Here is a 57,149-nt window from a genome sequence, read left to right on the forward strand (position 1 = left end):
GGGCTGGGTGGCGGGGGCGGAGCCGATTTTTTAGGGGTAAGGGGACCCGTGATAGGCTCCCCCGGTTGCTCGGGCGAGTGGCGGAATGGCAGACGCGCTGGCTTCAGGTGCCAGTGTCCTTCGGGACGTGGGGGTTCAAGTCCCCCTTCGCCCACAGTGTGCGGAAAACCCCGGCCGACAGGGCCGGGGTTTTCTGTTTATAGGGGTGCTGGCCGCCCGGACCGATGTGCCTGGTGCCCGCCTCCCAGCGACAAGTCGCTCAGTACGCCGACACGACGTTCTCCCGGGCCCACCGCTTCTCGGCGTCCGAGCCGCCCGGCGGCGGAACCAGCCCATTGATCATCCACAGTTCTTCGCTGGTCTCGTCGACGTGGAATTCCCAGTGCAAGCCGGGGTGCTGGTCGAGCGTTGGGGTAAGGATCCGGTTGATCCATTCGGTGATCCGCCGGCGACCCTCTTTGTCGACGGCGTGACGGGCGATGTGGTCGATGACGACGCGAACCCCGACCGGGGTCGGGTCACCACCGACATAGAAGTCCTCCGGCGCGGTTTCGCGGAAGACGGTCACCACATAGAAGCGCGGCAGCCCGGCACTCTCGTAGTGGTCGGTGATTCGCGACGCCAGCGCGCGCTTCTCCTCGGCATCGAAGATCCCCGGGGTGTGGTGAATTGTCCACAATGGCATGGCAGTTCAGTGGTCCTTGGTTGGCGGGCGTTCAGTGCGACAGAGCAAACGACAGGTTCTCGACCGGGCCGGACAGCGCGGCCTTGACGCCGACAGACACGTCGTCGGCCAGCACTTCCAGGGCGCCGGCGTGCACGCCGACCACCTGCGTGTGCTGCGTTGCCATGGCCCCACCCTCTCCGCCCCTGACTAATGGCTTCGTTAGTAAGAGCGAAGCACGCCTAGCTGGCTAACGCAAGTGTTAGTCACATAAGCTGGCCGACATGGAGTTCGAGCCCCGGTTACGGGACCGCACACAGTGGTCGGCCGGCGATGCGTGTTCGGCGGCCAGGCTGCTCGATGTGCTCAGCACCAAGACGGCATTCCTGGTGGTGCGCGAATGCTTCTACGGCACCAGGCGCTTCGAGGACTTCACCGCGCGCCTGGGCGCCTCCGCGCCGGCGGTCTCCCGGGCGCTCAAGCAACTCGAGTCCGCCGGCATCATCCGCCGGGTGCCCTACCAGGAATCCGGGCAGCGGGTCCGCGACGAGTATCGGCTGACCCCCGCCGGCGAAGACCTGTTGCCGGTCTTTCTGTCCCTGATGCAGTGGGGCGACAAGTACCTCCAGGACGGGGCGCCGCCGCTGAGCTTCGTCGACGCCACCACCCAGCGCCGGGTGGGCGTACGCGTCACCGACGATCTGGACGGACCGATGACTGACTCCGACGACATCGAGATCCGTTGGAACGCACCGCGCCGATCAAGCTGACGAACTCAGCCACCCGCCCGGATCACGGTCTCGGCGAACTCGGCAATCGACTCCGGTGGCGCGAAATCAGCAAACCAGACGTAGAACCGTTGTGCCCCCTGGCTTTCCAGCCGACCGAAATGGTCGACCAGCGCTGTGGCATCACCGCACACCAGGCCCGACCCCAGCCGGCCGAACCGGCGTTGCGCCGTCTCCGAGACCGCCGCCACGTCTTGGTCGCGGCGGGCGAAACCGACCATCTGCTGGACCGAGGCGCGGGCCGACCCGATCGACGGCAACAACTCGGGTAACTGATGGACGTGCGTCGCCGGAAGGTTCCACCAATCGGCGTAGCGGCGAACCAGCTCCAGCATGCGGGGGCCGACGCCGCCGAGCACCAGCGGGATCGGCTGGCTCGGCACCGGAGTCTGCGCCCGCTCCCCCTCGGTGCTCCAATATTCACGCAGCTGCGCCAGCGTGTCCCCCAGCGCATCGACGCGCTGCCGCGGGCCGGCGGTGGTGATGCCGTACTTGACCAATTCGTCGGGCATCGAGCCGGAGCCGAGCCCCAATTCGAAGCGTCCACCAGATGCTTCGGCCAGGGTGGTCGCCTGTTTGGCCAGCACCGCCGGATGCCGGAACCCGTCGCACAGCACCACGTGGCCGACCTTGATCCGTTCGGTGTGGGCGGCCACCCAGGTGGCCACGGTCATCGCCTCCCACAGCGGCGAAGTGGGGTCCATCGGGGTGTCCAGGTGATCGAGGAATGCCACGCCGTCGAAACCGGAGGCCTCTGCCGCGCGGACCCGCGACACCAGGTCGGCGAGGCCGATTCTCGTTTGCGGGAGGTACAAGAACCATTCCGTCATCGCTTGCCCTTCGGTGTCGCAGTCGTCGGCGCCTGTCGCAGCCCCGGCAGCACGTACCGACACAGATGCCGCCGCACGGCCGCCGGGTCGTCGGGGTCCATGTGGTTTCCCGGCACACTTCCGAGACTGATCATCACCCGCGCGACCCATTCGCTGGCCTCGGGCAGGTCGGTGTCGGGATGGATGTCTCCGCTTTCGGCGGCGGCTTCCACGAACGGCAACCAGAACGCCGCGAGGTCGGGCACCAGGCCGCGGACCCCCGCGCCGGCGCAGGCGGTGAACTCCTCGGGCTCCGCCGTGCGCAGCCGCATCAGCAGTGTTCCGGGGTCGTCGTAGGCGCGGCGGCCGATCTGGACGCCGGCCACCAGTTGGTCCTCGAAGCCGGTGAGCGTCGACAGCTCGGCGCGGGTCTGCGCCCAGCTGGTCTCGATGAGCCGGATGATCGCAGCGCCGACCAGCGTGGGCTTGTCCGGGAAGTTCCGGTACAGCCAGGCCCGGGACACCCCGGCTGCCTGGGCGACGTCGATCATCGTCGTCGCCCGAATCCCCTTGTCGGCCAACAGTTTCTCAGTCGCATCGAGAAGCCGGTCGGTTGTCGACGGGGACGTGGGCGACGCTGACGCTGCGTTCACGGCCACCTCCTGGTCGGCAAGCCTAACAAGGAGTAGACACATTCGCCGATGTGTGTACTATTGCCACGCGTCACGTAGACACTTCTGCAAACCTGTCTACCCCAGATCCCGGAGGTTCCCCATGCCCTCACCTCGCACCGCGATCATCGGTGCCGGCATCAGCGGCCTGACCGCCGGAAAGATGTTGAACGACTACGCGATCGACTACACCTGCTTCGAGTCCTCCGACCGGATCGGCGGCAACTGGGCCTTCGGCAACCCGAACGGACATTCCAGCGCCTACCGCTCGTTGCACATCGACACCTCCAAGCACCAGCTGTCGTTCCGCGACTTCCCCATGCCGGACCACTACCCCGACTTCCTGCACCACACGCTGGTCAAGGAGTACCTGGAGTCCTATGCGGCGGCGTTCGACCTCAAACGCCACATCGAGTTCGGCACCGAGGTCGCCCACGCGCAGCGGCTTCCCGGCGGCGGCTGGGAGCTGGAACTGACTGGCGGCGGGCGCCGCCGGTTCGACCTGCTGGTGGTCGCCAACGGACACCACTGGGACCCGCGCCTGCCGGACTTCCCGGGCGAATTCAGCGGCCAGACGTTGCATGCCCACCACTACATCGACCCCAAGACGCCGCTGGACTTCAGCGGCAAGCGGATTCTGGTCGTCGGCCTGGGCAACAGTGCCGCCGACATCGCCGTCGAGCTGTCGTCGAAGGCCCTGGACAACGAGCTGACCCTGTCCACCCGCTCGGGCGCGTGGATCGTGCCGAAGTATCTGGCCGGCAAGCCCGCCGACAAGTACTTCCGCACCAGCCCGTATCTGCCGTTCTCCTGGCAGCGCAAGGTCGCTCAGTGGGCGCAGCCGATCATCGCCGGACGTCCGGAGGATCTCGGGCTGCCCACCCCCAACCACAAGTTCTTCGAGGCGCACCCGACCCAATCGGTGGAACTGCCGCTGCGACTCGGGTCCGGCGACGTCATCCCCAAGCCCAACATCAGCCGGTTCGACGGGGAGACCGTCCATTTCACCGACGGCACCAGCGGCCAGTTCGACGTCATCATTTATGCCACCGGCTACAACATCACCTTCCCGTTCTTCGACCCGGAGTTCATCAGCGCGCCGGACAATCGGATTGACCTGTACAAGCGGATGTTCTATCCGGGCATCGACGACTTGGTGTTCGCCGGCTTCGCCCAAGCCACCCCGACGCTGTTCCCGTTCGTCGAGTCGCAGGCCCGCCTGATCGGCGCCTACGCGGCCGGTCGCTACCGGCTGCCGTCGGTCGCCGAGATGCGCCGGGTGATCGACGCCGACAAGCGCAAGTACACCGGCCACATGCTCGACACCCCGCGCCACACCCAGCAACTCGACTACTTCCTCTACGAACACGACATGCGCACCGCCGAGATCCCGCGCGGCAGCCGACGCGCCGCCGACCTCGGTGCGCCCGGATGGGCCGGTGTGCGCGAGATGGAGGCATCCGCATGAGCGCGACCATTCGATTCGGCAGTGGCGGCGCCACCTGTGTCGGACAGTTCTTCCCCGCCGCGCATGGTGATGACGACAACGGCGCGCCGGTCGTGGTGCTCGGACACGGCCTCGGCGGCACCGTCGACTCCGGCCTCATCCCGTTCGCCGAACGACTCAGCGCAGCCGGCTTCGCCGCCTTCGCCTTCGACTACCGGTATTTCGGTGCATCAGAAGCACAACCGCGCCAACGGATTTCGATGCAAGAACAGATCGACGACTTCCGCGCGGCCTGTGCCACAGCGGCCGAGCAGCCCGGTGTCGATCCTCGCCGCACAGTGGTGTGGGGAGTCTCGCTGGGCGGCGGGCATGTCTTCGAGGTGGCCGCCACCACGCCCGGCGTCGCCGCCGCCATCGCGCTGACCCCACTGGTCAGCGGTCCCGCCGCCGCGGTCGCGGCGCTCCCGCACCATCGCCCGGCAGCGATGCTGCGGTCGACGGCCACGGGTTGGCGCAGCGCGCTGGCCCAACGCTTCGGAGGCCCGCCCGCGACCATTCCCCTGGTGGGCCGCCCCGGGGAGCTGGCCACCCTGACCGCCGACGGCTACCACGCGGCCTACACCGCGATGGCCGGTCCGACCTGGCGCAACGAGATCGACGCCCAGGTCGGTGTCCAGCTCGGCTCCTATCGGCCGGCGGCCAAGCACGCCGAGTCCATCGCCTGCCCGATCCTGGTGCAGATAGCCGATTTCGACCGTGGCGCTCCCCCGCAGGCTGCCGCCAAAGCGGCGTTCGCCGCCCGCGCCGAAGTACGGCACTACCCCTGCGACCACTTCGACGTCTTCGCCGGTGGCGACTGGTTCGATCACGTCGCCGAGCACCAGATCGCCTTTTTGACCCGGCACCTGGCCGACGCGACCGCTACGGTCACGGGTTAGGAGGTCTGATGGCGGAGACCATGCAACAACTGCTCGCCGAACGCGCCGGGCACACCGGTTTGGCGGTGCTCTACAACGACGCCGACGGTCGGCAGACACGCTGGACCTGGCAGGAATACCTCGACCGCGCGGCCCGTCACGGCGCCGCGGTGATCGCCCGCGCCGACGCCAGCCGGCCGATACACGTCGGCGCCCTGCTGGGCAACACCCCCGCGATGCTGACCGCGCTCGCCGCCGCCGGGCTGGGCGGGTACGTCCTCTGCGGGGTCAACGACACCCGCCGCGGCTCGGCGCTCGCCGGGGACCTGCGCACCGCCGACGTGCAGATCCTGCTCGTCGACGCCGAGCACCGCGCACTATTGCAGGGACTGGACCTGCCCGCCGTCACGATCATCGACGTCGATGACCCGGCTTGGGCCGCGGAGTGCGCCGGTGCCCGGGAACTGCAACCGCACCGGCAGGTCGCCCCGCTGGACCCGTTCATGCTGATTTTCACCTCCGGCACCAGTGGTGACCCGAAAGCGGTTCTGGTGAGCCACTTCATGGTGCTGGTCGCCGGGCAGAGCCTCACCGAGCGATTCGCGTTGGGTGCCGACGACGTCGTCTACCTGTCCATGCCGCTGTTCCATTCGAATGCGATCGCAGCCGGCTTCGGCCCCGCGGTGGCCGCCGGTGCGGCCATGGCGCCGGCGAAGTTCTCGGCTTCGCGGTTCTTGGCCGACATCCGCGCCTACGGTGGCACCTATATGAACTACGTCGGTAAGCCGTTCGCCTACCTGCTGGCACATCCCGAGCAGCCCGATGATGCCGACAATCCGCTCCGGGTCGCCTTCGGCAACGAGGCCTCCGAACGCGACATCGGCGAGTTCGCCCGCCGGTTCGGTGTACACGTGGTCGACGCCTTCGGCTCCACCGAGAACGCCGTCACCATCACCCGCGATGAGGGCACCCCGCCCGGCTCGGTGGGACGCGGATTCCCGGGCGTCGCCATCTACAACAGCGACACGAACGCCGAGTGCCCGCCGGCGGTCTTCGACGAGCACGGTGTGCTGACCAACGCCGACGAGGCGATCGGCGAACTGGTCAACACCGCCGGGTCGGGATTCTTCTCGGGCTACTACAACAACGCCCACGCCACCGCCGAGCGGATGCGCGACGGCATGTACTGGTCGGGTGATCTCGCCTACGCCGATGCCGACGGCTGGATCTATCTGGCCGGGCGTACCGCCGACTGGATGCGGGTCGACGGCGAGAACCTGGCGGCGGCGCCGATCGAGCGGATCCTGATGCGCCACCCCGACATCAACCAGGCCGCGGTGTACGCCGTGCCGGACGACGGTAATGTCGGCGACCAGGTGATGGCCGCGCTGGTGCTGCGCGACGACGCGCAGCTGACCGAGGCCGAGTTCGCCGATTTCCTTGCCGCGCAAGAGGACCTCTCCCCCAAGGCCTGGCCGCGTTATGTCCGGGTCACCGCGGAGCTGCCCTCGACGGCCACCAACAAGATCCTCAAACGCGTGCTGGCGGCCGACGGCACCGACGTCGGTGGCGACACGCTGTGGGTGCGTCCCGAACGCGAGCGCACCTACCGAAACACCACGACGATGGGAGCGCGACGATGACGGCTCAGAAACCCGTGGCCCTGATCGTGGGCGGCGCTTCCGGGATCGGGTTGGCCTCCGCGCACGCCCTGGTCGCGCGCGGTGATCACGTGGTGATCGCCGACATCAACGAGGAAGCCGCACGGGCCCGGGCCGCCGAGCTGGGCGATGCGGCCACCGCTGTCGTCGCCGATGTGACCGACGAGGCCAGTGTCGCAGCGGCATTCGCCGTCGCCCGCGAAGCCGGGCCGCTCCGCACGGTCGTCAGTTGCGCCGGCCTGTCGATCATCGGGCCCATCGCCGACATCGAGCTGTCCGGCTGGCAGACCACGATCGACGTCTGCCTCACCGGCACCATGCTGGTGATCAAACATGCGGCCCGCACCCTCGAAGACGGCGGCAGCGTGGTCGCGATCTCCTCCCTCAACGGGCGTCAGCCCGGCACCACGATGGCCGCATACTGCAGCGCCAAGGCCGGGGTGCTGATGCTGGTCCAGGTGGCTGCGTTGGAGCTGGGCGCCCGCGGTATCCGGGTCAACGCGGTCTCTCCCGGCCTGGTCGACACTCCCCTGGTCGCCGGCCTGGCGATGGTGCCCGGGCTCACCGACGAGTACATCGAAAACACCCCGCTCGGGCGCTCCGGCATCCCCGACGACATCGCGCAGACCGTGGAGTTCCTGACCTCGGAACGCGCCGGCTGGATCACCGGATCCACCTTCGACGTCAACGGCGGCGCGCACCTCAAGCGCTACCCCGACGTGCTCGGCAAGGTTCAAGCACTAGCTGAAGGATCGTGACATGCGCAGTGTCGTAATCGATGGGCCCGGATCGATCCGGGTCGACACCCGTCCGGACCCCGAGTTGCCCGGGGCCGACGGCGCCGTCGTCGAGGTGACCGCGACCGCGATCTGCGGCTCCGATCTGCACTTCTACGAAGGCGACTACCCGATCGCCGACCCCGTTCCGCTGGGTCACGAGGCCATCGGCACCGTGGTCGAGGTCGGCTCGCAGGTGCACTCGGTGCGGGTGGGCGACCGGGTGATGGTGTCCTCGGTCGCGGGCTGTGGACACTGCGCCGGGTGCGGCACCCTCGACCCGATCCGGTGCCATTCGGGCCCGCAGATCTTCGGATCGGGCCTGCTGGGCGGCGCACAGTCGGAGCTGCTTGCCGTGCCGGGCGCCGACTTTCAGCTGGCCCGCATTCCCGAGGGGATCGTTGACGCCGAAGCTCTGTTGCTCACCGACAACCTCGCCACCGGATGGGCTGCGGCGCTGCGCGCCGACATCCCGGTCGGCGGCACGGTAGCGGTGATCGGGTTGGGCGCGGTTGGCCTGTGTGCGGCACGCAGTGCGCTGTTCCTCGGCGCGGCAACGGTTCTCGGCGTCGATCCGGTGCGTGCACGTCGGGAACGGGCTGCCCTGATGGGTGTGACCCCGGCGGAGCCGCCGACCACGGCCGCGGCCATGGAGCTCAGCGATGGGCGCGGTGTGGATGCGGTGATCGACGCGGTCGGCTCGGACACCACGATGTCCGACGCGCTGACCGCGATACGGGCCGGTGGAACGGTGTCGGTGGTCGGCGTGCATGACCTGCAACCGTTCCCGTTCCCGGCGTTGCCGGCGCTGCTGCGCAGCGTCACCCTACGGATGACCACCGCGCCCGTGCAACAGACGTGGCCCCAGCTGGTGCCGCTGCTGCAATCCGGGCGGCTGTCGGTGGACGGCATCTTCACCACCGAGATGGCCTTGGACGACGCGGCCGACGCCTATCGTGCGGTGGCGGCCCGGTCCGGAGACGTGGTGAAGGTATTGCTCACGCCGTAATCTCCAAAAGGTTCCGCACGACGAGAGGATCTCAGGTGGCAAAACGGATTGTGGTGTGGGGCACCGGGTTCGTCGGCAAGCTGGTCATCCCCGAGATCGTCAAACACCCGCTGTTCGAACTGGTCGGCGTGGGCGTCAGCGACCCGGCCAAGGTGGGCCGCGACGCCGGTGAGATCTGCGGGATCCCGCCCGTCGGCGTCACCGCCACCGACGACGTAGACGCCCTGATCGCCTTGGCGCCCGACGCGTTGGTGCACTACGGCCCGACCGCCGCGCACGCAGCCGACAACATCGCGCTGATGTCGCGCTTCCTACGTGCCGGCATCGACGTCTGCTCCACCGCGATGACGCCGTGGGTGTGGCCCGGGCTCAAGCTCAATCCGCCGGATCTGCTCAAGCCCATCACCCAAGCCTGCGAGGACGGCGGAGCGTCGTGCTTCACCACCGGTATCGACCCCGGTTTCGCCAACGACCTGTTCCCGATGACGCTGATGGGGGTCTGCGCCGAGGTGCGCAAGGTGCGTGCCTCCGAGCTGCTGGACTACACCAACTACACCGGCGACTACGAGAACGAGATGGGGATCGGCCGCGACCCCGACTTCCAGCCCGTGCTCAAGATCCCCGAGGTGTTGATCTTCGCCTGGGGCGGAACAGTTCCGATGATCGCGCACGCCGCCGGGATCGAGCTCGATGAGATCACCACCACCTGGGACACCTGGGTGACTCCCAACGAACGCACCACCGCCAAGGGGGTGATCGCCCCCGGCCAGGTCGCGGCGGTGCGGTTCACCATCAACGGTATCTACCGGGGCGAAACCCGCATCCAGCTCGAGCACGTGAACCGGATCGGCCGCGACGCCGCACCGGACTGGCCTTCGGGCACCCAGGATGACGTCTACCGCGTCGATATCGAAGGGACGCCCAGTATTTCGCAGGAGACGGCGTTCCACTTCACCGATGGTTCGGGCCGTGACGCGGCCACTGCCGGTTGCCTGGCCACCGGGATGCGCGCGCTCAACGCCGTCCCAGCGGTCAATGATCTCCCGCCGGGCTGGGTCACGGCGCTGGATCTGCCGCTGATCCCGGGAGCGGGCACCATCCGCTGAGCGAGCGGGATCCCTACTCGGTGCGGGGCCGCCGCGGCCGCAGCCGCAGCGGCGGCATCGGCGGGGCCGGTAGCCGTTCCAGGCGGCCCCGATAGCCGATGACCTGGCCGAACTGCTCGTCACCGTCCTGCCAGCGGCGCCGGAACTCGACGATCTCGTCGTGGCTGCGGCCGATGAAGTTCCACCACAGCACCAACTCCTCACCGAACGGCACCCCGCCCAGCACCAGGGCCCGGGCGGGGGAGTCGCCGGTGTTGCGCAGTGGCAGCACCGTGCGACCGGGGCCTTGATAGCCGAGCTCGCCGACGCCCAGGCCCGTGCCGCCCAGGCTGACCGCACCCTGGTCGCAGAGCACACCGTGCTCGAATGCGGGATCGACGTCGAGTGCCAGTTCGGTGCGCGGCTCCAGGTCGAGCTGGGCCCCCAGCAGGGGAGTGAACGACGGGACGGGGGAGCGGTATCCGGCCAGCTCGCCGAGGAAGACCAGCGCCGATGCGCCGGACAGCGAAACAGGCTCGGGCGCAAAATGGTTGAAGTCACGCGCGGTGTGGCGGGCGCTATCGGGCAAGGCCACCCACAGCTGTACGCCGCGCAGCACCGGAGCCGACTCCGGATCAATCGAGACCTCGGAGTGGCAGATGCCCGCCCCGGCGGTCATCAGGTTCAGCTCGCCGGGGTTCACCACCGCGTGCACGCCGCCGCTGTCGCGGTGCTCGACGCGCCCGCTGAACAGCCAGCTCGCCGTCTGTAGCCCGGTGTGCGGGTGCGGGGGCACATCCATGCCGCCGTCGGCGACATCCTGCGGTCCGTAATGGTCGACGAAGCACCAGGCGCCGATCAGCGAGCGGTTCCGCTGCGGCAAGGTGCGGCGGACCCGGATGGCGCGTGCTCCGCCCAGCGGAACGTCGCGGGCGTGCAGTACTTCGATGTGATCAGTTGGCGTTGCTGCGCAAGCGAATTCATTCGAGGTGGCTTCCAGGTTGCTCAACTGTCACCTCCGCGCCGTGCGCCGTGCCGCTACGGTCGATCCTACCGACTCATGCCGGGGTCAGGCCGCTGACCGAGGACCGATCCGCCCGGCGGGCAGGTGAAAAACCGTCGCTGTCACCGGCAGCTGTTCGCGCTCGTGGTTGGTCAGCAACGCCTGATTGTCGGGCAGCTCGCGGGTGTTGATCTCGCCGGCGGCGATCGCGCGCAGCAGCGCGTGGGCCCGGGCGAGTTCGGCCCGCTTGCGGTACTGGCCGCCGGGGAGCTTCACGCCGGCCCACACGCCGTACTCCTCACCCCGTTCCACGGCGAGCGCTGCGCATCGGCGCTGCTGCGCGAGCGGGCAGCGTCGTAGGCACTGCAACCGCGCCTCGGTCGAGGACTGTTCGTAGGCCCGGGCCTTGGCGGCCCCGTCGGCTCCGTCGGCGTCGGGGTAGCCGAACCACAGTTCGGGATTTGCGGAGCAGGGGGGTGCCATCGGAAGGACCTCCTCGAGAACAGATCGGATAACGTAGATAGAAACGTATACGATCGGATACGACGAACGCAACAGAAGTTGATAAAAACATATATGTAAGTAGTGAAGGGTCAGGCTGTGTACTATCCGTCCATGGCCGGGGCGCAACAATGAGCCGCGAAGCGGCGGGCGCGGCCATTCGGGCACTGCGCGAGGCGCGCGACTGGTCGCTGGCCGACCTCGCCGCAGCCACCGGGGTCAGCATCATGGGACTGAGCTACCTCGAGCGCGGCGCCCGGAAGCCCCATAAAGGCACAGTTCAGAAGGTTGAGAACGGGCTCGGTCTGCCGCCGGGCACCTATTCTCGGCTCCTGGTGGCCGACGATCCCGACGCCGAACTGGCTTCGTTGATCTCCGCGGCCGGGCCGCAGACTTCGGCTGCGCGTCCCGCGGGAGCCATCGTCGTCGACCGCCACAGTGACACCGAAGTGCTGGAGGGATACGCCGAGGCGCAGCTCGATGCGCTGCGTTCGGTGATCGCGAGACTGCCGTCGGAAGCATCAGACGAATACGAGACGTATATTCTTTCCGTGATCACGCAGTGCGTGAAGGCGGAGATGCTCGCCGCCAGCTCCTGGCGGGTGGCGGTCAACGCGGGCGCCGATCACGCCGCCCGGCTGATGGCGCACCTGCAGGCCCTCGAGGCCACCCGTATCGACCTGCTGCAGCGGATGCCCGGCAGTCTGACCGCCCGCTTCGATCGGGCCTGCGCGCAGTCGCCGCTGCCCGAACCGGTGATCGCGGCGTTGATCGGCGTCGGGCCAGAGGAGATGTGGGACATCCGCAACCGAGGTGTGATTCCGCCCGGAGCGCTGGCCCGAGTTCGGGCATTCGCCGACGGATCCATGGACGCAACAGATGGTGGCGACGAAGGGGGATAACAGTGAGCAACGGTGAGTTGGAGCTACTGACGCGCGCCAATGAGCTGTTCGCGGGTCATCCACGACCCGTGTCACTGGAGCCCGGGCTCGACCGTTACGTCGAGCTGTTGGAGCGCAACGCCAACACCGACACCGGCGCGGGGCATGACCGGTACCGGGCGGCGGTGCTCGCGCAGCGGGATCTGTTGCTGGCCAACGCACGTACCGATGCGCTCGCCACAACAACGCTGGCCGCCGTGGTCGCCGACCACGCCCGAGCCCGCCAGCAGACCGACGGCGTCGTCTGCGCTGCCCGCGCCGACTCGGCAGTTTCCCCGGATACGCCTTTGGCGCACCGGGAGGCAATGCGCCGGCGGGCAGCCCGACTGCGCGCCCAACATGCGCACGTGGCATCGGCGCACCACCGGGCGCGGGCCCACCGTGCGGGATTGCGGCGGCTGCGTTACCGGACGGCGCGGCGCCGGATGACCGGGCTGGATCGGTTGCGGTTGCCCAACACTCGCGCCGGGATGGCCGTGCGTGCCGCCCTGTCACGGCTCGGCCGACCCTATGTGTGGGGCGCGACCGGGCCCGACCGGTTCGACTGCTCGGGGCTGACCCAGTGGGCGTACCACCAAGCCGGCGTGCCCCTGTCGCGTACCACCTACACCCAGATCTACGAAGGAATCCCGGTGGCACGCTCCCAGATTCGACCCGGCGACCTGGTGTTCCCCAGCACCGGTCATGTTCAGCTGGCAATCGGCGGGAACCGGGTGATCGAAGCCCCGCACGCGGGTGCAACCGTGCAGATCAGCCCCCTGGGCGCGCATGTGGCGATCCGGCGTCCGGTGCCGTGACCGGGCTGTCCCCAGCGGGTGCTCGGGTGAATTGTCGGCCTCGGTGGGCGCCGGTACAGTCACCGGCCATGAAGCGGTCAGCTCCCGAGCGTCGGCCCGGCGCAGCGATGTTGGGCTGAGGAGATGACAACCCGCGACGACGTGCTGGATGCGATCGGCCGCATCGAAAGGGCCGGCGGTGCGGGTGAGGCGACTCGTCTAGCCCAGGCGGCACTGACCCTGCCGTTGCCGCCGTCGGGCTACGACAGCGTGCTGACCCGCCTGCGCTCGGTTTATCCGGTGCCCGGTGATCAACAGCAGGGCCGGGCGGCGCAAGCGATGAAGCTGGCCGAAACGGCTCTGGCGCAGCAACTGTCGAGTGCCGCGGGCTTCGACCGGCAGATCATCGAAGCGCTGCGCCACGCGCACAAGACGACGCTGGAAGGCCGACGACGCCTCGACGAACTCGAGGCAGAGATTGCCGGCGCCGCAGGGGCCTGGGACCTGGACACCGCCGCGGGTGCGCGCGAATTCCAGCGGTTCTTGATCGGCAAACTGGGGCAGATCATCAAGGTGGTCGAAGAGACCAACGACGATGACACCTCCAAGCAGGCGCTCGCCAATGCTTTGACGGGGCTGTATGCCGCTGCGCAATCGGATCGCCGCGACCCGCCGCCCGCCGAGGAGGGCCAGCCCTCGCTGGGCCCGGATCCCGACTCCTACCCGGACGTACTGGTTGATGACGAGCCTGCCGCGGATGCCGCGGATGACACGGAGGTGCCGCAGGGGCTGCCGCAGTTGGCGACGCCGATGTTCCCGGGCCTGGGTGCCGACGGGCCGGGCTTCGGAGCGATGCCGGCTGCCATGCCCGCCGGACTTCCATGGACCGGGCTGACGCCGGGTGCGGGCGGTGACGACTTGCCCGCGGAAGACGATTACCGGCCCGAGGAAGCGGCTACGGCCGACGCGCCCGATGGTGCGGATGCCGATGGAGCTGACGGCGATACGCCGGCGCAGGAACCGGGGGAGCAGGGTCTGGTCACTGTGCGGCTGCCCGACGGCGAAACCACGACTGTGGCCAATCCGCAACTGGGCGCGGCGATGCAGGCCGTCGCCGACGGACAGCCCGTGGTGGAGGCGTTCCGGAGCCAGGGCATCCACGTCCCGCCGCCCGGAACCCCTGTGGTGGCGGCGGTCGACGTGACCAGCCTGCGGCCGGGCGACATCGGCGTGTTCACCGACCGCCATGCCCTTGCTGTCGGCGGCGGCAAGGCGCTACTCGACGGGCAGCTGCATCTTGTCGAGAACCTGCGCGGTCCCGGGTTCCTGGGCTGGCAGCATCCGCCGGCCTTGGCACAGGAGCCCGCACCGGCCTCGGCGCAGGAGCCCGCGCCGGTCGCCACCCGCCCGGCGGCGGCGCTCGGCAGCCTCATGAGCTTGAAAAAGCCGGCTCCAACCGGCATCGTCGATTAGCCAGGAAGGTGGGACATGCCCGAGAAGATCCACGTCAATCAGGACGTTCTGACCAACGCGGCCGGGAACCATCAAGAGACGTCGGACTACCTGTCCACCGTTGCGGCCTCACACGAGGGAATCCAGGCGACCCTGAACTCGCTCGGCCCGATCTACGGCGACTTTCGCCAGGCGGCGGGTTCGTTGCTGGACGCACGCAAGGACTGCTACGACGACCAGTCCAGCGAACATTCGACAGTGTCAGAAAATCTGCACCGCGCGGTGGCAATGTGGAACAAGAATGAAGACGATGCCGCCAGCGCCTTCGGGCACCTCACCGACGGGCGCCGATGACTGAGCCGAACCCGGCATTCGACACGCTCCACCCGAGTGGCGATGTGCTGTTCCGGTCTTGTCGCGGCGGCTATCTGCACAGTGTGGTGCTGACCGAGGCGGTGATGGACACGGACGCGCACCGGCTGGCAGAGGCCATCGTCCTGACCGCGGATGTCTCATTTCTCAAGGCGGCGTTAGAGATCCGAGGTGAGATCGTCACGACCGGGCACGCACCGTCGGCTGCGGTGCCCACCGCTGACGATCTGCGGGTCGCTACTGAGCGGCTTCTGGCCCACCAACTGCACCCCCGGGCGAACCCCGGCCGCTAAAGCACCCATCTTCCAGCGGCGTCAGCATCGGGCGCGATGTCTGGCGGAGGATCAACCACCATGTCGCCAAACAGCTTTCGGGCCCGCTCCAGCAAGGCGAGTACCTCGCTCAACTGCGCTGCACACCCCGTCCCCGGGGACCCGACATCAGCCACGATCTGCACGCTACCGACCGGCCCAAGGGCTGACAATTCACCGCGCACAGTGGCTGTGGACGGTCGCCGAATACCGTGGGCGGCGCAGCCCGGTGAGGGCGAATTCGGACGAGAGCGCCGGGACGGCAACGGTACGCTTGCGCGGTGGCACTCTTCGGTCGGCGGTCGGCGCGCCAGCGTCTCCGGAACGCGGCCCGGGAATCGCTGACGATCCCGGCGTTCAGCGCTCCGGTCGACTGTAGTTCCTGGGTGCTCGGCGGCCTGTGGCCCGCCGAGCTGGCGACGATCACCCCCGAGACGGCCCCGCTTGCCGACTATCTCAACGCTGATCTGCAACGAATCGCGCATTCGGCAAACGAGAAGCTGCACGCCATCAGTCGATCAGACCTGGCCGGTCCGTCGCGTCAGGCTGCGGAGACCCGGGTCATCAACGTTGCCAGGGCTTTCGCCGTCCTCCGGGTGGAGTCGACGGTGCGCCAACTCCACAAGGAGGCCCTGGAGTTCGGCAGGGAGTACATCAGCCTCAGCGCGGCCCCGGCTCCGGTGTTCCCGACCGCCGAGGTCCCGGCCGAACCCGTCGCCGCGCCTCGCCCGGCCGATCCGCCCGAGCAGCCCTCCGAGGTACCTGCCCAGCGAGCTCGTCATCGGCTACCGGAAACCGTCACCGCCGCTGCGCCTGAGGTGGCGCCACTCGATCCGCCACCGGTGGCTGCGCCTCCGGCCGCCGTGCCGCCGCCGGCTCCCGTGCCGGCGCCGGCACCGGAGGTCGTCGATGTCCCCGCGATCCCGGAGGTGCTGGAACCGGAGCGCCCCGCAGAACCGGTCGTCGTCCCGCCGGCCGAGCCAATCGTCCTCCCGCCTGCCGAACCGGTCGTCCTCCTGCCCGCCGAACCGGCCCCCGCAGCCCCGGAACCTCCCGCGGCGGCCCAGCCCGAACCCGTCCCGCCGCTTCCCGTCGCGCCGACGGTCGCCGAATCCGACGAACGGCGACTCCAGCGTCTGCTGGCCTTCGTGGCCCGTCAGGAACCCGGGCTGCGCTGGGCGATCGGCATCTTTGCCGATGGCACCACCCGATTGGTGACCGATATCGCCAACGGATGGATCCCGTCCGGGATCGAGCTGCCGGAGGGGGTGCAGCTGCTGGAGCCGGGCCGCCGGAACGGAACCGCCACCGAGATGCTGGGCGACCCGACGGAGTCGGCTACCTACAGTCCCGGCGACCGGCTCGGCTGGGCGAGTGACTTCGCGGTGACCGAGACCTCGGTCCAGCCCCGCGAGCTGGCGCCCATCGACGATCTCGGCTGGCGGCTCAGCGAGACCACCCACTGGCGGGAAGGACTGCCGCGGATGGCCAACACCCTGGTGAAGGCGGGCGCCGCCGGTACCGGGGTGGTCGACGCCGAAATCGACTTACTGCGTGTGCATCTGGACACCATGCGTTACCAGCTGTTGGCGCAGTATCCCGAGTCCGACACCGCCTTGGTGCTGAACTGCATGCTGTTGGCCGCCACCGAAGGCATCGCGACCGGCGACATGGTCTCGGCCAACTACCACTACAGCTGGTTTCGGACGCTCAGCGCACCGCCCGCCAGCCAGTGGGATTAGCAGACTTAACGGGTGTCGATGAATTGACGCTGTTCATACCGGCTGGACATACTTAGCCAATGTCGGGGGCGGAGAGCCGCGCGGAACTCAGCGACAAGGACCTCGTTGAGTCCGTTTTGCGGGATCTGCGTGAGGCGGCCGAGAAATGGGAAGCGCTGGTCGCCGAGGCCGAGAACACCACCTACAGCGTCGATCTCGGCGACATCCGTGCCGTGGCCAACTCCGACGGCCGGCTGCTCGAGCTGACGCTGCACCCGTGTGTGGTCAGCGATTACACCCACAGCGAACTGGCGGATCGGCTCAATCTCGTCTTCACCGCACTGCGTGAGGAAGCCCAGGCCGATTTCGAGGCGCGGTACGGCGCCAGCCCGGTCTGACAGCGGCCCGGTCTACCAGTTCAGGGCGGCCATCTCGCGTTTGGTGTCGCACACGGCGCGCACAGCCGAGTCGATGTCGGCGGCGGTGATGGTCTTCAGGTCGTCGATCGTCACCGGCTGCCCGGCACGCTTTTGGGCGGCCACCCGCGTATCGCGGGCCAGTTCGGCCTCCTCGATCACGTTGCGGGCGAACCGGCCGTTGTGCATGACGTTGATGCCGTGCTCTCCGCGCGGGCTGACGTAGCCACGGATAGTGGTCACCATCTCCAGGAACCGTTGGCGTGCTTCGGCATTCAGTTCGGTCGCGCGACTGGATCCGTAACGCTCACCGATCTCGACGATCTCCTCGGGCGAGTACGACTCGAACCGGATCTTGCGGTTGAACCGGCTGGCCAGACCGGGGTTTACGGTCAGAAATTCGTCGACCTGGTCTTCGTAGCCGGCCGCGATGAAACAGAAGTCGAAGCGATGCTTCTCCAGCGCGATCAGCAGCTGGTTGACGGCCTCCATGCCGATCATGTCCGGCGTCCCGTCCTGGTGGCGCTCCACCAGCGAATAGAACTCGTCCATGAAAAGAATTCCACCCAAAGCCTTTTCGATGAGCTCGTTGGTCTTGGGCCCAGACGATCCGATGTGCTCGCCGCAGAAGTCGGAGCGGCGCACCTCGATGATCTCCGGGTTGCGCACGATCCCCATGCCGGCGTAAATCTTGCCCAGCGCCTCGGCCGTGGTGGTTTTGCCGGTGCCGGGCGGGCCCACCAGCAGCATGTGGTTGGTCTGGCCCTCCACGGGCAGGCCGTGTTCGAGCCGCATGGCACGGATTTCGAGCTGGTCCTCCAAGGCCTTGACCGCGCGTTTGACCTCCGCGAGGCCGACCTGCTTCTCCAGCTCGGCGCGACCCTGCTCCAGCAGCTCAGCACGGCGGTCCAGCGCGTTGTCCTCATCGAGTTCCGCGCGGCTCTTCGCCGAGCCGGCGTCCCAGCGGTCGCTGCGGCTGTCGATGATCTGTTCCTCGGTAACCACCAGGCGCAGGTTCGGTTCGGCCAGCGCGGCCTTGGCCGGTTCGGTCAGCACACCGTTGATAGCCGCCTTGGACAACCAGACCTGGGCCTTGTCCTCCTCGCCGAGCTGGCGGTGCACCATGCCACGCAGGTAGGCGAGATCCGCAGCCAGCAAGGGGATCTCGCTGGGGTTGATCGACGCGGTCAGCACACCGGCCGGGAATCGCTCCGAGGAGCGGGTCTGCCCGCTGATGTCGACGCGGTCCAGCCAGTCCAGCGCCACCCGGCCCTGGCCCAGATGTGCGGCCGCATAGCCGGCCAGGGCGCACACCGACGCGGTGACCGCCGGCATGACGATCGCCCGCTCGGGCAGTTCCTCGGCCGCTATGGTCAGCAGGTCCGGCCACCGCTGCGTGACGAACATCAGGTAGGCGCGGCCGAGCTGGTGCCACTGATGGTTGATCCAACTGTCCAGCAGGGATTTGTCGGCCAGCAGGGCGTCGGCACGCTCGTATTCACCGGCCACGGTGAGCGCCGACGCCAGCGCCAAACCCACGTGCGAGGCGTCGGTCACCGTGATCGACAGGTACGGTCCGAGCGGAATCTGGGCGGCCAGGTGCCGGCCCAGTCGGGTGGTCTCCTTGTGCAGCCAGTCGCTGTTGGCATACAGACGCTTGAGGGTGTCCAGCTCGGTTTCACCGCAGGCGATGCGGCCCAGCCAGGCATCGGCCATCGAGGGATCGGCCTCGGTTGCCGCGACGAAGTCGGCCAACGCTTCGGGGGAGCCGTAGCGCCCGTCCATGCTCACCATGGCCCGGTCGAAGTGTCGACGGGCCGCCAGCAAGTCACTCAATGTCTGTCGTCCTCTGTCGCGCGTCCAGGTTCTCTTCGCTGACGACCGATGCGGTGCGGTGTCATCGCGATGACATCGGGGCCAGCGCCTCCGGGCTGCAGTACCGGTTTTCCGCCCGGAACAACTCCACCGTAGCCAGCCACGATTTGCCGCCGGCCGCAACCCGTACCGCGGTCCGGTCGATCTGCTCGATACTCACCTCGACGGCGTCCGGGGGCGGGGGCGGTGTCCCCGGCGGCGCCACCGTGATGACGGTGGCCGGCCGCGGTGACGGCGCGATCGGCCCGTCCACCACGCTCACGGTGGTGCGCGGGGTCGGCCTCGACTCGCCGACCACGGTCACCTCGGGCATTCGGACGCTGGCCCAGCGGGCCTTGTCGCGGGTGTGCACACAGACCCGTTCCCCGGCGCCGGCCGCCCGGATGACGATGCGCTTGGCGATCAGGTCCTCGGCGGCGATGAACACGCGGCTCAACTCGCCCGAGTCGGTCAGCGGCACCATCAGCCGGTCGCCGTTGGCCAGCTTGCCGATCAGGACGCCCGACGGTCCGATCTCGATGGGCAGGCTGGCCGGCAGCCGGCCCGGCCGCAGACCGCGCAGCTGCGGTCGGGGTGCGCACATATTGGCCTCGACCGCCGCGGCCTGCTCCCCGTTGAGCCGGCGTAGCACCACCGCCGGGGGAGTGGGGGCGGGCTGCGGTGTCTGCAGCGTGACGGTGGCCGTACACGTCCCGTCTGGAAACACCGTGACGTTCTGGATCACCTCATCGACCGGCAGAGTCCACGCCTGAGCCAGCAGTTGGGCACTGATCTGGCGGGCCGGATAGGCGTAGGTCGTCACCCAGCCGCCCTCGGTGCGCAGCGTCTTCCAGCGCTCGGCGCCTGGCAGCAGGGAACCACCGCCGAGGCGCCGGTCCAGTTCCACCAGGTCGCTGGCGGTGGCCACCCGGGCCCGCAGGCCCTCACAGCGCAGCAGGCCCGCGATCCGTTGCGCGACGCCGACCGCGGTGGCGCCCAGCGTGGTGCGCCAGCGCAGCGCCGCGGTGTTGTCGATGACCCGCAATCTCAGCAGCAGCCAGGTTTCCCGTTGGCCGGCGTAGGGCGGGGTGCCGATCTCGGTGTCGTAGACCCGCGGATAGTCGCCGGTGGTGGCGCGGCGCGCTCCGATGCTGATCACGCTCATCGACTCCAGTACCAGCCCGAGCGCGTGCCGCAGCATCGGCACCAGGTCGGCGACGTCCACGACGTTGTCGGTCTCCACGTTCACCGACCCGGTGGCCACGGTGGCGGCATGCGCCCGGCCCAACAGGTGGACCGCCACCACCGCCACACCGTCCTGGATGCGAACACCGCCGCCGGCGCGGTTGTTGGCCACCGTGATCGGCTCGCTCCAGGCGGCTCTCGCCGCCTTCGAGGGGCGCCGCAACCACAGCAGTGCCCACGACCAGGCCGGCTGGCCCCACCACGGCACCAGCACCACCAGCACCGCCAGCAGGACGGCCACCGTGACGCCGATCAGCCCGCCCAGCGCCCATCCCGCCAGACCGGACAGCGCGATCGTCGCCGCGGAGAGCAACCGCCGGTTGCTCGACGGCGTGAACCCGGTCAGCCGGACCCGGTTCTGGCTCACTTGGTGGCCCTCCGGATCCGCGCGGTGATCGCGGCGGCCAGGACGGTCGCGGCGATCACGCCGAGGAATCCCAGGGCGACGGTGCGGGCTCGATGGTCCGGCGGCGGTGGCGGTGGCGGCGGGGTGATCACCCGCTGCTGCGACCCCGGTGCCAGCGGGTCGCCCGCCGGCACGTTGAACGTCAGCGCCGCCACCGGGTCGACCAATCCGTAGCCCACCCGGTTGTCCACTCCGGCAGGCGGATTGTGTGCGGTCTGCATGATCCGGTTGATGACCTGATGCGCGGTGAGCTGGGGGTATTTCGCCCGGACCAGGGCAGCTACGCCGCTGACGTAGGCGGCGGAGAAGCTGGTGCCCCAGAACGGCATGTTCTTCTCGCCGACCCGGACCGGCGGGTAGGCGTTGACCGGGACACCGCCCTGGGGAGACAGACCCATCACGTGGGTGGCCGGCGCGGCCACTCCCACCCAGGGTCCGGCCATGCTTTTGTCGATCGGCGCGCCGGTGGCGTCCACGCCGCCGACGGACAAGACGTAGTCGGAGAACCACGACGGGCTTGAGATCACCTTGACCTGGTGCCAGTCCCGCGGGTCGCTCGGGTTCAGCGGGTCGAACATCGGGTTGTCGGCGCAGCCCGCCTCGCCGACATTGCCGGCGGCCGCCACGATCACCGCGTCCTTGACCGTCGCCGCGTACCACAGGGCCGCTCCCAGCACCTGTTGGTCCAGTCCGGCCGCCACCTGAACACAGGAGGTCACCGAGATGTTGATGACCTTGGCGCCCATGTCGGCGGCGTGGACGACGGCCTTGGCCAGGGTGGCCAGCGTGCCGGCCTTCACGCGCTCGTCGTCGTAGCCGAACCGTTGCGGGTTGACCGGCTCGAATGCCCGGGATGATTGGCGGATCGAGATGACGGTGGCGTGCGGCGCCACCCCGACGACACCGTCGGGGGCGCCGGGCGGGGGCGGAGGAACGGCCGGCTCGTCCTCGGTCTGCGGATCAGCCGGCCCCGAGGCCGGCGCCACGGCACCCTCCTCCGGCGGGGGAGGCGGCGGAGGCGGGGGCGGCGCCACCTGGGTGATGGTCACCGGAGCCGGGATCGGCGGCGGTGCCGGCGGGCCGGGGATATCAGCCGGCGGCAACGGCGCGCCGATGCTCGGCGGCGGACCGGCCGGCGGCGGGAACGCGGGAACCTCCGGCATCGGGCGGGGCATCGGCAGTATGCCGAGCGGGGCCGCGGCGATGATCGACGCGGCGATGGTGCCGTGCGCGTCGCAGTCCTGCAGACCGCCCAGACCCTCAGCGCCGCCCATGATGTAGTCGCCGCCGGCGATCGCCGGTAGCCGCGGGTTCGGTGTGACGCCGGTGTCGATGACGGCTACCGGGACACCGTTGCCGGTGGAGTACTGCCATGCCGCGGCGATCCCCAGCATGTCGAATCCGGGTGCCAGCTGGGCCACGTCTGGGTTGCTGACCGTGATCGGCACACTGCAGGAGTTCGAGCGGCGCATCGGCTGGTCCGGGCCGGGTGCCCCGTCGGCCGGCACCAGGGCCGGATCGACGGACGGCGGCTCGATCGCCTGCGCCGTCGGGGGCCCGCTCGACAGACTCACCAACAGCATCACCGCGGCGACCGCGGATCCGCGGGCGCGCAGGCGACTCAGTTGCGGACCCACACGAACAGTCCTCCCAGCCAAGCGCCAAGCACTCCCACCACAATGAACGCCAGAACTTCGAGCCATTCGACGGCCAGCCGGATCCAGGGCACGAACTTGGTTTCGGGGACCAGCAGACCGGCGGCCACCCCGAGTCCGGCGAACACCGCAATGGCTGCGGCCGGCCACAAGAACCCGCCGGCGGTGTCACCCGGGTTCGCCAGCGCATACTTGACGATCCCGGTGAGCACGGCCGCGCACGCCCCGCCCACCAGCGCGATCGCTTGGACACGGCCGGCGAAACCGCGGCCCTGGGTGATGAACAGGCCCGCCACCAGACCGCACAGCACCACCGCGCCCCGTGGCCGGGCCCCGCCCGGCTCCAACACCATCCAGACCGCGATCGGCAGCGCCGTCGCGATCGCGACGCACATCCCGACCTGCACCGCGTTGATCAACCGGGCGGAGGCCGCGATCGCGGCACCGCGTGCGGAGATGTCGACCAGGTCGTCCTCGTCGTCCTCGCCGTCTTCCGGACTGACCGGAGAGACCGTGTCGATCGGCATATTGGCGCGGCGGGCGAACAGGTCCCGCCCGGTGATCGAACCGAAGTACGGCGGCCGCACCCGCGCTACCCACAGTGCGATCGTCGGCGACATACGCAACAGAATCAGCAGGCCCAACAGCATGCAGATACCGATGACCTGCGGCGATACCGGATGCCACATCCGCGCTGCGGCCACCACCCCGCCGATTCCGGCGGCGGTGACGATCGCGGTGGTAACCGCGGTCTGCGACCGCAGCAGCACGCTCAGACCGATCGCGCCCAACGCCAGGACCGTCACCCCGATCAGCAGGTGGGGCGCGCCCAGGGCCCCGGGTGCCGCGCACAACGCGGCGCAGGACAGTGCGAGAACCGCCAGCCAACCGAATCCGCTGAACAAGTCGTCGCGTGCGGGCCAGTTCCGCCGGATCACCATGGCGCCGAGCGCCAGCAGTCCGCCGAGGCCGGCCAGGACGGCCGCGGGCGGCCAACTGTCGCTGAACATCCGGGCGCGAACCGCCAGCGCCGACATCACGACCACGGCCATGGCCATCAGACCGATCGCGGTGTGCGCGGCGGTCAACGCGGTGACCGGGGCGAACATCCGATCGACTTGGGAATTGAGCAGGCGGGTCACGGTCTGCTCGTCGGCTTTGTGCCCACACTCCTGGCACTTGATCTCGGGTTGGGTGCCGAGTCGGCGGGCCGTTGCGGCCAGAGCGCTGGACAGCGATTCGTACTGCGGTTCGAATGAGTCGCCGCCCACCGCCGGGACCAGAACCAGGGTGTCTCCGTCCTGGACGCCCAGGTCGTCGAGGCTGCGAGTGATGTCCAGCCGTACCCCATTGACTTTATGCAGTTCGTAACTGCCCGCCGGCAGCGCTACCCCGTCGAAACCGTGGTGCCGCAGATCCTCGTCGAGCAGCTCGACCATTCCCTCGAAGAATTCTTCCACCGGAATTCCGGCCGGGAAGACCTGGGACACGAGATGTTTGTCGTACGCGAGACTCACCGCACAGCGTGCCGGAAACGCGACTTTGGCTGGTGTGGGGGAAGTCACCGCGCTTTACCTTTCGGTGTCGGGCACGAACTTGTCGGCCAGACCGGCGGTTATTTCAAATAGCCGCAGCCGGGTCTTCTTCTTCACCTCGTTGTGGACGTCGATGATTCCGCCCTTTGCCAGGTGGGCGTCATAGGGCATGACTTCCACCGTGGCGCCGGTTTTGCTGAACCGTTCGGTCAGATAGGCCACCGCGGCGCTGTCCTCGCCCGGCGCGGAGTGGTTGAGGATCACCGTGGACCGCGACACCAGCTCGTGGTAGCCCTGCGAGGCGAGGTAGTCCACCGCGCGCAACACCGGCCGGGACTGGTCCGCGGTGATCCCGGAGACGAAGACCAGCGTGTCGGTGTTCTCCAACACCGGTTTCATCACGGGGTGCTCCAGGTCTGCCGCGGTGTCGACCAGGATCACGTTGTGGGTTCGCCGCAGCCGCGACAACACCCCGCTGAACATTGCCGGGACGAGCGGCCGGAGCTGATCCGATGTGCGGTTGCCGGCCAGGACATCCAGGCCGACGGCATTTTGCCCGAGGTGTTCGCGGATATCGGAATATCCCTGCACGTCGGTGTCGCTCAGAACGGCCGAGTAGTCACCGGGCGGGTGCTCGTCGATGCGATCGGACAGCGTCCCGAAGCCCGGAACAGCGTCAATCGCGATCACATTTTCCGGCCGGCATTCCCGGAACACGCTGCCGATAGCGGCAGTCAGCGTCGTCACACCGGTGCCGCCTTTTCCGGACACCAACGTGATCACGTACTGGCGCCGGATGTGCCGACGAATTCTATTACGCAAATCACGGTAATGACGTTCACGCGGAGATTCGCCGGGATTAATAACTTTCGCCGACAAGACATAGACCAGTTTGCGCCAGCCCGAACCGGGCGGAATCTTGCGTGGTGTCGCCAGGTCGGAAATGCGCATCGAGTCCGATACGGAATCCCGGTAGCGGTGACCGGATGCCGGATCCCACCGCCCGGATGAGCCTTCGTCAGGCATATTCTGGCTATTCCATGGGCTCGTCACGTGCGTGATGTTAACACGGCTGCTGATTCCACGTTTGCAACGTTTCTGACGGTGGACGGTAATGCACGGTAATGGTGAAGATGTGAATTCACTGTCATACAACCCGTCGGTGTGAATGCCAGTCCGAGCCGGCCGGGAGACGAGCGATGAGCCGCAGGATCGCGTTGGCGACATCGGCACGGCTCCCGGGCGAGACGATCTGGTAGCGACGGCCACCGTTGTCGACGTTCTCCACGCAGACGCGGCCCGCCGGGGTGTCGGAGATCAGCACCGCGGTATCCCCGATCGCCATCCGAGCCAGTTCCTCGGGACCCGCACCCGGCTGGATCGCGACGATGTTGGCCTGCCCGGACACCTCCGGGTCGGCGGCCATCGCCACGATCTGCTGCTGGTCGATGTCGAGCCGCTGCGCGGCCAGGTATCGGCGCAGGCTGTCCTGGTCACGGACCCGTTCGAGCAGCTCCTTGGTGTCCAAGGTGACCGGACGCAGCTGGGCCGCCTCGGTGACACCGCACAACCGCTCAATCTGGCCGACGAGCAGATCGCCCGCGGCCGCCTGGTCAGTGGCGCGTCCGGCCGGATACAGGCGCACCTCCTGGTCATAGCGTTCGAGCACCACCCACCAGGAGGCGAACCGGCTGATCGATACCCGGGTCATGTGCTGGGGGTCGCCGTACGGCCGGCCGGGGAAGTTCAGGTTCAGCATCAGCGCGATGTCGCGCCGCATGATCACCGTCAGCCATTCCCGGACCATCGGGTCCACCTCGCCCTGGCCGTCGAGCACGCCGATCTCGGTCAGCTCCTGGGCGATCGGATGGCGCAGCGCCCGCTCGGCGGTGTCCAGACGGGGCAGCAGCGGGCGAAGCCCCAGTTCCGGGCAGAGCGTTTCGATCCCGGTGACGGCCTGCAGCACCCACAGTCCGTCGAGCGTCGTCGTCAGCACGTCATCTTCGCCTCAGGTGTGATGTGTCGTAGCCGGTCTGACACGCGAAATGGGGCATCTGCGCCGGTCGCGCAGACACCCCACCTCGGGCGACGATCGGGATTGATCAGAAAAGCGACTGGATCGTCTGGTCGGTCGAAATGGCCCCTTCCAGCACGGAGCCGATGGTGGAACCGTGCTGACCGATGGTCTCGATCAGGCCCTGCAGGCCGGAGAGCATCTGGGCCTGGGCTTCGAAGAAACCGGTGGCACCGTGGCCGGCGAAGTACTCGGTCAGCATCTGGGTGAGCTGGTGAGCGTCCGCGTGGATCTGGTCCAGGGTGCCGGCGCTGCTGATCACACCGTGAGCGTGATCGCTGACGGCGCCGGGGTGGTAAGTAATGCCGTCACTTGCGGCCATGGGAATCGGTGTCCTTTCGAGTACGGAGATCGAGGGTTAGGCGGACTGTCCGCCGAACAGCGAGTGGAAGGCGTGCTCGGAGTGGGATTCGTGCGATTCCATCAGGGCAGCAGCCTGGTTCAGGCCCTCGGTCAGGCGGGTGCCGCCGATGAGGACTTTCTGCATGTCTTCGTGGATCTGCGCGGCGGTGGCGTAGGAGGCCTTCGACCCCGCGCCGTCCCAGGTCGCTGCGCTCAAGATGTTTTCGTGGTCGTGCAGGTACTGATTTGCGATCGCCTGGGCGTGTTCGATGTGCTGCGACAACTTCGATGCGGTGTTCCGCATCAGTTCGGGCGTGACGACAATGGCTGCCATCGTTTCCTCCTCGGTTGTAGAACAACCCCCCCGGGTTCGGCGGGATGTAGCTGGCGGTAGTGTATTGGCTCCTTTCGGATGTGTCGATTCACCCTGTCTTCAGCAAACGCCCAGGTCACACCCGGTCGTCGACAACTCGCACGGTGTTGGTCCGGTCGGAGGACCGGTCGCCTTGACCTTTTCCGCCCGCCCCGGCGCCGTGGGCGATCGGCATGCCGCCCATGCCGCCGGCGCTGGTCGTCGTCACCCGCTGAGACTCGACGGAGCCCAGCGCGCCACTGGGCCGCAACCCCACCGGACGGCCGCCGCCGGACTCGAATGCGCTCACCGGGCGGGTGAACGCCGACACCGGCGCGCCCGCTCCGCCGCCCCCGAAGCCGCCCGCGCCGGGTGCGGACGTCGCATTGGCCAGCATCGCCGTGGCCGGCACCCCGCCGGCTCCCGCCGGGTTGAGCGCGCCTCCCAGCATGCTCGGGTTCATGAACATGCCCATCAGCGACTGCATCGGGCTCATCATCGACTGCGGCATCTGCATCAGCGACTGCGGCGCCTGCATCAGCGTCGAGCCGATCTGCTGGACCGGGCCCAGCATCGAACTCATCTGCCCGCTCATGCCCTGGGCGGCGTTGGCGCCCTGCCCGGCGGCATTCGTCGCCGACGACGTCCCGGTGTAGGCGGCCCGCATGGCACCACCGGCGGCGGCCTGGGACGCCGCTTCGCCGACGGCACTGGCCGCAGCCGCCGGGGCCGCTGGCGAGGCACCCATCCCGGCCACCGGGGCGGGCACCGTCAGGCTGGAGGTGAGCGCGGTCAGCGTCGCCCCGTAGGACGCGCCCACCGCGGCGTTGTTGGGCCAGAACAGGCCGTAGTACTCGTATTCGAGCGACGTGATGCGTGGCGTCAACGCCCCCAGCACCGACGGGTTGATCCCATAGTCGGTGGCGGTCTCGATCCGGTTCTCCTCGCACTCCTGGGTGGTGCGCATGCTGCCGTAGGCCAGCTGGTAGGCCTCGACCGCTGCCGCGACGATGGGCGCCTTAACGTCGACCCAGCCCGCCAGCCCATGCAGGGCCACGTTCAGCAGCGTTGCGTTGAGAACCGACCCCTCCGAACCGGCGCCGACCCATCCGATCGAGGTCAAAGCGGTGTTGATCGCCGAGGCGATTCCCGACGCGTGGTGGGCCACACCCAATGCCGTCCATGCCGCCCCGTTGGTCAGCATGGTCGTAACACCCGCGCCGGATTTGATCAACATGTCGTTGGTCTCCGGTGTGCGGGCGGCCCACCCCGGGTCGGCCACCGACTAGCCGCCGAGTGCGACGGTGGCGGCTCGCAGTGCCTCGGTGGCGCCGTACACACCCGAGGCGGTGGCCTGCGCGCCGGAGAACAGGCCGCGCTGCGCCGAATGCTCGGCGACGATGCCCAGGTATTCGCTGCCGGAGGCCAGCAGGGCGGCCTGGAACGCGATGGAGTCGGGGTCATTACCCATCGGCAGAACGCCTAGCAGTGCCGGGCTGGCCGAGGCGGCGGCCGCCTCCGTTTCGGCGGTGATCCCCGCTTCGACGCCCGAGGACGCCAGGACTGCTTCCGGTTCGACAGAGAACATATTTCCTCCCCTGTGCCTCATCAGGCTCATCGCTGATATGCCGACGTTGGCAGGTCGGAGTCGATCGTAAACCGAATTCGGGTCCGCCGTCACTTCACGATGTAAATACCGGTTATTGCTGCTCGAAATCGTGGATCATCGACGACGGCACTCCGACCAGGACACCTTCCACGTCGGAGTCGTTGACCAACAGGCCGCGGCCGGGGGGCAGCGCCTGCGCCCGCACCATCCGGTTGACCTTGTTCTGCGGGTCGTTGTCCATGAACAAGGTGGGCACCTTGGCGGCGCGTTGCGTCTTGACCCAGGGGTCCATCTCCAGCTGGCCGAAGTTGGACGAGTTGCGCGTGGTGAACACGTGCAGGCCGATCTGGCGGCCCCGCTCCATCAGCTTCCACAGCGCCGCGCCCACCGGCGGCTTGGCCGGATGGATCTGCGCCGGACGAAGATCCTGCACGTCGTCGATCAACACGAAATGACGTGGCCCCTCCCAGGGCTTCAGCGCTCGCAGCTCCTCCTGGCTCAGGCCCTTGGCCGGCAGCCGGGGCAGCAGAACCTGCTGCGCCAGCGTGGTCAGCACCTCGTCGATTTCGTCCTGGTCGTAGGCGTAGGCATTGACGTAGCCGGCGCCCTGCAGGTCACGCAGCGGCCCGGTCTTGGGGTCGATGATGGTGATCTGGGCTTCCTGCGGGCTGAACCGCGCCATCACCGCTTCGCCGATCGCGGCCAGGGTGGCGCTCTTGCCGCACAGGGCCCGCCCCAGAATCATCATCCCGGGGTGCTCGGACAGCATCAGCGGCACCGGCAGCAGATCGTGCTGCTCGCCGATCATGAACGCGATCGACGGGGCGGTCTGGGCGGGCGGGCGCTGTGCCACGTCGTAGGCCAGGACCTCCGAGAGCGCGACCGCGGGCGGCAGCCGCTTGAGCGTGGCGTGCTTGGTCACGCCCGCGACCTCGGCGACCCGGGTCCCCAGTTCCCGGGTCCCGATCCGGGTGCCGTCGTCGGCGGCCAGCTCCGGCACCCCGATGAGCATCTCGTGCAGCGACTCGGTCAGACCGAAGCCGGGCCGGTTCACGGTGCGCTTGGCGGCGTCGCGGGCGTCCAGCGACGCCGTGCCCATCTCGTTTTCGCCCGGGTTCTGCAGTCGCAACTGGATGCGTACGTCGGAGTTCTGCAGCAACGTCTGGCGCTGGCCGTGGATCCAGCCCGAAGCGCTGGTCATCAGGTGCACGCCGTACTCCGGGCCGACACCGCTGAGCGCGATGATCCGGTCCCCGAGCATGGTGTCGGCGGCATACAGGTCGGAGAAATCGTCGATGACCAGGAACACGTCGCCGTAGGGGTCATTGGGATCGGTGCCCGCGAGGCTTTCACCACCGGAACCGAAGCGCCGCTCCCGGAACTCGTTGATGTCGATCTTGTCGCGGCGGAAGGTGTCCTGACGGGCGCTGATCAGCGCGGCCATGGTGGCGACGGTGCGCTCCACGCCCTCGCGGTCGGCCGGTGAGACGATGTCGGCCACGTGCGGCAGCGTCTCGGCATAACCCAGCGTGGCGCCGCCGACGCAGAAGAACGTCAGCCGCGCCGGGGTGTACATCAGCGCCGCCGAACACATCAGCGTCATCAGCGTCGTCGTCTTGCCACGGCTCTTGGCCCCGACCACCATGATGTTGCTGCGCAACACGTCGACGCAGTGAATCAGCTGCTGCGCGTCCTCGGGGATGTCCTTGACGGCCAGCGGCCACACCAGCCCGGGGTTGCGGCCGTAGTCGACGTCCCACGGCTTGCCCCGGTACCGCGCAACCAGGGCGTCGACCGGCTCGGAGATCTCCAACGGGGGCAGCCACGGCAGGTGCGGCGCCGTGCGGTCGGCGGCCATGAGCGACTCACGCAGCACGTCGACGATCTTCTTCTTCTTGAAGCCGTCGGCGTGCAGAAGGAACTCGTCGGGTTCGGCGTCGGTGGCCGACATGTCCTGCAGCGCTTGGGCGTCCGCCTCATCCAGCGGCTGGTACTGCCAGGTGTAGAGCCGCGGCTTGGTCAGGGTCATGTCGAGGGTCTTGCCCGTCGACGTCTTGCGCTTGGGGACGACGAACGGCGCCGACAGGTAGAAACAGCGGAAGGGCTCCAAGTCTCGCGGGCCGACCTTCAGCAGCCCGAAGCCGTTCTCTTTCGACGGCAGGTGATAGGCGGCGTCCGAGCCGATCACCTCGCGGCTGTCGTCACCGGACTCGGCACGCAGGGCGACTCGGAAAGCGATGTTGGACTTGACCTTCTGCAACGACGACAGGTCCAGGCGTTGCCCGCCGAGCATGAAGAAGACGTTGGCGCCGCGGCCCTCCTGGCCGATGTGGATGATCAGGTCGATCCACTTGGGGTGGTTCTGGAACAGCTCCAGGTATTCGTCGATCACCACCAGCAGGATGGGCACCGGCTCCAGGTCCCGGCCGGCCAGCCGGATTTCCTCGTAGTCGTTGGCGTCGCGCGCACCGACGGAGTTGAACAGTCGATAGCGCCGGGCGATCTCGCCGTCGATGGCCCGGCGCATCCGTTCGGCGAGGTGCCGCTCGTCCTTACCGAGGTTGGACAGGGCCGCCGACACGTGCGGGATGCCGAGGATGTCCTGGGCCGCGGACTCGAACTTCATGTCCACGAAGATCACGTTGAAGGTCTCCGGCGAGTGGGTCAGCGCTATGCCGTACACCAGGGACAGGAAGAACTCCGACTTGCCCGAGCCACTGGTGCCGATCACCACCGAGTGGAAACCGAAGCCGCCGAAGTCTTTTGCGCGCAGCACGACGTTCTGCAACTCGCCGTTGGGTTTGGCGCCGACCGGGATCTCCGCCCACCGCTCGTCGCCGCGGCTGCGCCGCTCGGCCCACAGCCGGTCGACGTTCAGCTCGCGCGCGTCGTCGATTCCCAGTGCGCGCAACAGTTCCAGCGCGCCACTGCCCGTGTCGGCGACGTCGACACTGGCCGTCGGGGACCAGCGCGCCATCGCCCGCGCGTAGCGGTAGGCACGCGGCACCGACAGTTGGTCGGCGTGGGCGAAGAATTTGCCGCCGGCGCGCAACATGGGCCGTGGTGACGTGCCGGTGCCGCGCCCGTCTCTGCGGTGGGCCGGGGCCGCGTCCTCAGCGAGGTTGTGCCGGGCCGGGTGGTCGATCACCTCGAAGACCTCGTCGCGCGCGAAGCCGACACCGGTGCCGAGCCGGGACGCCACCCGCAGCACCGTGATGCCTTCCTTGCCGACCCGCCCGATGACGCTTTCCCAGGCCTCCGGACTGCCGGTGTTGTCGTCGACGATCACCCAGTGCGGACCCAGATCATGCCCGTCAGTGCCGGTCTCCAACGCCGATCCCATGGTGGTGGGACTCGGCGCCGACGGTGGCCGCCAGGCACCGCGCTTGCCTTTCATGTGCAGGTCGGCACCGAGCGTTGCCTCGAGTTCGGTGGGGCTCGTGAACACCAGGCGCCGCCACCCGCAGGCGTCGAACAGCTCGTCGTGCTGGTTGTGCGGAAGCCAGACCATCCAGGACCACAGCTCGGGGTGCCGGGTCACCACCATCAACTTGACGTCAAGCGGATTGTGAAAAACCGCCAGCCCACTGAGCATCGAACGCAGCAGCGAGCGGACCCCGTCGAGATCCTCGCCGACGAAGCTGAATCCCGGGCGGGAGCGCAGGTTGACCACTTTCGCGATGTCGCGGATCTTGCGTTGTTCGAGGATGAAGTCGCGCAACGCCTGGCCGGTGACCGGCTCCAGCTCCTCGTCGATGGGGATCTCCGGCCACTGCACCGACAACACCGAATCCGGGGCATGTTGAACGCCGACACCCACCCGCACGTCCAGGAAGTCAGCGTCGGAGCGGCGACGCTCCCACATCTGCGGACCGCCGATGACTGCGCCCAGCCCCTGCGGGTTGGAGTGCACCAACTCCTGGGCATTGCGCTGGGCGCAGACCGCCTTCTGGATCTCGTCGCGCTCGCTGTCGAGGGAGCGCAGGTAGCTGCGCCGGTTCTTCTCCTGCTCGCCCCAGCTGATTTTGCGGGCCCGGCCGAACCGCCCGGAAAACATCAGCATGCCCAGGCCGGCCATGCCCACCATCGGGAACATTCCCGAGCCCAAGCTGCGCACTCCGGAGACGTAGAGCATGACGATGGTGCCGATCAGCGCGACGATCAGCGCCGGCATGCCGATCATCACCCAGAGGTTGCGCGGCTCGCGTTCGGGAAGGGCATCCGGTGCGCGGGGGGCGACCCGCACCGGCTTGGGCTCGGGGACCTGAAGACGGACCGGGACAAACGCTCGCTTGGACATGGTTCACTGCCCGCCCTGCTGGTTGTTGGGGACCACCGGCTGCACCGCGCCGGCCGACGCCACGGTGTCGCGCGCCAACAGCGCGGCATGCCGCGACAGTTCCGGACCGGTCGCGAAGGTGCGCAGCAGCGGCCACGGCGCCTGCTGCGCCGAGCCGGGATCCAGGCCGAGGCCCCGCAACGTCTCGCTCTCGGCGGCGATGCCGAACCGGACCCCGTTGGGCGACACCCAGAACAGCGTCTCGCGGGTATCCGAGTCGAGCAGCTCACTGGTCGAGGTGACGAAGTTGGTTGCGCCCGGCAACACCAAAACCTGGTTGGCCACCACCGAGGTGGGGCTGCGGTCGTCGCGCACCAGCCGGACGATCCGGTTGTCCATCCCCGGCGATACCGGCAGGCCGCGCCCGCTGTACAGGGTGATCCGGGCCTGCCGGTCCCCGGAAGCCTTCTCCCAGCCCACGCACGTCGTCGGATCGGCGGCGGTGTCGACGAACTTGAGCCTGCTGTTCGGGTAGTACTCGACGGGAAGCGTGCCCACTTCCGGGATGTTGATCAGCTTGTCCGGGCTGACCACCAGCGGGGCGACCGACCCGAACGAGTTCGCGCTGCGGATCAAGTCGGCCACGAAGCTGGTGATCTTCTGGACCCCGTCGGGCAGCAGCACATAGAACTGTGAGCCGCCGCCGGCTGTCCGGGTCTCCAGCACCGCGCCCACCTGGGATCCGGGCACCCACTGCGACGGCGTGCCCGCCAGCGGGATCACCGGCACCCGCAGCGGCTCGGTGCTCGGCAGTGCGTCGAACAGGGCCCGTGACATCTCCACCGGGACGGTGGTGCCCGGGTCGATGCCCAGGCTCAGCGTGATCGCCCGATCGGCGGGGTCCACCTGGGACCGCTTGCCGCCCCAGATGACATAGGTGGCGCCCTGGAAGCGAGTCAGCACCGCGGCGTCGGGGGCCAGCGGCGCGGCCCGGCCCACCGGGCTCAACGGCCCCGCGATCGAGGTCACCACGGGTGGTTCGGCACGGCGCGGCGAGCCCGCGGTATCGCAGACCGCCCACGCCGAGGGGGCGCCGGTGTTGGCGACCAATGACGTCGGAGCGCCGGGTATGCCGATCATGGGGCCGGTCGGGTACTTGGCGATCTCCGCGGGTTTGACCCAGGTGGGGACCTCGGCGTGGCCGACCGCAAGCCGAGCCGAGGTGATGTTCAGCGCCGGGTACAGCCGCCCGTCGATGCGTGCGTAGATCGCTCCGGAGTCGCGGTCGCCGACGATCGACGACGTCCGCACGATTCCGGCCGGACGCAACACGTTCAGCAGCAGCATCCAGCCCATGCCGATGAAGATCAGCACGATGGAAAGCACGATCGCGGCGGTCTGCTTGCGGTCGTCGTGCTTCATCCGCACCGAGAACTTGGTGGTGGCGGCGCGCAGTCGTCGGTTGTAGAACAGGTGACCGGAGTTCTGGTCCCGGTTCGACAGACTCAGCGGCATGCTCTGCTACCCCTAACGACGCACGCTCGGCGATGCTGCGCCGCCCCCTGCGGCGACAAAGCGCACCGCGACGACATTACTGGCGTTGGCCAGCGGGAACCAGTCACTTGCGCACACGCGATGAGGCGCACGCGCGTAGGTTTTGCGCTATGCCGGACCAGTTGGGCGCGTTCGCCGAGGCCGCCCGGGCACGAGAAGCGCAGCTGGCGCAGCGGTTGGCGACGTCGGTGGAGCTCGACCGGTCTTTTGAGGGCATCCTGCGTGGCGCTCACCAGCACAACCTGCAGTCGCGGGCGCGTCTGGACGCGCTGGAAGCCGAGATCCGCCAGGCCGCTGCCACCTGGCCGGGCATGGACACTCCGGTCGGCGCCCGTCAGTTCCAGGCGTACCTGGTCGGCAAGACCCGGGAGATCCACAAGATCGTCGCCGATGCCTCCGCGGACAGTCGGCAACGGGCGGCGCAGGCGCAAGCGTTGACCGGGCGATATCCGGCTGGCGGCGCGAAACAAAAAGGCGGTCCTGATGATGGATCATCGACAAACGAATCACTTGACGACCTATACCAGGATTTGGCGGAATTGAGCGTAAAAATCTCCTCGCACAACGCTAGCCCTCCTAATCCCCAAAATTATGCCGCCGTGGCTGAATATAATGCGGAGGCCCAGGAATTATATGACGAGATTCTTGTCTTGTCCGCTAAGTTCCTAACCTACGGGGTAACGATGGACGTGCCGCCTCCGCCGGTTTTCACGACTAAATGACGATGCCTGATCCAGTTGTTTTTGGGAGGGACTAGCGTGGTTCGCAAGGACTTGTTCGCCCGCTTCAGGATCCTTGCTGGTGTGTGCTGTCTCGCCGTGACGCTGACCGCCTGCCATTCCGGTGGTGTTGGCGCGGCACCCGGCATCGATGCCGACGCGTTGATCGTTGGCCTGGATGATGTCCAGCGCATCACGGACCGCGGTGACCTCACTGCGCTGCCGGTGACGGACGCGCCCACTTCGTTTCCCGAGAATTCGCGTACGCCGGAGCAGTGCCGTCCAGTGTTTGGCCAAGAGGACGCTTTTGGGCACAAGTGGTCACAGTTTCGTACCGTGACATACACGGCCGCTGGTGGAGAAATAAGCACCATATCTACCGTCGCGCAGGGGATCGGAATTTATCCTGATGATGGCGCGGCGAGAGCTGAATTCGACCGGCTCGTGTCTTCTTTCGAGGCCTGTGCGGCGCTACAGGCAAAGCTTTACGATTTCAGCCTGAACAAGCAGGATACGTCCACCGTTGCCCTGGTCTTCCCTGGAAATTCGCAGAGCGTCGTATACCGCATTGCATCGTCGGTGTTGATTGATGTCCTAGTCCAAGGGATTCCTCGGTCCGATCAGATCGCAGAAACTGTGACGCAAATGATTTCGGAACGGGTCAGGTAACGCTTGGAATCGAGTTAGCGGCGATTCGAAAGTGCTGTCAGCCGATGGCCTCGGCGGCAGGCCAGGCGCGCGCTAAGCGCTGGTCTGTGGTGAGCAGCACCAAATTTGCCGTGTCAGCAAGTTCGACGTAGAGGGCGTCGGTGAGGCGCAGAATGTCGCGTCGCGCCCACGCTCCTGCCAGCAGTGGTGAGAGTTCATGCTTTATCACCGGCGCCCGCCGAAGCTCATCCAGCGCCGTCTCGACCTGAGCAACCGTGAGTACGCCGGCGCGATGCATGCGGCCGAGTGCCGATACCACCTCGGCGTCAAAGTGAGTCGGCGCGTTCATCACTGTGTTGGCCAGTCGCGCCCGGACCGCGGTAAACCGATCACGGGTGCGGGCGAGTAGGTCCACCATGGCACTGGCGTCAATGACCACCTGCTCTGCTGGCGAAGAAGAGGAAGAGACGCTCACGCTCCGAACTCGTCACGGGCGGTGTCGAGTGCGTCTAGTACGTCGTCGTGTCGAGCGGTTGTGCTCCGATCCTCCAACCCGTCAAGCCAGGTGCGGGTTCCCGAATTCTCCAACTCGGCGCTGATCGCTGCCTGAGTCAGCGCCGAGACATTCAGTCCCCGCGCCCGAGCACGCTCCGCCAGATCGTCTGGAACGTACACGTTCAACCGAGCCATACACACCAATATACACAATTGGTCTTCGGCGACCCGGGGTCAATTAGCCGAGCAGCGGCCCCGCCGGCGCGGTCACTTCGACGTATCACCCTTGTCCACAATGCGTTTCAGCGGCGTGATGCCGGGATGGCCGGCGTCCTTTGCGATCGACTTGGTCACCGGCACATTGGGCGGGGCCGTCGTGCGGCCCTTGACGGGCTGGCCGTTGGGCACGCCGGGGGCGGCGATCCGCTTGGCGTCGGCCTTGTCATCCTTACCGCCCTTGCCGCCGGCGCCCGCTCCGCCGGGCATCATCGGCATCATCCCGCCGCCGCCCCCACCCGCGGTGGGCGCACCACCCGCGGGACCGGCCGCACCGGTATTGGCCAGCGAGCTGGCGGGTGTTGTCGGCGTCGATGTCCCCGGAACCGGGGGCGGGCCCAGGTTGCTGGCCGGCGTGGTGCCCACGCCCAGCCCACCGCCGCCTCCGCCGGTGCCGAAATCCCCGCCGCCCAAGCCGGGGTCGGGACTGATGTCCGAGGCCAGCGTGGTGCCGCCGAGCCCGGCCTTGCCCAGGGACGACGCCGCGCTCATCAGTGGCGACAATGCACCTTGGCCGGCTTGCATCAACCCCTGGGGCAGTTTTGTCACCGCGCCGAGAGCTCCGCTGAGTGCGCTGGTGATGCCCTGCATAGCGCTGTTGACACCCTGCATCGCCCCGCCCATGGCTTCTTGGGGAAGCTGCTGCTGCGGCGCCATCGAGGGGGCGGCCTCGGCGGCGACATTCTGGAACTTCGAGACCGCGTCGGCCTCATGCTCGGCGAACTTGCGCACGGCATCGGCGGCGTGGCCGGTGCGGTCTCGGTGATCGTTGGCTAGTTCGGTGTTCTGCTCGACCAGGTTCAGGTTGGTCGCGGCACCGAAAGCCGCCATCGTGGCATCGACCGGAGACGATCCGCCCGGATGGACCGGTCCAGGGGGGATTGCCGTCGGGGGCTGTGAGAGCGCAATGTGCAAGAAGTCCGCACCGTAATGCCTTACGAAGTCGTCTGTCATGGCGTAACACCTCCATGCCGTACTGCCACTGCCAGATACCACGCCAGGTGGTAGCGGGCCAGCTCTTCGCTTCCGTCGATCAGGGCGTCGATGGCCGCCAACAGCATCCAGTCGGCAACATCCCGCGGAGCATGTTGGGGATAGGCCGACAGTACGCGCGTCTGCGTGTCGGTGACTACCTGCCGGAACAGCGCGATTTCGTTGTCGGCGACGCCGGACCGGCGGGCCACGGCGCGTGCCACGGTCTGCACGATCCGCGGCAGGCGGTCGCTGGTGCCGGTGACATCGATGAGCGTGGGACCGAGTTCGTCGACGTGCTGGCCATAGCGGGCGCGCTCGCCGCTGCCGGGAATCGGATCGTTCGGACCGGCCTCGGTGACGTAGGTGTTCGGTTGGTGGGCGGCGGCCGCGATCACCGCACCGAGCAGATCGACCGCGCTGGTGTCGCGACGGCGGTGGGCCGGATCCAGCAGCGTGAGCCCGGGCGGCAGTTTGACGGTGGGCGGAATCCAGCCTCCGGCTAGGTCGGTGGCCAGCACGGTGGTGGTCTCGTCGTCGCGAAGGCCGGCGGCCCAGGCCAGGTTCGGTGCTTGGCGGGCTACGGCGTCGACTTTGCGCTGCAGATCTTGGTGTTCGGCCAGCCGTCGCGCGGCCGTACCGGCTCCGGCCCCCGCGGTGGTCCCGGCGCCCATGCTGCCGGCCACCGATGCGCCGGACTGACTGGCTGCGCCGGGCGTCGGCTTGCCCGGTGGCGGACGATCACCGGTGGAGGCCACCGTCGGACCCCCGGACGTCGGCGTCGTGGGGCCGCCGGGCGGGGGCGGGGGAGTCGGGCCCGCTGGTCCGGCAGGCGCCGTGGGTGCTGCCGGGACAGCCGCAGCCGCTGGGCGCAGGTCTGCCCCGTAGCCGGGCAAGGGACCCGACGGGACTGCCGGGCCGGCGCTGATCGGCCCCGACGACACCGAGGCCGGGCTCGCTGTCACCGGCGGTGCCGTTGGTGTTGCCGGTGTGGCGCCCGCAGTAGGCGCAGCGGGGGCCACCTCCGTGCTTGGGCTGGCCAACTGCGCCATATTGCCGAGCGCACCGCCGGCCATCGGCGTCACCGACGGCGAGGGGGGAATCTGCGACGGCTGGCCGAACCCTCCGGTGCCTGCTCCGCCCGGCGGTAACGGCGGTGGTGGCCCGCCTGGTCCAGGAGGCCCACCTCCCGGCATGCCTGACGCGAATGCTTGAGCCGGCCCGCCTGCGGGAAGACCGGGGGGCATGCCACCGCCGGGTGGGCCGCTGAGGCCTGGCATGGCGGAGGCCATGGGCGACGGCACGCCGCCGCCTCCACCCATCGCCGGAGGGCCGGGTATCGCACCTGCCGGCGGCGCCAACGCACCGCTAGAGGCCGCGGATTGGCCGGTCAAGGTGTCGCCGGTCGTAGTAGACGCGGGTGTGATTGTCACGCGCGGTCCGCTTTGGCCGTTGGCGACGCCGCCGTTGGTTCCCCCCGTGCCGTTGGCGACGCCGCCGTTGGTGCCGCCGGGGCCGGCTCCGCTTTGGCCGTTTGCGACGCCGCCGTTGGTTCCCCCCGTGCCGTTGGCGACGCCGCCGTTGGTGCCGCCGGGGCCGGCTCCGCTTTGGCCGTTTGCGACGCCGCCGTTGGTGCCGCCGGGGCCGGCTCCGCTTTGGCCGTTGGCGACGCCACTGTTCGTGCCAGCCGTCCCGCCAGTGTCGTTGCCGCCTGCGCCGCTGTTGGCGGGGCCTTCCGGCAGAAGGAGTTCGTCCACGCTCTTGGGAACTGAGTGATTCTCCGCGTCTCCAGTGCCGTACGGGAACGGAAGCTGGTCGGTACCAGCTGCTTTCCTGCTCAGCTCTTCGCTGGTGGGCGGTTGCGGCGGTGGCGTGCTGAATTTTGCGCCGTTATCCTGCAGCCACTTCTGGGCGTCACCTTCGATGCCCAGTTCATTGAACATCTGTTGGGTTGCCGCGATGATCTTGCCGTTGGCTTCGGAACTATATTCGGCAGCCTTCGCGTTGGCTTCGGCGATTAGTCCGATGGCTTCGGTCATTGCCTCGGGCGTATTTTTCGCTACCAGGACGTCGATTTGTGGGTTGTACTGGTCGGCGATTTTCGTCAAGTTCTGACGGAGTTCTTTAACGGCCTTGACAACGCTGTCGCTGGCGGTGCTTTTGCTCCGACAATGCTCGGCGGCGTTTATCAGGCGGTTGTAGCCGATACGTAGCCGTATCAGCTCGTCTTCCGTGGTTTTTCCACTGTTTCTCGCGCTTACGCCGTTTGTGAAGTCCCGGAGGTCGTTAGCTTCGTTCTCTTTGGCGCCGGATTGGCTAGACCAGTGCTGGATGCCGCTCTCAGGTTGGGTCGGGGCGCCAGGCCACCATGCGCCCACCAAATAAAATGACCATTTACCCGGTGGAAGATCGGTCGGCGAATCAGTCACCGCATAAATCCTTCGGTACGCGTTCTTTGGCGTTTACGGCATCTACGGCTGAATCGAATCGTGAGTCGCCCGCTCTACCGCTGGACGACTCGACAACCAAGCTTTCGTACGCTTGCACCACCGCGTTCCCCGCATCGCGAGCCGCGGGTTCCAATGCGGGGTTGGATGCCGCGGCTTCGAGGATGAGGGCGCCGTTTACCAAGGCGATACGTCCAAAGCCTGCGTCGGGTCCGTTGGTCTCAATGTGGACAGCGTCCATGGCGGGTTTGAACCGACCACATAAGTCGGTCTTGGCGGCCGTCCTTTGGGCCGCCGAATAGGTCGGGCTGGCTGGGGGTCGAGTGAACGCCACGATTGCCAGGATCATAGAGGCGGCACCCAGCAAAGCACCAAGTGCCGCGAGTACTAATGCTGACCGGCGACGCGGCTGAGCGTTGGGAGCTGCCGGCCACGGGGGCGATGGCATGGTCACATTGCGGATGGTAGCCCTCAACGGGATTTCACGTTTACATCCTGATTGAGACCGCGTTTGTTCCTCCAGCGAGGTCTTGGGCGTCGAGCGGTCCAGGACTCCGCGATCAGGCTCGCTGCGTCATTGGCGCATCGTAGGAGATGGCCTGGGTAAGTCTGCTGGCGCGCGTTCAAACCGTGCCGACGTGGTCGGCTATCCGGCGGCGGCCTACTGGCCGCACAGTGTCTTGAGGGCGCTCTCTTGCGAAATCACAGACTGCAGTGCGGCTTTGTAGTGGGGGTCATCTGAGCCCATCGACGATGCCGCCGCCATCGTCTGATATGACTCTGCTAATGAGTCCGCAGCAGCACTGTAAGCGGGGTCAAGCGCCGGGTCTGCAGCAGCGGACTGGAGCATGTTGGCGCCGTTAACGAGCGAGATACGCGCCAAAGCAGCGTCACTCCCGTTGGTCTCGATATGTTCCGCGTCCGCCGCAAGTTTGTACCTCTCGCAGAGATGCGTCTTCGCAGCGGTGCGTTGCCCGGCGGTATAGACGGATGTCGAACTCGCCGGCCGGATGAGTGCCACGATCGCCAGAATTAGCGCGGAAACCGATAGCGCCGCAACCAGTGTGAGAAGGATTGGTGACGATTGTCGGCGCAATGGCACCCCCAACGGTGGTGCGGACCAAGGCGGCGGCGTGGTGTTCATAACCGGATCCCTAGCATAATCATGCGCCTGATACATCCGGTATCACAGAGGTTTGGAGGGCGCACCGCAATGGCGACACTACATGGCGCATTCGTCGTAGCACGGCTTATGGCGGCTTCAACCTTGCCGGGCTGCCGGGTGCTGATCTTAGCCCAACTGGCGGGCTCCGCTGCGGCGGCAGTCTCCAGGGCTTTTAGGTGCGGCGTGGGCGAGCGACCTACTCACTCACCGCACAACGCCGCCATTACGCGGTCCTTGGCATTCATGTCGTCCACCGAGGCCAGGTACTGATCTCTGGTGGCCATGCCTGTTGTGCCCAGAGCTGCTGTCGTCTGGTAGCTGCTAGCTAGTGCACGAGCAGCGTCACGACGCTCGGCGTCCAGGGCCGGATCCTCGGCGGCGACATCCAACATCAACGCACCGTTCGTAAGGGCGACTCGTGCGAGTGCGGCCTCGCCCGAGGGGTCACTAGTTTCGATGTGCATTGCGTGTGCAGCTAGCTTGTACCGCTCGCAGAGTGTTGCCTGAGCGGCTGCCCGCTGAGTGGCAGTTGTGTGATTCAGGCCGGACGCTGTCCGGGTGAGTGCAACCGTCGCCACGATCAACGCGGCGACTGATAGCAATGCAGCAAGGGCCGCGAATATCGCAGTGGACCGCCGGGGCGACTGGGCGGCAGGCGGTGTCGGCCAAGGAGGTGGTGTCATCGTCACATTGCGGATGGTAGACCTCAACCAGGCCCAAGGCCCCTGGATCGCACCCGGTTGCGCTGACCCCTACCGCCCCAACGGCTTATAGAACACCAGCCCATTGCCCTTGTTGTCGTAGACCACCGCACGCCGCTCGTGCGCGTCGTCGTAGGGGCCCTTCACGATCCCGCCGCCACTGGCCTCGATGGCTTTCGCGGCGCCGTCGACGTCGTCGGTCTTGATGCCGACCACGACCTGCCCGTGAATGGGGTGATCCACCGCGGTCGCCAATGCCAGCGTCACCGATCCGCCGTCGAGGGCGGCGAAGTGCGCGCCGTCGCGAAACTTCAGCGGCATGCCCAGGGTCTCGCTGTAGAACTTGATCGATTCGTCCAGGTCGTCGGTGGACAAGACGATCATCCGGATGTCGTGGTCGCTCACTGCTACCTCCTGTGGGTTCGATCTCGGTCCAGGCTAAGCCCGGGATACCGTCAGCGGGTGGGTAAACGCCTTGCCGCTTTGGTCATCACGGTCGTTCTCGTCGCCCTGCTGGTCAATACGGTGGTCACCGACCGCATCGCACGGGCCGCGGAGCCGTTTGCGCAGGGGCGGGTGCTGCAGCTGCCCGGACCGGATCTCAACGTGCGCGAATACGGCTCGGGCGGGGACCGCGCCATCGTGCTGTTGCACGGCTACTCGGCATCGATTCAATGGTGGGATGCGGTGGCACCGGCGCTGACAAGCGAAGCCCGCGTGGTCGCAATCGACCTGGTTGGCCACGGCGGCTCCGAGGCCCCGAGCGAAGCGGGCCCGTACAGCGCGGAGGGGCAGGCAGCCGCCGTGCACCACGCGCTCGACGCCCTGGGCGTACGCCACGCGGTGCTGGTCGGGCATTCGATGGGTGGGACGGTGGCCACCGCGCTGGCCGAGAGTGCACCGGACCTGGTGGACCGCGTGATCGTTTCCGACACCCCAGCGGCGCTGGGGATGACGGCGATGCCCGCGCTGGGCAACGCGGTGTGCTGGCCGGTGCTGGGCGCCGCTGTCGATCGGTTGCGCAGCCTCGACGCCGTCGACAAGAGTTCGCTGCAGACCGGGTTCGCCGCGGACTTCCCGATTCCGGAGTTGGCCTACCGGTCGTTGAAACGGATGACCCACAACGCATTGTGCGACGCCAAGACCGCGGGCCGGATCAACGAGCAGCGGGCGGTGGCCGACCGGCTGGCGAGTTTGGGCAAACCGGTGTTGGTGGTGTGGGGCGACAGGGATGTGCTGACCCCGACTGCCCAGAACGTCGAACGCTATCGCCAAGCCGGCCTGCAGCCGGTCGTCATCGCCGGATCAGGACACAGTCCCTTACTCGAGAAACCAAGCGAATTCATCAGCACCATCAAGACTTTCGTCAATGGAGAACACAAAAGCTAGGTCGGCCATGTCTGCCGTGCCACCCGGTGGAAGTTGCCACCGAGCACGGCGTTGACGTCTGCGTCCGCCCAACCCCGTGCCGAAAGGTGTTCGCGCAGCCCCAGCCAGGTCTCCGGCGGCATCCACTGGATCGGACCCCAACGGGTGTAGCTCTCGTCGAACAACTGCGGGTTGGCGACCAGCTCGGCGTTGAAGTCGGCGTGGTCGAAGGAATAGTCGGTGCTGACCCCGACATGCTCGATGCCCACCAGCTCAACCGCGTACTCCAGGTGGCGCGCTACCGCGTCGAGCGTGGGGGTATTGGGGCCCAAGAAGATTCCCACCGCGGTGATGCCGACGACGCCGCCGGTGGCCGCGCACGCCCGGGCCTGATCGTCGGTGATATTGCGGGGGTGGTCCCACACCGCCCGCATACACGAATGGCTGTAGACGACCGGGCCGACCGAGACCGCGCACATGTCCAGGCCGGTGCGGGCGCTGCAGTGCGAGCCGTCGGGAACCATGCCCACCGCGTTCATCTCGGCGACGATCGCGCGGCCCCACGCGGTCAGCCCGCCGTCGACGGAGTCCAGGCAGCCGCTGCCCGCACGGTTGGCGTGGTTGTAGGTGGGCAACAGGGCGCGGACGCCGTGCGTGGCCAAGACGGCCAGGTTGCCCAGATCGTCGTCGAGCGGGTTGGAGTCCTCCAAGTCGAAGACCACCGCGATCCCGCCGGCACTGGTGATCGCGTCGACGTCATCCACTCCGGTCGCCACCGTCAGGCCCGGGTGAGCGTCGATGGCGCGGCGGAAGTGCCGCAGCAGGGCCAGCGAGTCGGCGAAGCGCTGCGGGGCATAGCCCGCGTTGACCGACAGCAGTGCGCCACTGGAGTGCTGGTAGCGCGCCAGCGAGGCCACCTCGGCGCTGTCCTGCAGCGGCAAGCAGGTGTGCTGATCCCACAGCAGCGTGCTCATAGCCGCTGATCTTGCTCTGCACGGCGCCCGAATGCGACGCATTAATCTAGCCGCATGGCAATCGACGCGCGGCCCGCGCTGAAATCGGACATCACACCGCTGGCGCAGGCGTTGGGGCGCGCGTTCTACGACGACCCGGTATCGATGTGGTTGCTGCCGGACGATGCCGCCCGCGCCGAACAGTTGACGACGTTCTTCGGGACCTCGACCCGGGTTCACCACTTGGCGGGCGGTGGGGTCGAGGTGGCCTACGACGGTTCGGTGGTCGGATCGGCTGCGCTGTGGGATCCGCCGAACCGCTGGAAGCAGTCGACCTGGTCGCAGCTGCGGATGGTGCCTTCCCTGTTCCGGTCGTTCGGCTTTCGCCTTTCCCAAGGGCGGGCGCTCGCGGACCTGTTGGATGCCAACCACCCCGAGGAGCCGCACTGGTATCTGGCGGTGATCGGCAGTGACCCGTCCGTGCGGGGGCGAGGTTTCGGGCAGGCCGTCATGCAGCCGCGGCTGGATCGCTGCGACGCCGAGTTGTGCCCGGCGTACCTGGAGTCCAGCAAGCACGAAAACGTGCCGTACTACGAGCGTTTCGGCTTCCGGGTGATCGGCGAGATCACGTTGCCCAACGGAGGACCGACGCTGTGGCGGATGTGGCGGGAGCCGCAGACCCCGTAGCGGCCAAAGGGTCAGTCCCCGATCGAGCCGCTGAGTCGTTCGGCGGCGGCGAGGTAGTCCTCGGCGAACTCGAACACGACGTCGCGGGCAGGCTTCACCTTGTTCATCAGACCGACGCCCTGGCCCACGAAATAGGTGGACAGGGCCTGCGCCCCAGGGTGTCCGGTGGCGGCCAGCTTGTCGATGCGACGCAGGGTGGGTTCGGCGATCATCGACTGCAGCGGTAACGGCAGCGTCGGGTGGCCCTTGTCGTTGGGCCGCCACGCATCCGTCCAATCAGAGATCAGTTGGCGAGCGGGCTTGCCGGTGCGCCCGGTGGAGCGAATGGTGTCCCGCGACGTAGCTGCGAGCATCTTCTGCACGGTGTGCGGCGCGGTTTCGGCTTCCTCGGTGGTGAGCCACACCGAACCCGTCCACGCACCGGCGGCGCCCAAGGCCACGCAGGCCGCCATCTGTCGACCGGTGACGATCCCGCCGGCGGCAAGCACGGGCACGGCGTTGTCGATCGCTTCGATCACTTCGGGAACGACGACCAGCGTGGAGACTTCGCCGCAGTGGCCGCCGGCCTCGGTGCCCTGAGCGACGATGAGGTCGACGCCGTGGGCCACCTGTTTGATCGCATGTTCCTTGGCGCCCACCAAAGCCGCGACCGGGATGCCGTTGTCTTTTCCGGACTTGATCATGTAGTCCGGCGGCACCCCGAGAGCGTTGGCCATCAGGCGGATGGGATGGGCGACGGCAACCTCGAGCAGTTGCTCGCCGGCGCTACCGGCGAGCATGGCCGAACCCAGTCGGGGGGTCTCGTCGGGCTCAATGTCATGCTGCGCCAGCAGGTCTGCGATGAAGGCCCGGTACTCATCGGGGATCCGGTCGGACAGTTGGCGGCCGGAAAGGTTCTCGCCCTTGCCTTCGAATTTGGCGGGCACGATGATGTCGATGCCGTAGGGCTTTCCCTTGACCTGCTCGTCGATCCAGCTCAGCTCCCGATCCAACTGCTCGGGGGTGTAGGCGGCGCCACCGAGCACGCCGAAGCCGCCCGCGTTCGTCACGGCGGCCACGACATCGCGGCAGTGGCTGAACGCGAACAGCGGGAAGTCGATGCCGTACTGCTCGCAGATGGGGGTCTTCATGGTGTCGCCACTCCTTTGTTCAACGGGGATCGAGGACGGCTCCTGGCCCCGCGAGCCGAGGTAACTGCCAGGACGCTATCGCAGCCCAGGTGACGCGTCGCGGCTGGTGCGGCTCCCGACCCAAACACCGATGCCGCCAGGTCAAAGACCTGGCGGCATGTCGGCGTACGAAGAGCTATCAGCCCACCAGTGCGTCGAGCAGCCCCGACAGGTCGGAGTCGCCCAGGTCGGGAGCCGAGACGCTGTGGTCGGCCAACAAGGACTCGATCCCGGTGAACTCGGAGCTTCCTGGCTGCGGCAGCGGCGGGTCGGTCGGCGCGATGACTCCGGATCCCGTCAGGTAGGCGACGCCGTGGGCCACCAGCTGGGTCGAGTCCACGATCAGCCCGCCCACGAAATCGTTGACCTGCTGGGCGAATTGGGCCAGTCCGCTGATCAGGAAGATGTCCTGGTCGACGATTCCCTGCAGGAACTTGTCGATGTCGGTGACAACGCCGTTGAGCAGGTACGGGATGGTGGCGATGACGGTACGCAGACCCAGCGCCAGGTCGTTGCCGATGTTCGGGTAGCCGAACATCGCGATCGCGTCGGTGAGGGCCTGCTTGAGGTCGGTGGGCTCGACGATGCCGTTCAAGACGGTCGGGTCGTTCGCCATCGAGACACCGTCGAAGTCCGACCGCATCGGCACACCGAACAGCGACAAGATCGTGGGCGTGATGTCGGCGATCGAGTAGTTCAGGTTCTGGCTGCCGTCGGTCGCGTGATCGCCGGCCTGATCGAAGATGACGAACTGCGACGTCTCGTTGGGCGACTGGAAACCGTGCCCGAAGCCCAGCGACTGCTGGTGGCCGTGGTCGGTGGTGATGATGATCGACCAGTCGTCACCGGTGGCCGCCTTGGCCTGCGCGACGGCGGCCAAGATCGCTTGAATGTTGTCGCCCACATTGATCACGGCCTGCTGGTACTCGGCCGACCCGCCGCCGAACCCGTGTCCGGCCTCGTCGACCTGCACCTGGTAGGAGAACATGAAGGTGTCGATGTTCGGGTTGGTTGTGGTCGCCAGGATCTGGGCGATCGTCTGTGCGGTGACTTCCGCGTCGGTGTCGGCCCAGCTGTTCTGGAACGGGACGAACAGGTTGTTGTCGGCCCCGTAGCCGCCCGCGGCGCCGATGTCGTTGATGTAGTCCCAGTCGGCGATCACCGAGGTCTCGATGTTCGGGTTGTGGTACTCGAGCAGGTTGAACACCGTCGGCCACGAGTTGTACGGGCTGGACTCGAACACGTTGTTGATCACGCCGTGCTTGTCGTCCCACACCCCGGTGAGGATCGTCGACCACGACGGGCCGGAGATCGTGGTGTGGTTGACCTCGCTGGTGGCCCCGGTGATGCCCTGGTCCATGGCGGTCTTGAAGCCGCTGTCTTCGTTGTAGGCGTACTCGAGGATCTTGGAGAGGTTGGTCCCGTCGGTGCCGATCAGCAGCACGTGCTCGGCGGCAAGCAGCCAGTCGGCCGTCGTTGCGGACAGTCCCGCCGGCGTCCCGACGGCGGCCCCCATCCCGGCGACCAGGCCGGCGACGGCCACACCACTGAGGAACTTCTTGATTGTTGTCACGATCGGATTCCCTCGTACGAGTTATGCCAGCCAATTGGGCGCAAGACTAGCAGTTACCCAGCGAAAACTCAGCTTTCTGCCCGAAATCGCTCATTTGGGCAGGGTGTTGCTGAGGAGGCCTGTGGGTTATTTCAGCTGGCCAGACGCGCGTAGTCCGAGGTGTATCAGCTCAGCGGGGCATCCACGTCGAGCAGCAGGGGCAGCTCGGCGCCGCCCAGGTCGGGGGCTGCGAAGGCGTGGTCCGCCAGCAAGGAGTCCAGCGAACCGGTGAACTCGGCGCCCCCCGGGACGGGCAGCGGCGCGTCGTTCGGTGGGATGACGCCGGCCCCGGTGAAGTACGCGACCACCCTGCCGATATCGGTGAGCACGTCGGCCGTGGCGTCGCCGACGGTCTTGAGCACCCACTGTGCGCCCTCGGCGAGCCCGCTGACCAGGAAGATGTCCTTGTCGACGATCGACTGCAGGAAGTTGAGGATGGGCGGCAGCGCGTAATTCTCGAGGAAGTAGCCGGCCCCGCCCGCCAGCGCCCGGATGCTCAGCATGATGTCGATGCCGATGTTCGGGTAGCCGTAGCTGTGGATCGCGTCGGTGAGCGCCTGCTTGAGATCGGCCGGGAACACGATGCCGTTGAGGATGTCCGGGTCGGTCTGCATCGGGACACCGTCGAAGTCCGACCGCATCGGGATCCCGAAAGCCTGCAGGATGGTGGGCGTGATGTCGACGGTCTGGTAGCTCAAGCTCTGGCCGCCGGCCTGCGCGTCATTTCCAGCCAGCGACAACATCACGAAACTCGACGTCTCGTTGGGCGACTGGAAGCCGTGGCCGAGGCTGAATCCGAACAGGTCCGGGTTCTGCTGGTGGCCGTGGTCGGTGACCGCGATGATCGTCCAGCGATCGCCGGTGGCCGCCTCGGCGGCGGCGACCGCCTCCAGAATCTCTTTGAAGTTGGCCCCGACGTTGATGACGGCGTCTCGGTACTCGTCCGAACCGCCGCCGTACGAGTGCCCGGCATGGTCGACCTGCGACTGGTAGGAGAACATGAACGTGTCGAGGTTCGGGTTGTTCGTGGTCGCCAGAATCCGGGAGATGGTCTCCTGGGTGACCAGGTAGTCCATCTCCGCCGAGGTGGAGCCACCGGAGATGCCGATGATGTTGTCGGCCGGATAGCCGCCCGTGGAGGCCATGTCGGTGAACAGGCCCCGGCCGGAGATCACGGTGGTGTCGACCTCTGGCTTGTTGTACTCGATCAGGTTGAACACCGACGGCCAGGTGGTGTACGGCTCGGGCCGGTAGACGTTGCTGACCACCCCATGCTTGTCGTCCCACACCCCGGTGAGAATCGTCGACCACGACGGCGTGGACATCGTCATATGGCCTGCGATGGTGGTGGCCGCGGTGATGCCCCGGTCCATCAGCATCTTGAAGCCGCTGTCGTCGTTGTAGGCGTACTCCAGGATCTTGTCCAGGTTGGTGCCGTCGGTGCCCAGCAGCAGCACGTGCTCGGCGGCGAGCATCCACTCGGCGGTCACGGCGGACAGGCCCGGCTGCGTCCCGACGACCGCCGCACCCGTTCCCGCAACCAGGCTGGCGACGGCCGTACCGCACAGAAACTGCTTCACCTTCGTCACGATCGGGGTCTCCTCGTTGAAGTGGTTTGGTGTGGCGCCGTCGGTTTCGGCGGATCAGCCCAGCAGGGCCTCGATGTTGAGCAGTTGAGACAGGTCGGAGAACTCGGCGCTGCCCGGCGCCGGTAGCGGCGTGTCTTCGGGCGCGATCACGCCCGACCCCAACAGGTGGGCGACCACCCCGGCCACGGCGTTTGTCGAGTCGACCACCGCCCCGCCGACGGTGTTGACCAGCCACTGGGTGCCCTCGGCCAGTGCGCTGATTCCGAAGATGTCCTGGTCGACGATCCCCTGCAGGTACTGGTCGATCTGGGTCACAAATTTGTCGAGGAAGTAGGGGATGGAGGCGAACACCGTCCGGATGCCCAGCGTGAGGTCGTTGCCGATGTTCGGGTAGCCGTACATCGCGATCGCGTCGGTGAGGGCTTGCTTGAGGTCGACGGGCGTGACGTTGCCGTTCAGGACGGTCGGGTCGAATGCCATGGAGACGCCGTCGAAGTCCGAGCGCAGCGGAATGCCGAACAGCGACAAGATCGTCGGCGTGATGTCGGCGATCGAGTAGTTCAGGTTCTGGCTGCCGTCGGTCGCGTTATCACCGGCTTGATCGAAGATGACGAACGACGTTGTCTCATTGGGCGACTGGAAGCCGTGGCCGATGCTGAGCCCGGGAAGCGTCACCGTCTGCTGGTGGCCGTGGTCGGTGGTGACGATGATCGACCAGTCGTCGCCGGTGATCGCCTGCACCTGAGCGATCGCGGCCAGGATCTCCTGGATGTTGGCCCCGAGATTGATGATGGCCTGCATATATTCTTCCGACCCGCCGGCGAACGAGTGCCCGGCGTGGTCGGCCTGCGACTGGTAGGAGAACAGGAAACTCGAGATGTCATCCGGGTTGTCGGCCGTGCCGAGGATCTGGGCGATGGTGAGCGCGGTGACCAGCTCGTCGCTGTCGGCCGCACTGTCCCCGGCCGGGACGAAGATGTTGTTGTCGACCGCGTATCCGCCGGTGTCGGCCAATTGGTTGAGGTACTCCCAATTGCTGATGATCGTGGTGTCGATCTCCGGCTTGTTGTACTCGATCAGGTTGAACACCGACGGCCACGCGTTGTACGGCTCGGGCCGGAACAGGTTGTTGTAGACCCCGTGCTTGTCGTCCCACACGCCGGTGAGGATCGTCGACCACGACGGCCCGGAGAGAGTGGTGTGGTTGGTCAGACTTGCGGTTCCGGTAATGCCCTGGTCCATCGCCGTCTTGAACCCGCTGTCGTCGCCATAGGCGTACTCCAGGACCTTCGAGAGGGTGACGCCGTCGAGGCCGATCAGCAACACGTGCTCGGCGGTGAGCATCCAGTCGGCGGTCAGCGTCGACAGGCCGACCTGCGTCCCTACCGCCGCTCCGGTTCCCGCAACCAGGCTGGCGACGGCCGCACCGCACAGAAACTGCTTCACCTTTGTCACGATCGATTTCCCTCGCCGGAGTTACGCGGACTACTTGGCGGCGATGCTAGCAGCTGGCCCCCAGGAAAAATTCAGCTTTATGGCCCGCATCGCTCATTTACCCAGAAAGTTACTGAGGAATCTGGGTTAACCGTCCAGGTGCGTCGGCGCCCGACGCCTCCGGGCTAGAGGACTTTCTCGCCGCTGAGCAACGTCGCACGGAACTGCATCACGCGGTATGGCCACCCGTGTGCGGTGTTCCACTGCGACACCATCAGACCCACGCCGCCGGTGCGATCCACCCGGGAGCCCGGCAGCACATAGCCGCCGTAGAGCTGCGCGACGCGGCCTCGCGCGTGATCCTCGTCGTCCCAGGTGCTCCCGAGCAGCGGTCGTTGCAGCGGCGCCTCGGCCAGTTCGGAGGTGGGGGAGCGCAGCACCCGGTAGCCCAGGGCGTAGCGCGACGATGCGAATCCGCCGAGAACCCAGGTCTGCGGGGCCAGGCGCCGCAGCGACAGCTCACCCCATGTCTCGCCGGGAGGGGTGATGGGCACCGGGGTGCGGCCCCAGGCTCGCCGCTCGCCGCGGTACCCCCAGCCGGAGTACTTGCCGGGATCGCCGATATCGGCGGGGCGCACCCTCCGCAGGATCACGCCCTTGTCGCGCTGGAAGCCGGTCGAGACCACATACACCCAGCCGTCGTCGGGGTCGTAGTCCCAGGACCAGCATTGGGCGTACCCGCGATGCAGCCGCGCGGGGAACCGCGTCCCGATGTTGCGCCAGGTGACTCCGCTGTCGGCCGATTGCCAGATCTCGGTCCACGCCACCGTGCCGAACCCGCGGTTGACGATCGCGTGCAGGTAGAGCATCTGCTCCACCCGCAGCAGATCTGACGGGATCACGGTGCTGATGGCGTAGCGGTCCAGCCGAGAGGCCGGTTCGCGGTGTCGGTAGTGCCACAGCTGGCGGGCGTAGTGCGCATCGGTGCCGCCGGCTCGTTGGTAGCGCACCCGATGCCCCGCATCGCCGGTACCGATCAGGATCACCGGCGACCGCCAATCGCCCTGGCCCACCCGCTCTCCGGCGAAGGTGTCGCCGAACACCGATACCAGCGTGCCGTTAGGGGCCAGTACTGAGGCGCCCAGGTCCGCGCACGTCACGCCCCACCGGTCGGTGATCCCCGGGCCGGTGACATCGGCCAGCTTCCCGGGGGCGTTCCGCGCGGCGGGGTGCACCGCTCACGGCTTGCTGCGCCAGCCGCCGGCGGCGACCGCGATCATCCGGAGTTGTTTGACCGCAACATGTTTGATCTCGGCGAGCGTCTCGGCGTCCGGGGCGTCCTCGATGGCCTCCGCGGTGACGATCATCGCGTTGACGAACAGCCCCGCCAAGATGTTGAGATCCTCGGCGCTCCACGCATTGAACCCCGGGAACCGTGCCAGATCGGTGGCCAGCTCGGAAGTGATCAGCCGGATCTCGGTGCGGATCGCATAGCGCAGCACGGTCACCCCGCTGAAGCGTTCCCGGTTGATGAATCGCCAGTATTCGGGGCGGGAGGCCACGCTGTCGACCAGGACCTCCACCGAGGACTCGATGACCCGGCTGGGGTCCACACCGCCGGTTCGGGCGTCGCGCAGTGTCTCACGCAGCGCGCGAAACGATTCGTCGATGAGCACCAGGCCGAGGGCGTCCATCGACTCGAAATGGCGGTAGAAAGCGGCCGGAACGATGTGGGCGGCCCGAGTCACCTCGCGCAGGCTCAGCGCGCTGAAGCTGCGTTCGGCCAGCAGGGTCAGCGCCGCGTTGATGATCGCGCGACGGGTGGCTTCCTTGCGCTCCTCGCGCGAAACCCGTTCCGGACCGTCGGTCCGAACTGGACGCGGAGGCCGCTCGGGACGCGGCGGACGTTCGGGCCGGGGTGGCCGCGTGCGCCCGGACCGTGAATTCGGCGTACGACTGTTCACTGTTGTGAAGCGTAACACAACGGGCGAATAGCCCTTGACTGGTCGTAAACAAGTGTTCACTGTGTACATATGTTCACTCAAACTTTGACGCGGCGGGTACTGGGCTCCAGCCTGGTCGACCTGCTCACCGGTCCCCATGGGGTCGACCGCTACACCGAACTGGTGTCGCCGACGTGGACCCGCAACGACGCCCGCGCCCGGGTGGTCGCCGTCTGGCGCTCCACCCCGCGCAGCGTGACTCTGCTCCTCGAGCCCAATGACGCGTTTCCCGGCTTCAAGGCAGGCCAACACGTCAACCTGTCCGTCGACATCGACGGGCGCCGGCGCACCCGGTGCTACTCGCCGGCAAGCGCCGAGGGCCAACGGCTCCTCGAGCTCACCATCGGCCGCCATGACGGGGGCCTGGTCTCCGAGCACCTGTACCGCAACGCGCAGCCCGGCATGGTCGTCGGACTGGAGAAGGTCGGCGGTGACTTCGTGCTTCCGGCCATCCGTCCGCGCAGGATTCTGCTGATCTCGGGTGGCAGCGGTATCACCCCGGTGATGTCGATGCTGCGCACGCTGATCGCCGAGCGCTACGACGGCCGGGTGACGTTCATCCACTACGCGCGCAGTCGCGACGAAGCCTGCTACCACGACGAACTCGCCGAAATACGCCGAGTTCAGGTGCTGCACGGCTACACCCGTGCCAGCGAACACGGCGACCTGCAGGGCCATTTCAGTGCGGAGCATCTGCGGGCCGCCATGCCCAACCCCGACGCGGTGTACGTGTGCGGGCCGCCGGCCCTGGTGGCGGCGGTGCGGGAACAGTGTCCCGACGCGATCTCGGAGAGCTTCGTGCCGCCGGAGTTCGCCGTGCCGGCCGACCCGTCCGGTGGGCGGGTGAGCTTCCTCGGCAGCACCATCTCGGTCGTCGACGACGGCCGGCCCCTGCTGGAGCAGGCCGAATCGGCCGGTCTGCAACCGGCGAGCGGATGCCGAATGGGCATCTGCCACAGCTGCACCTGCCGCAAAACCGCTGGCACGGTGCGCAATCTGATCACCGGAGCGATCTCCACCGCCGAGAGCGAAGACATCCAGATCTGCGTGTCGGTGCCCGTCGGCGACGTCGAAATCGACCTGTAAACCCAAAGGAGCCAACCATGTCAGCACCAGTCCTCGAAGCGACCGAAGTCCTCGAAGCCCCGCGCGTCGACCTGCCCTCGCGGCTCGATGAGTTCGGCGCCGAACTCGACGCCCTGCGGCAGCGTGTCCTCGAAGACCTCGGGGAACGCGACGCCGACTACATCCATCGGATCATCAAGGCGCAGCGCACCTTGGAGGTCGGCGGACGTGCCCTGCTCTTCTTCAGCATCATCCCGCCGGCATGGCTGGCCGGGACTGTGATGCTGGGCTTGTCGAAGATCCTCGACAACATGGAGATCGGCCACAACGTCATGCACGGCCAGTACGACTGGATGGGCGAACCGGCGTTGTACGGCAAGCACTTCGAGTGGGACACCGCCTGCCCCGCCGATCAGTGGAGGCACTCGCACAACTACATGCACCACACCTACACCAACATCGTCGGAATGGACCGCGATGTCGGCTACGGCATCCTGCGGATGAGCGAGAAGCAGCCCTGGGAGCCCTACTTCTTGGGCAACCCGCTGTACGCGTTCCTGCTGATGGTGCTGTTCCAGTACGGCGTCGCGGTACACGAACTGGAGACCGAACGCATCCGGGCCGGCGAGATCGGGTTCGCCGACAAGAAGGAGATGCTCCGCGAGACCTGGCAGAAGGTGCGCCGGCAGACCCTCAAGGACTACGTCGCGTTCCCGCTGCTGGCTGGGCCGTTCGCGCCACTGGTGTTCGCCGGAAACATGACCGCCAACCTGATGCGCAACGTGTGGGCCTACACGATCATCTTCTGCGGGCACTTCCCTGACGGCACACAGGAATTCACGATCGAGGAGACCGAGAACGAGTCACGCGGCATGTGGTACTTCCGCCAGATTCTCGGTTCGGCGAACCTGACCGGCGGCAAGTGGTTCCACATCCTGACCGGCAACCTGTCGTTCCAGGTCGAACACCACCTGTTCCCCGATCTGCCGGCACACCGGTATGCCGAGATCGCGCCGCAGGTGCGCGAGATCTGCGAGCGCTATGGGGTGCCCTACAACACCGGACCGCTGCTCAAGCAGTTCGGCAGTGTTGTCCGCAAGATCTGCAAGCTGGCGCTGCCCTGGAATTGAGTCAGGCCCGGGGGCCCAGCAGCGCGATCGACGCGTCGATGGCCGGCTCGGTGATCACGCCGATGTCGTCGCCGTCCTCGACGGCCAGCGCGGTCAGCTCCCGCAGGCCGCCCAGCAGAATCACCGCCAGCGCCGGGCTCAGCGCCGGCAGGTTCGCCCGGCGGAACCCCGGACTGCCGCTGAGCTCGATCAGCAGGTTCGACATCAGCTCCAGACCGCGGCGCTGCGCCGGGCGGGCCACCTCGCCCAGCGACGGCATGTCACGGATCCAGCTCAGCGTGATCGCCGGCCGGGCCCGGATCTGGTCCACGTAGGCCTGCACCGCCTGGCGGATCTGGACCTGCCAATCGGCCTGCGGATCCACCTCCGCCCGGATCCGCAGCGCCAACTCCTCGTTGTCCACGCGCAGCAGTTCTAGGAGGCACTCTTCCCTGCTGGCGAAGTGGTCGTAGAAGGTGCGTTTGGAGGTGCGGGCCGCGCGCACGATCTCGGCGACGGTGCTGGCCCGGTAGCCGCGCTCGGCGATCGAGTCGGCCAGCCCGTCGAGCAACCGGCGCCGGAAGGGGTCGGCAGCAGCGGTCTCCGGGACATCGATCGCAGGCATCGTCATCGCCGCACCTCCCCGCACGTGAGCCTTGCCACTTGTTGGTACTAAAGAGTACCGTGTCCCGCAAGCATTGGTACGCATCGGTACCAGATCTCACGTCGGGAGGCGTCGCATGACCCACACGGTTGCCAGCACGGCCGCGGACACCGTCAAGACCCCGGATTCACCGGCCATCAACCTGCCCCCCGGCGCGCGCGGGTCCAAGTTCACCGCGGGCGTGCTGTTCATCCTGTCCCGGCGCCGTGTGCTGCAACGCCTGACCCGTAAATACGGCGCCGCCTTCACCGTCGACGTTCCGATGTTCGGGCCGACGGTTATCGTCACCGACCCGGAACTGGCCCGGCAGGTGCTGCTGACCAACCCGGAAGACCTCGGCAACGTCCAGCCCAACCTGTCGCGGATCCTCGGAGCGGGTTCGGTGTTCGCCCTCGACGGTGCGGCACACCGGCGGCGGCGCAATCTGCTGAGCCCGCCGTTCCACGGCAAGAGGGTGCGGGCCTACGAGCAGATCATCGTCGAGGAGACCCTGCGTGAGATCGCCACCTGGCCGATCGGGAAACCCTTCGAAACCCTGCGTCCGATGAACCGGATCACCATCAATGTGATCCTGCGGGCGATCTTCGGAGCCGAAGGCGCCGAACTGGACAAGCTGCGGGTCGGCCTGCCCAAGTGGGTGACGCTCGGCTCCCGGCTGGCGGCGCTGCCGATTCCGATCCGCTCCTACGGCCGGTTCACGCCGTGGGGCCGGTTGGCCGCCTGGCGTGCCGAGTACGAGGTCGTCCTGGACAAGCTGATCGCCGATGTCCGTTCCGATCCCGACTTCGAGAACCGCACCGACGTCCTGACCCTGCTGCTGAGCAGCACCTACGAGGACGGCACGAAGATGACCCGCCAGGAGATCGGCGACGAGTTGCTGACGCTGCTAGCCGCCGGACATGAGACCACGGCATCGACCATGGCCTGGGTCTTCGAGCGGCTGAGCCGCTACCCGGAACTCCTCGACGAACTGACCGCCGAGGTGGACGCGGGCGGGAACACGTTGCGGCGCGCCACGATTCGCGAAGTGCAGCGGGTGCGCACCGTGATCGACTTTTCCGGACGACATGTTTACGCGCCCAGCATCCAGATCGGTGAGTGGGTGATTCCGCGCGGCTATTCGGTGATCGTCGCGATCAACCAGGTCCACCAGAACCCCGCCGCCTTCGGTGACCCGGAGGGGTTCGACCCCAAGCGCTACGTCGCCGGCAGCCCCTCGGCTTTCGAGTGGATGCCCTACGGCGGCGGCACCCGGCGCTGCCCGGGCTCGACGTTCGCCAACCTGGAGATGGACGTGGTGTTGCGGACGGTGTTGGAGCGCTTGACCATCGAGCACACCACAGCGCCCGGGGAGAAGTTCCACTCCCGCGGCGTGGCCTTCACCCCGAAAAACGGCGGCCGGATCACGGTGCGCCGCCGGGCGAACGGCCCTGAGCAGCAGTGAGTTACGGCACCAGGACGGCGCGGCCGACGAATGTTCCGGCCGAGAGGTCGTCGAAGGCTCGCTGGAAGTCCGTCAGGGGATAGGTCACCGTCTCGACGTGCAGCTTGCCCTGTTGGGCGAGCGCGATGACCTGCAGCAGGTCCGTCCGGGTGCCGGCGTAGGAACGTTGCACGCAGACGCCCCACGGCAGCGACTCACCGTCTACGTCGGCCGCGAACGTCATTCGACCACCTCCGAGCCCGACGAACTGGATCAGGCCCTCCGGGGCGACGGCGCGGGTCGCGAAATCGACGGTCGATTGCGCACCGACGAAGTCGATGATGACGTCGGCGCCGTATCCGCCGGTCTGGTCGAGAACCTGTTGCGCGGCAGCGGGATCACCCTGCAACACCAGGTCGGCGCCG

At 67.5% G+C, this 57,149-nt stretch carries 55 protein-coding genes and 1 tRNA gene (1 of these 56 running past the window's edge); 22 read left to right on the top strand and 34 right to left on the bottom strand.

All coding sequences use genetic code 11. The features are described from left to right. Window positions 1-71: 71 nt before the first annotated feature. Window positions 72-154 (top strand) — tRNA-Leu (locus ABW16_RS16520). Window positions 155-259: 105 nt separating this feature from the next. Here the strand turns inward: ABW16_RS16520 and ABW16_RS16525 are convergent. Together ABW16_RS16525 and ABW16_RS27810 are read right to left on the bottom strand one after the other, a co-directional pair. Next, window positions 260-685: a tautomerase family protein gene (locus ABW16_RS16525; protein ID WP_047320290.1), complete on the bottom strand. Its 426-nt coding sequence runs from the start codon at window positions 683-685 to the stop codon at window positions 260-262. Window positions 686-716: 31 nt separating this feature from the next. After that, a complete protein-coding gene (locus ABW16_RS27810; RefSeq protein ID WP_268768043.1) occupies window positions 717-851 on the bottom strand; it encodes a hypothetical protein in 135 nt (44 codons plus the stop codon). 97 nt (window positions 852-948) lie between these two features. Here ABW16_RS27810 and ABW16_RS16530 point away from each other — a divergent pair, with 97 nt between their 5' ends. Then, window positions 949-1,434, top strand: coding sequence for a winged helix-turn-helix transcriptional regulator (locus tag ABW16_RS16530; RefSeq protein WP_047320291.1), 486 nt, complete (start codon window positions 949-951; stop codon window positions 1,432-1,434). Between the two features lie 5 nt (window positions 1,435-1,439). Here ABW16_RS16530 and ABW16_RS16535 read toward each other — a convergent pair whose 3' ends face one another. Both ABW16_RS16535 and ABW16_RS16540 read right to left on the bottom strand, forming a co-directional pair. Beyond that, window positions 1,440-2,282 (bottom strand): LLM class flavin-dependent oxidoreductase, encoded by an 843-nt coding sequence (locus ABW16_RS16535; RefSeq protein WP_047320292.1) that lies wholly within the window; start codon window positions 2,280-2,282, stop codon window positions 1,440-1,442. Next, the gene (locus ABW16_RS16540; protein WP_233424798.1) at window positions 2,279-2,914 is read right to left on the bottom strand and encodes a TetR/AcrR family transcriptional regulator; all 636 of its coding nucleotides are present in this window, start codon (window positions 2,912-2,914) and stop codon (window positions 2,279-2,281) included. The genes ABW16_RS16535 and ABW16_RS16540 overlap by 4 nt, the downstream gene beginning before the upstream one ends. Window positions 2,915-3,035: 121 nt before the next feature. Here ABW16_RS16540 and ABW16_RS16545 point away from each other — a divergent pair, with 121 nt between their 5' ends. Genes ABW16_RS16545 through ABW16_RS16570 form a run of 6 tightly spaced genes read left to right on the top strand, consistent with a single transcriptional unit; the run spans window position 3,036 to window position 9,848 of the window. Then, window positions 3,036-4,400 (top strand): flavin-containing monooxygenase, encoded by a 1,365-nt coding sequence (locus tag ABW16_RS16545; protein WP_047320294.1) that lies wholly within the window; start codon window positions 3,036-3,038, stop codon window positions 4,398-4,400. Beyond that, a complete protein-coding gene (locus ABW16_RS16550; RefSeq protein WP_047320295.1) occupies window positions 4,397-5,317 on the top strand; it encodes an alpha/beta hydrolase in 921 nt (306 codons plus the stop codon). The genes ABW16_RS16545 and ABW16_RS16550 overlap by 4 nt, the downstream gene beginning before the upstream one ends. 8 nt (window positions 5,318-5,325) lie before the next feature. Further along, window positions 5,326-6,939: a fatty-acid--CoA ligase FadD1 gene (fadD1, locus tag ABW16_RS16555; RefSeq protein WP_047320296.1), complete on the top strand. Its 1,614-nt coding sequence runs from the start codon at window positions 5,326-5,328 to the stop codon at window positions 6,937-6,939. Further along, window positions 6,936-7,715: an SDR family NAD(P)-dependent oxidoreductase gene (locus tag ABW16_RS16560; protein ID WP_200900678.1), complete on the top strand. Its 780-nt coding sequence runs from the start codon at window positions 6,936-6,938 to the stop codon at window positions 7,713-7,715. The genes fadD1 and ABW16_RS16560 overlap by 4 nt, the downstream gene beginning before the upstream one ends. Window position 7,716: 1 nt before the next feature. Further along, a complete protein-coding gene (locus ABW16_RS16565) occupies window positions 7,717-8,742 on the top strand; it encodes an alcohol dehydrogenase catalytic domain-containing protein (RefSeq protein ID WP_047320297.1) in 1,026 nt (341 codons plus the stop codon). A 35-nt stretch (window positions 8,743-8,777) separates the two neighbouring features. Continuing rightward, complete coding sequence (locus tag ABW16_RS16570; RefSeq protein ID WP_082134162.1) at window positions 8,778-9,848, top strand: NAD(P)H-dependent amine dehydrogenase family protein; 1,071 nt, start codon at window positions 8,778-8,780, stop codon at window positions 9,846-9,848. Between the two features lie 13 nt (window positions 9,849-9,861). Here the strand turns inward: ABW16_RS16570 and ABW16_RS16575 are convergent, their stop codons facing one another. Continuing rightward, entirely contained in the window at window positions 9,862-10,836 is a 975-nt protein-coding gene (locus tag ABW16_RS16575) for a pirin family protein (RefSeq protein WP_047320298.1), read from the bottom strand. Window positions 10,837-10,896: 60 nt separating this feature from the next. Next, window positions 10,897-11,313 carry a WhiB family transcriptional regulator gene (locus tag ABW16_RS16580; protein ID WP_047320299.1) on the bottom strand — a complete coding sequence of 139 codons (417 nt, stop codon included), beginning with the start codon at window positions 11,311-11,313 and terminating at the stop codon, window positions 10,897-10,899. Between the two features lie 149 nt (window positions 11,314-11,462). On the opposite strand from ABW16_RS16580, the gene ABW16_RS16585 reads away from it, so the two are divergent. From ABW16_RS16585 to ABW16_RS16615, 7 genes are all read left to right on the top strand, one after another. Next, the gene (locus ABW16_RS16585; RefSeq protein ID WP_047320300.1) at window positions 11,463-12,233 is read left to right on the top strand and encodes a helix-turn-helix domain-containing protein; all 771 of its coding nucleotides are present in this window, start codon (window positions 11,463-11,465) and stop codon (window positions 12,231-12,233) included. A gap of 2 nt (window positions 12,234-12,235) precedes the next feature. Beyond that, window positions 12,236-13,069, top strand: a complete 834-nt coding sequence (locus ABW16_RS16590; RefSeq protein ID WP_047320301.1) for a C40 family peptidase — start codon at window positions 12,236-12,238, stop codon at window positions 13,067-13,069. Between the two features lie 123 nt (window positions 13,070-13,192). Next, a complete protein-coding gene (locus tag ABW16_RS16595) occupies window positions 13,193-14,521 on the top strand; it encodes a DUF4226 domain-containing protein (RefSeq protein WP_052956948.1) in 1,329 nt (442 codons plus the stop codon). A 15-nt stretch (window positions 14,522-14,536) separates the two neighbouring features. Beyond that, the gene (locus tag ABW16_RS16600) at window positions 14,537-14,854 is read left to right on the top strand and encodes a type VII secretion target (RefSeq protein ID WP_047320302.1); all 318 of its coding nucleotides are present in this window, start codon (window positions 14,537-14,539) and stop codon (window positions 14,852-14,854) included. After that, complete coding sequence (locus ABW16_RS16605; RefSeq protein ID WP_047320303.1) at window positions 14,851-15,165, top strand: DUF2694 family protein; 315 nt, start codon at window positions 14,851-14,853, stop codon at window positions 15,163-15,165. Before ABW16_RS16600 ends, ABW16_RS16605 begins: the two co-directional genes overlap by 4 nt. A gap of 299 nt (window positions 15,166-15,464) precedes the next feature. Beyond that, window positions 15,465-16,925 carry a DUF5631 domain-containing protein gene (locus ABW16_RS16610; protein WP_047320304.1) on the top strand — a complete coding sequence of 487 codons (1,461 nt, stop codon included), beginning with the start codon at window positions 15,465-15,467 and terminating at the stop codon, window positions 16,923-16,925. Window positions 16,926-16,984: 59 nt separating this feature from the next. Beyond that, a complete protein-coding gene (locus ABW16_RS16615) occupies window positions 16,985-17,302 on the top strand; it encodes a DUF2710 family protein (protein ID WP_047320305.1) in 318 nt (105 codons plus the stop codon). Window positions 17,303-17,314: 12 nt separating this feature from the next. Here the strand turns inward: ABW16_RS16615 and eccA are convergent, their stop codons facing one another. The 12 genes from eccA to eccB all read right to left on the bottom strand — a co-directional run bounded on the left by eccA (window position 17,315) and on the right by eccB (window position 34,186). Beyond that, window positions 17,315-19,114, bottom strand: a complete 1,800-nt coding sequence (gene eccA / locus ABW16_RS16620) for a type VII secretion AAA-ATPase EccA (RefSeq protein WP_047320306.1) — start codon at window positions 19,112-19,114, stop codon at window positions 17,315-17,317. A 103-nt stretch (window positions 19,115-19,217) separates the two neighbouring features. Continuing rightward, window positions 19,218-20,786: a type VII secretion protein EccE gene (gene eccE, locus ABW16_RS16625; RefSeq protein ID WP_082134163.1), complete on the bottom strand. Its 1,569-nt coding sequence runs from the start codon at window positions 20,784-20,786 to the stop codon at window positions 19,218-19,220. Next, window positions 20,783-22,408: a type VII secretion-associated serine protease mycosin gene (gene mycP / locus ABW16_RS16630; protein ID WP_047320391.1), complete on the bottom strand. Its 1,626-nt coding sequence runs from the start codon at window positions 22,406-22,408 to the stop codon at window positions 20,783-20,785. The genes eccE and mycP overlap by 4 nt, the downstream gene beginning before the upstream one ends. 38 nt (window positions 22,409-22,446) lie before the next feature. Continuing rightward, window positions 22,447-24,045 carry a type VII secretion integral membrane protein EccD gene (gene eccD / locus ABW16_RS16635; RefSeq protein WP_109519637.1) on the bottom strand — a complete coding sequence of 533 codons (1,599 nt, stop codon included), beginning with the start codon at window positions 24,043-24,045 and terminating at the stop codon, window positions 22,447-22,449. Between the two features lie 6 nt (window positions 24,046-24,051). Continuing rightward, complete coding sequence (locus tag ABW16_RS16640) at window positions 24,052-25,068, bottom strand: MinD/ParA family ATP-binding protein (RefSeq protein ID WP_109519638.1); 1,017 nt, start codon at window positions 25,066-25,068, stop codon at window positions 24,052-24,054. A 94-nt stretch (window positions 25,069-25,162) separates the two neighbouring features. Next, window positions 25,163-26,011 (bottom strand): ESX secretion-associated protein EspG, encoded by an 849-nt coding sequence (locus ABW16_RS16645; RefSeq protein ID WP_047320308.1) that lies wholly within the window; start codon window positions 26,009-26,011, stop codon window positions 25,163-25,165. 106 nt (window positions 26,012-26,117) lie between these two features. After that, window positions 26,118-26,411 carry a WXG100 family type VII secretion target gene (locus tag ABW16_RS16650; RefSeq protein WP_047320309.1) on the bottom strand — a complete coding sequence of 98 codons (294 nt, stop codon included), beginning with the start codon at window positions 26,409-26,411 and terminating at the stop codon, window positions 26,118-26,120. Window positions 26,412-26,447: 36 nt separating this feature from the next. After that, on the bottom strand, window positions 26,448-26,765 hold the full coding sequence (locus tag ABW16_RS16655; protein WP_047320310.1) for a WXG100 family type VII secretion target: 318 nt from the start codon (window positions 26,763-26,765) through the stop codon (window positions 26,448-26,450). A gap of 115 nt (window positions 26,766-26,880) precedes the next feature. Then, window positions 26,881-28,065, bottom strand: a complete 1,185-nt coding sequence (locus ABW16_RS16660) for a PPE family protein (RefSeq protein ID WP_047320311.1) — start codon at window positions 28,063-28,065, stop codon at window positions 26,881-26,883. A gap of 3 nt (window positions 28,066-28,068) precedes the next feature. Continuing rightward, complete coding sequence (locus tag ABW16_RS16665) at window positions 28,069-28,371, bottom strand: PE domain-containing protein (RefSeq protein ID WP_047320312.1); 303 nt, start codon at window positions 28,369-28,371, stop codon at window positions 28,069-28,071. A 112-nt stretch (window positions 28,372-28,483) separates the two neighbouring features. Beyond that, window positions 28,484-32,692, bottom strand: coding sequence for a type VII secretion protein EccCa (gene eccCa, locus ABW16_RS16670; RefSeq protein WP_047320313.1), 4,209 nt, complete (start codon window positions 32,690-32,692; stop codon window positions 28,484-28,486). Window positions 32,693-32,695: 3 nt separating this feature from the next. Next, window positions 32,696-34,186, bottom strand: a complete 1,491-nt coding sequence (eccB, locus tag ABW16_RS16675; protein ID WP_047320314.1) for a type VII secretion protein EccB — start codon at window positions 34,184-34,186, stop codon at window positions 32,696-32,698. Between the two features lie 149 nt (window positions 34,187-34,335). On the opposite strand from eccB, the gene ABW16_RS27310 reads away from it, so the two are divergent. Continuing rightward, window positions 34,336-34,947, top strand: coding sequence for a DUF4226 domain-containing protein (locus ABW16_RS27310; RefSeq protein WP_233424799.1), 612 nt, complete (start codon window positions 34,336-34,338; stop codon window positions 34,945-34,947). Between the two features lie 36 nt (window positions 34,948-34,983). Beyond that, window positions 34,984-35,613 carry a sensor domain-containing protein gene (locus ABW16_RS16685; protein WP_052956949.1) on the top strand — a complete coding sequence of 210 codons (630 nt, stop codon included), beginning with the start codon at window positions 34,984-34,986 and terminating at the stop codon, window positions 35,611-35,613. Between the two features lie 37 nt (window positions 35,614-35,650). Here ABW16_RS16685 and ABW16_RS16690 read toward each other — a convergent pair whose 3' ends face one another. The 7 genes from ABW16_RS16690 to ABW16_RS16720 form a co-directional block, all read right to left on the bottom strand. Next, the gene (locus ABW16_RS16690; protein ID WP_268768044.1) at window positions 35,651-36,067 is read right to left on the bottom strand and encodes a type II toxin-antitoxin system VapC family toxin; all 417 of its coding nucleotides are present in this window, start codon (window positions 36,065-36,067) and stop codon (window positions 35,651-35,653) included. Continuing rightward, window positions 36,064-36,282, bottom strand: a complete 219-nt coding sequence (locus tag ABW16_RS16695) for a type II toxin-antitoxin system CcdA family antitoxin (RefSeq protein ID WP_047320315.1) — start codon at window positions 36,280-36,282, stop codon at window positions 36,064-36,066. Before ABW16_RS16695 ends, ABW16_RS16690 begins: the two co-directional genes overlap by 4 nt. Window positions 36,283-36,354: 72 nt before the next feature. Continuing rightward, complete coding sequence (locus ABW16_RS16700) at window positions 36,355-37,194, bottom strand: hypothetical protein (RefSeq protein ID WP_233424800.1); 840 nt, start codon at window positions 37,192-37,194, stop codon at window positions 36,355-36,357. A 119-nt stretch (window positions 37,195-37,313) separates the two neighbouring features. Beyond that, the gene (locus ABW16_RS24580) at window positions 37,314-39,374 is read right to left on the bottom strand and encodes a DUF5631 domain-containing protein (protein WP_233424801.1); all 2,061 of its coding nucleotides are present in this window, start codon (window positions 39,372-39,374) and stop codon (window positions 37,314-37,316) included. 1,069 nt (window positions 39,375-40,443) lie between these two features. Next, window positions 40,444-40,926 (bottom strand): hypothetical protein, encoded by a 483-nt coding sequence (locus ABW16_RS16710; RefSeq protein WP_047320316.1) that lies wholly within the window; start codon window positions 40,924-40,926, stop codon window positions 40,444-40,446. A gap of 221 nt (window positions 40,927-41,147) precedes the next feature. Then, window positions 41,148-41,411 (bottom strand): hypothetical protein, encoded by a 264-nt coding sequence (locus ABW16_RS27315; RefSeq protein ID WP_052956952.1) that lies wholly within the window; start codon window positions 41,409-41,411, stop codon window positions 41,148-41,150. Window positions 41,412-41,699: 288 nt separating this feature from the next. Continuing rightward, window positions 41,700-42,032 (bottom strand): VOC family protein, encoded by a 333-nt coding sequence (locus ABW16_RS16720; RefSeq protein ID WP_373693206.1) that lies wholly within the window; start codon window positions 42,030-42,032, stop codon window positions 41,700-41,702. 78 nt (window positions 42,033-42,110) lie between these two features. Here ABW16_RS16720 and ABW16_RS16725 point away from each other — a divergent pair, with 78 nt between their 5' ends. Continuing rightward, window positions 42,111-43,037 carry an alpha/beta fold hydrolase gene (locus ABW16_RS16725; RefSeq protein WP_047320317.1) on the top strand — a complete coding sequence of 309 codons (927 nt, stop codon included), beginning with the start codon at window positions 42,111-42,113 and terminating at the stop codon, window positions 43,035-43,037. Here the strand turns inward: ABW16_RS16725 and ABW16_RS16730 are convergent. Continuing rightward, entirely contained in the window at window positions 43,034-43,990 is a 957-nt protein-coding gene (locus ABW16_RS16730) for a dipeptidase (RefSeq protein WP_047320318.1), read from the bottom strand. The genes ABW16_RS16725 and ABW16_RS16730 overlap by 4 nt on opposite strands. Window positions 43,991-44,044: 54 nt before the next feature. Here ABW16_RS16730 and ABW16_RS16735 point away from each other — a divergent pair, with 54 nt between their 5' ends. Beyond that, window positions 44,045-44,656: a GNAT family N-acetyltransferase gene (locus tag ABW16_RS16735; protein WP_047320319.1), complete on the top strand. Its 612-nt coding sequence runs from the start codon at window positions 44,045-44,047 to the stop codon at window positions 44,654-44,656. An 11-nt stretch (window positions 44,657-44,667) separates the two neighbouring features. On the opposite strand, the gene ABW16_RS16740 is transcribed toward ABW16_RS16735, so the two are convergent. The 6 genes from ABW16_RS16740 to ABW16_RS16765 all read right to left on the bottom strand — a co-directional run bounded on the left by ABW16_RS16740 (window position 44,668) and on the right by ABW16_RS16765 (window position 52,424). Further along, a complete protein-coding gene (locus ABW16_RS16740) occupies window positions 44,668-45,786 on the bottom strand; it encodes a nitronate monooxygenase (protein ID WP_047320320.1) in 1,119 nt (372 codons plus the stop codon). A 178-nt stretch (window positions 45,787-45,964) separates the two neighbouring features. Then, window positions 45,965-47,398 carry an alkaline phosphatase family protein gene (locus ABW16_RS16745; RefSeq protein ID WP_047320321.1) on the bottom strand — a complete coding sequence of 478 codons (1,434 nt, stop codon included), beginning with the start codon at window positions 47,396-47,398 and terminating at the stop codon, window positions 45,965-45,967. Window positions 47,399-47,562: 164 nt separating this feature from the next. After that, window positions 47,563-49,026, bottom strand: a complete 1,464-nt coding sequence (locus ABW16_RS16750; protein WP_047320322.1) for an alkaline phosphatase family protein — start codon at window positions 49,024-49,026, stop codon at window positions 47,563-47,565. A 54-nt stretch (window positions 49,027-49,080) separates the two neighbouring features. Then, window positions 49,081-50,481, bottom strand: a complete 1,401-nt coding sequence (locus ABW16_RS16755) for an alkaline phosphatase family protein (RefSeq protein WP_047320323.1) — start codon at window positions 50,479-50,481, stop codon at window positions 49,081-49,083. Between the two features lie 164 nt (window positions 50,482-50,645). Beyond that, window positions 50,646-51,695 carry a DUF4185 domain-containing protein gene (locus ABW16_RS16760; RefSeq protein ID WP_047320324.1) on the bottom strand — a complete coding sequence of 350 codons (1,050 nt, stop codon included), beginning with the start codon at window positions 51,693-51,695 and terminating at the stop codon, window positions 50,646-50,648. Window positions 51,696-51,698: 3 nt separating this feature from the next. After that, a complete protein-coding gene (locus ABW16_RS16765) occupies window positions 51,699-52,424 on the bottom strand; it encodes a TetR family transcriptional regulator (protein WP_047320325.1) in 726 nt (241 codons plus the stop codon). A 69-nt stretch (window positions 52,425-52,493) separates the two neighbouring features. Between ABW16_RS16765 and ABW16_RS16770 the strand changes: the two genes are divergently transcribed. Together ABW16_RS16770 and ABW16_RS16775 are read left to right on the top strand one after the other, a co-directional pair. Continuing rightward, window positions 52,494-53,549 (top strand): ferredoxin reductase, encoded by a 1,056-nt coding sequence (locus tag ABW16_RS16770; RefSeq protein ID WP_047320326.1) that lies wholly within the window; start codon window positions 52,494-52,496, stop codon window positions 53,547-53,549. Between the two features lie 17 nt (window positions 53,550-53,566). Beyond that, the gene (locus tag ABW16_RS16775) at window positions 53,567-54,658 is read left to right on the top strand and encodes a fatty acid desaturase family protein (protein ID WP_047320327.1); all 1,092 of its coding nucleotides are present in this window, start codon (window positions 53,567-53,569) and stop codon (window positions 54,656-54,658) included. 1 nt (window position 54,659) lies between these two features. Here ABW16_RS16775 and ABW16_RS16780 read toward each other — a convergent pair whose 3' ends face one another. Beyond that, window positions 54,660-55,262, bottom strand: coding sequence for a TetR/AcrR family transcriptional regulator (locus tag ABW16_RS16780; RefSeq protein ID WP_047320399.1), 603 nt, complete (start codon window positions 55,260-55,262; stop codon window positions 54,660-54,662). A 115-nt stretch (window positions 55,263-55,377) separates the two neighbouring features. Here ABW16_RS16780 and ABW16_RS16785 point away from each other — a divergent pair, with 115 nt between their 5' ends. After that, window positions 55,378-56,745, top strand: coding sequence for a cytochrome P450 (locus ABW16_RS16785; RefSeq protein ID WP_047320328.1), 1,368 nt, complete (start codon window positions 55,378-55,380; stop codon window positions 56,743-56,745). A gap of 1 nt (window position 56,746) precedes the next feature. Here the strand turns inward: ABW16_RS16785 and ABW16_RS16790 are convergent, their stop codons facing one another. Further along, window positions 56,747-57,149, bottom strand: partial view of an alcohol dehydrogenase catalytic domain-containing protein gene (locus ABW16_RS16790; RefSeq protein WP_047320329.1) — the final stretch only. Its footprint extends 638 nt past the window's final position; the window shows 403 of its 1,041 coding nt (coding positions 639-1,041); the start codon falls outside the window, past its right edge; the stop codon is at window positions 56,747-56,749.

This window comes from Mycolicibacter heraklionensis, assembly GCF_001021505.1.
In the GTDB taxonomy this organism is placed as follows: domain Bacteria; phylum Actinomycetota; class Actinomycetes; order Mycobacteriales; family Mycobacteriaceae; genus Mycobacterium; species Mycobacterium heraklionense.

Coding starts and splice junctions, on each gene's coding strand:
- ABW16_RS16695 (WP_047320315.1), bottom strand. CDS start 36,282: ATGGCTCGGTTGAACGTGTACGTTCCAGACGATCTGGCGGAGCGTGCT.
- ABW16_RS16525 (WP_047320290.1), bottom strand. CDS start 685: ATGCCATTGTGGACAATTCACCACACCCCGGGGATCTTCGATGCCGAG.
- ABW16_RS27310 (WP_233424799.1), top strand. CDS start 34,336: ATGCCGGACCAGTTGGGCGCGTTCGCCGAGGCCGCCCGGGCACGAGAA.
- ABW16_RS16605 (WP_047320303.1), top strand. CDS start 14,851: ATGACTGAGCCGAACCCGGCATTCGACACGCTCCACCCGAGTGGCGAT.
- ABW16_RS16780 (WP_047320399.1), bottom strand. CDS start 55,262: ATGCCTGCGATCGATGTCCCGGAGACCGCTGCTGCCGACCCCTTCCGG.
- ABW16_RS16545 (WP_047320294.1), top strand. CDS start 3,036: ATGCCCTCACCTCGCACCGCGATCATCGGTGCCGGCATCAGCGGCCTG.
- ABW16_RS16580 (WP_047320299.1), bottom strand. CDS start 11,313: ATGGCACCCCCCTGCTCCGCAAATCCCGAACTGTGGTTCGGCTACCCC.
- ABW16_RS27315 (WP_052956952.1), bottom strand. CDS start 41,411: ATGCACATCGAAACTAGTGACCCCTCGGGCGAGGCCGCACTCGCACGA.
- ABW16_RS16700 (WP_233424800.1), bottom strand. CDS start 37,194: ATGGCGGCTTTCGGTGCCGCGACCAACCTGAACCTGGTCGAGCAGAAC.
- eccA (WP_047320306.1), bottom strand. CDS start 19,114: ATGGTGAGCATGGACGGGCGCTACGGCTCCCCCGAAGCGTTGGCCGAC.
- ABW16_RS16535 (WP_047320292.1), bottom strand. CDS start 2,282: ATGACGGAATGGTTCTTGTACCTCCCGCAAACGAGAATCGGCCTCGCC.
- ABW16_RS16600 (WP_047320302.1), top strand. CDS start 14,537: ATGCCCGAGAAGATCCACGTCAATCAGGACGTTCTGACCAACGCGGCC.
- ABW16_RS16740 (WP_047320320.1), bottom strand. CDS start 45,786: ATGAAGACCCCCATCTGCGAGCAGTACGGCATCGACTTCCCGCTGTTC.
- ABW16_RS16615 (WP_047320305.1), top strand. CDS start 16,985: ATGTCGGGGGCGGAGAGCCGCGCGGAACTCAGCGACAAGGACCTCGTT.
- ABW16_RS24580 (WP_233424801.1), bottom strand. CDS start 39,374: ATGACCGAAGCCATCGGACTAATCGCCGAAGCCAACGCGAAGGCTGCC.
- ABW16_RS16665 (WP_047320312.1), bottom strand. CDS start 28,371: ATGTTCTCTGTCGAACCGGAAGCAGTCCTGGCGTCCTCGGGCGTCGAA.
- ABW16_RS16530 (WP_047320291.1), top strand. CDS start 949: ATGGAGTTCGAGCCCCGGTTACGGGACCGCACACAGTGGTCGGCCGGC.
- ABW16_RS16585 (WP_047320300.1), top strand. CDS start 11,463: ATGAGCCGCGAAGCGGCGGGCGCGGCCATTCGGGCACTGCGCGAGGCG.
- ABW16_RS16550 (WP_047320295.1), top strand. CDS start 4,397: ATGAGCGCGACCATTCGATTCGGCAGTGGCGGCGCCACCTGTGTCGGA.
- ABW16_RS27810 (WP_268768043.1), bottom strand. CDS start 851: ATGGCAACGCAGCACACGCAGGTGGTCGGCGTGCACGCCGGCGCCCTG.
- eccB (WP_047320314.1), bottom strand. CDS start 34,186: ATGCCGCTGAGTCTGTCGAACCGGGACCAGAACTCCGGTCACCTGTTC.
- eccCa (WP_047320313.1), bottom strand. CDS start 32,692: ATGTCCAAGCGAGCGTTTGTCCCGGTCCGTCTTCAGGTCCCCGAGCCC.
- ABW16_RS16595 (WP_052956948.1), top strand. CDS start 13,193: ATGACAACCCGCGACGACGTGCTGGATGCGATCGGCCGCATCGAAAGG.
- ABW16_RS16770 (WP_047320326.1), top strand. CDS start 52,494: ATGTTCACTCAAACTTTGACGCGGCGGGTACTGGGCTCCAGCCTGGTC.
- ABW16_RS16560 (WP_200900678.1), top strand. CDS start 6,936: ATGACGGCTCAGAAACCCGTGGCCCTGATCGTGGGCGGCGCTTCCGGG.
- ABW16_RS16710 (WP_047320316.1), bottom strand. CDS start 40,926: ATGAACACCACGCCGCCGCCTTGGTCCGCACCACCGTTGGGGGTGCCA.
- ABW16_RS16785 (WP_047320328.1), top strand. CDS start 55,378: ATGACCCACACGGTTGCCAGCACGGCCGCGGACACCGTCAAGACCCCG.
- mycP (WP_047320391.1), bottom strand. CDS start 22,408: ATGCTGTTGGTGAGTCTGTCGAGCGGGCCCCCGACGGCGCAGGCGATC.
- ABW16_RS16650 (WP_047320309.1), bottom strand. CDS start 26,411: ATGGCCGCAAGTGACGGCATTACTTACCACCCCGGCGCCGTCAGCGAT.
- ABW16_RS16565 (WP_047320297.1), top strand. CDS start 7,717: ATGCGCAGTGTCGTAATCGATGGGCCCGGATCGATCCGGGTCGACACC.
- fadD1 (WP_047320296.1), top strand. CDS start 5,326: ATGGCGGAGACCATGCAACAACTGCTCGCCGAACGCGCCGGGCACACC.
- ABW16_RS16735 (WP_047320319.1), top strand. CDS start 44,045: ATGGCAATCGACGCGCGGCCCGCGCTGAAATCGGACATCACACCGCTG.
- ABW16_RS16775 (WP_047320327.1), top strand. CDS start 53,567: ATGTCAGCACCAGTCCTCGAAGCGACCGAAGTCCTCGAAGCCCCGCGC.
- ABW16_RS16730 (WP_047320318.1), bottom strand. CDS start 43,990: ATGAGCACGCTGCTGTGGGATCAGCACACCTGCTTGCCGCTGCAGGAC.
- ABW16_RS16655 (WP_047320310.1), bottom strand. CDS start 26,765: ATGGCAGCCATTGTCGTCACGCCCGAACTGATGCGGAACACCGCATCG.
- ABW16_RS16720 (WP_373693206.1), bottom strand. CDS start 42,032: ATGATCGTCTTGTCCACCGACGACCTGGACGAATCGATCAAGTTCTAC.